A 44,427-nucleotide genomic window follows, 5' to 3' on the forward strand; every position below is an offset into this window, starting at 1 on the left:
TCACATTGCTGCGATTGGAGTAAAGATCATGTCCTTGAGTCAGATAGATCGTGTCGTTATAGTCAATCGACCGGCCGCTGGACAAAGTTTCCGTTACATCAGAAATCGAATAACAAAACAGATCCGCGACCTGCATGTCCTCCGGACTGACCACCCGAAGCTTCTGCCCGCGACGCAACGTAAACCCTGCCCCCTTCCGGGCAGGAATGCGGCAAAACGGAGAAAGCGTGCTTACTTCCACAACTTGCTCCGTAAAATTCCCAGGCCCTTCGTGAACGGACACTTCCATTCCGGCGGATTGTTCCGGCCCGAAAACTGAATACTTTCCCAGGATTCATTATAAGTTTGGGCCATGGGATTTACAGAGCCCTGAAAGCGCAGATCCCGGTCCCGGTTGACCTTCACCATGGAATCATAAGTGCCTTTTTTCATCAGCTCGGTGAATTGACTGTACAGATTAAACACCAGAGCATTGTAAGGAAGCCTTCGGGACGTGCGGCTGGCTGCCGGATGCAGTCCCACGACAAAGTAAGCGCTCCCATCCAGACTGAAACAAAAATTCTGATCTTCCGGATCGTCGCTGAACTGAGGATCCCAGCTGCCAGCGATTTTTTCATCCTCCCAAAGAGCAGACAGCTCACGCCACATCTTCCGTTCAAACTCTTCCTCGGTATTGGCCCGGTCCTGGGAATAAATGGCAAAGTAACTTAGGTAAGGCACCTGGCTGCGTCGTTGTTCGTGCTTAAAACGAATCAGATTCAGCGCCAGACGGTGCCGGGATTCCCCGGTCCCGAAGTCTTCATAGACATCAAAACTGTAGTCCTGGTGATGCAGGGCTTGAATCGCGGCCACGCACGGATAGTGACGCTGATTTATCAGGGATTTAAGGTCGGCTTCGATTTGAAAGGTTTCCATAAGACATTGTCAGTGCCGGTTCATACCCTAACAAGGTCGGGCTTCGTGTCTTTCTGCAGGCTCTGGCAAAGCAAGAATATTGGATGTCAAAAGCCATTAAAGGGTGCTATGGTATTACCCATGCAAAATAAAGTCGTCAAAATCGGAAATATCGAAGTCGCCAACAACAAACCTTTTGTTTTGTTTGCCGGACTGAATGTCCTTGAGTCCCGTGACATGGCCATGCAGGTGTGTGAACACTTCGTGAAAATCACCGACAAACTGAAAATTCCGTATGTCTTTAAATCCTCTTTTGATAAAGCCAACCGTTCCTCTATCCACTCTTACCGCGGACCGGGTATGGAAGAGGGTTTGAAGATTTTTGCTGAACTAAAAAAAACTTTCGGCGTGAAAGTCATCACCGACGTTCACGAAATCCATCAGGCAAAACCCGTTGCTGAAGTTGTCGACGTAATCCAGCTTCCAGCCTTTCTGGCACGCCAGACAGACCTGGTTGAAGCAATGGCTCGCACCGGTGCGGTGATCAACGTGAAAAAACCCCAGTTCCTGAGCCCCGGCCAAATGGGTAACATCGTCGACAAGTTTGCAGAGTGCGGAAATGACAAAATCATTCTGTGCGACCGTGGTACTAACTTTGGTTATGACAATCTGGTGGTGGATACTCTGGGCTTTAACATCATGAAGAAAGTTTCCAAAGGCAGCCCGGTGATTTTGGATGCGACCCACGCCTTGCAGTGCCGCGATCCATTTGGTGCTGCTTCTGGTGGCCGCCGCGGTCAGGTGGCCGAATTGTCCCGCGCGGGTCTTGCCGTGGGCCTTGCAGGTCTTTTCATCGAAAGCCATCCAAACCCGGATAAAGCTCTCTGCGACGGACCGTCAGCACTGCCACTTTCCAAAGTGGAACCGTTCCTGCAACAAATGAAAGCTCTGGACGATCTGGTAAAATCCTTCCCAGAACTGAACACCGAAAACTAAAAGATACCTCTTGCGGCACCCTCCACAGGAGGGCCCACCGCAATTTTTCCTAAGCAGTGCGTAAAAGCCCCAGTGATGGGGCTTTTACTTTTTTAGATCCTGAATGTCGTAAACGTAAAGACCTGATTCACGCAGTTCGTACTTCACATCATTTCCCAGCACATCGATGCCATAGCGCTGCCCCCAGGATTGAGGGGCTGTGACCGGGTTCTGACGTTTTTGGAAGGCCGGACGAGGATCTAGCTCCATCACATCCACAATCAAAGCGCGCAGATTCTGCTGACCTTCTGGATCGCGTTTTAGAATTTCACTTTCAGCTTCGTCAGAGAAAATAACCGGATAACGAGGAATCGGCGCTGACGCCCACCCTGCACTGGCCTGTGGGATTGAATCCGCATAAGCGATATAAGGCTTGATATCGAGCACCGGAGTGCCATCCACCAGATCCACACCACCGATGTGAATCTCGGGCCCGCCTTCGGCCTCAAAATCAATTTTTTCAACCAAGACCGCCGAGAGCCCGATAGGATTCGGACGGTGTGGAGAACGCGAAGCCAGAACACCGACTTTGCGGTTGCCACCCAAGCGCGGCGGACGGATGCTGGGTTTCCAGCCCTTGCCACCATGATCGTGAAAAACAAAAACAATCCAGATGTGAGTGAACTCTTCCAGCGAACGCAGAGCGGTTTTCAAATCCGGATCGGGGTTGATTTTAATCACCCCTTTTGCCTGCGCCGCAAGCCCTGGCTGGCGCGGGACTCCGAACCTGTCTTTGAACGGAGTTCGCACCACACCTATTGCCGAAAATTCAAAAACCTCTCCAAGCTGTTTCATTATCTTGGCAGGTTGGTGACGCCGATTTTAATCGTCTGACCATCGATGTCTGATGTTTCCGTGTGTTTGCCGTTAGGCTCTGCCGTCAACGCCAGGATGTTCAGATTCTTCGTCAGGGTTTCACCGGTGATCATGTCCTTATGGGCATTCAATGCATCCAGCAAAGCACCGTCACAGGCGATTTCCAAAGTGATCTTGTCATCCATCTGGAAGTCCGCTGTTTTACGAGCGACCTGGATCTTACGCATGATCTCACGAGCCAGACCTTCACGTTCCTGCTCTGGGGTCACTGTCGGATCCACTTCGATGGAAACGATCTGGTGCACGGACAAGTTCGCGTTGTCACCTTTAGGTGCACGACGGATTTCCACATCAGACAGACTGATTTCTTCACCTTCGATGACAACAACACCGCCGCCTTCAAGCTTCAGGATGTTTTCCAAGGACATGGACATGATGCCAGCGCCCACAGCTTTCATCTTAGGTCCCAGACGTTTACCCAATACCGGGAAGTTCGCCTTGGCAGACACCTGAACGAATTGATCTTCATTCGGGTTGTAGACAACTTTGCGGAAGTTCAGTTCGTCCACGAAGAACGGTTCGAACTTTTTCAAAGTTTCCAGAAGTTCTGCACTTCTGTGGATGATCTTGATTTCATTCAGCGGGATTTTTGCTTTCACGCCGATTTTTTCACGGTGATTGCGACCCAGGGTCACCAACGTGTCCATGGCTTTCACGGCTTCTTCCAACTCAGGACGAAGCATGGAAAGGTCTGCCGCCGGGAAGGATTCAAGGTGAACAGAGTCTTTCTTGTCTTTCAGAACCTGTGAAAGATTCTTGTAAGTCACTTCAGACATGAACGGAGCAAACGGCGCCATCAGACGTGACAGGGTCACAAGGACTTCATGCAAAGTCTCGTAGGCATAGCGTTTGGTTTCCGGCATGCCGTCTTGCCAGAACAAGCTGCGGTTGAAACGGATGTAGGTGTTTGTCAGGTCTTCAATGAACTGAAGCAAGTGAGGCACAACGTTGTACAGACGATAAGCGTCCATTTCTTTGTGCGTGTTTGCAATCAGACCGTTCAGACGGGACAAAACCCACTGGTCTAGAATGTTTGGAGACTTCTTCGCATCGCCCTTTGGAACAAAGCCATCGATATTGGCATAGTTCGCAAAGAACGAATAAGAATTCCACCATCTTAGCAAAATCTTACGAACGATATCGTAAACGCCTTTTTCAGAGAACTTCAGTTCCTGGGCTTTCACCACCGGAGAATCAATCAGGTACAAACGCAAAGCATCCGCACCATGCTGATTCAACACTTCCATCGGATCCGGATAGTTTTTCAAAGACTTGGACATCTTGCGTCCGTCTTCAGCCAGAACCAAACCGTTCACAACCACGTTTTTAAATGGAGCCTGATTGAACAACGCCGTACCAATGATGGAAAGCGTGTAAAACCAGCCGCGTGTCTGATCCAGACCTTCTGCGATGAAGTCCGCCGGGAAGGCTTTTTTGAAATCCTCCACAGATGTTTCAGGATAACCCCATTGTGCATACGGCATAGAGCCGGATTCAAACCAGCAATCCAATACACCATCCACACGCTTCAACGGCGACTTGCCGGTTGGAGACGGGATCGTGATCTTATCCACAAATTCAATGTGCAAATCGTCGACCTTCTGGCCGGATAGTTTTTCAAGTTCGGCACGGGAACCGATACACATCACTTCGCCTTCGGCATTTCTCCAGATTGGCAGAGGTGTACCCCAGAAACGATTGCGCGAAATCGCCCAGTCACGAGCGCCTTCCAGCCAGTTGCCGAAACGGCCATCACGCAGATGATCCGGAACCCAGGAGGTCTGTTTGTTGTTGGCAATCAGCTCTTCCTTGATTTTTTCAACGGCCACAAACCATGAAGACACCGCACGATAGATCAGTGGCGTGTCGGAACGATAACAGAATGGGTAACTATGCTGAATGGTGTCTTGCTTGAACAGGTTTCCGCGTTTTTTAAGATCCGCGATGATATCCTTGTCAGCTTCCTTTACACGCTTCCCAGCATAGTCAGGAACCTCAGACGTGAACATACCGTCGTCATCCACGGGATTGACCATCGGGATGCCGGCTTTTGCGCAAGCATAGTAATCCTCTTCACCGAATGCTGGCGCCATGTGCACCACACCCGTACCACTTTCAGTGGTCACGTGATCAGAAGAAATAATACGGAACGCACCTTTGTCAGCGCGATCACCAAAGTAAGGGAACAAAGGTTCGTAAGTCAGACCCACAAGCTCTGTGCCCTTCATCATCTGAAGAACTTCAACTTCATCGTCGGCTTTTTTGAAGACCGAAGAAAGCAGCGCCTGCGCCATGATCAACTTGCGACCCGTGGATTTTTCAAGAATCTTGACGTATTCGATGTCATTACCCACAGCCAACGCCAGGTTGGAAGGCAATGTCCAAGGAGTCGTCGTCCAAGCCATGATCGATGTATCCGGCTGATTTACCAGCTTGAACATCACCGTGATTGCCGGATCCTGAACCATTTTGTAGTTCTGATTGGCTTCAAAGTTTGAAAGAGACGTCGAGATCCCTACAGAGTAAGGAACGACTTTGTAACCTTCATAGATCAGACCTTTTTCAAACAGCTGCTGGAACACCCACCACACGGACTGCATGAAAGACACGTCCATCGTAAAGTATGGATTTTCCATATCCACCCAACGACCCACACGGCGAACCGTGGTTTTCCATTCGGTGGAATAACGTTTTACAATCGAACGACAAGCGTCGTTGTAATTGGCAACACCCATTTTGAAAACGTCTTTGCGACTTTCAATTTTATGAGTCTTGTTGATTTCATACTCGACCGGAAGACCATGACAGTCCCAACCGAAACGACGAGGCACAGTGTAGCCTTTCATCGTCCAGTAACGAGGAACCACGTCCTTCAACACACCCGCCAGCAAGTGACCATAGTGCGGAAGACCGGTTGCAAACGGAGGCCCGTCGTAGAAGCTGTAAGTTTTTTTGCCTTCAGGATTCAAAGATTGAGCAAAAATTTTCTCCTGATCCCAGAAGTCCAAAATAGACTCTTCCTGCTTGGCAAGATTCACATCTGGTTTTACGGCTGAATACGGTGTCGAACGTGTGTTTGCATTTGTCATAGGTCCTTAATAACTATCAGGTTTTCAAGGAACTTGCACGTCCAGAAGCCCCCTTTGGCAGGCCCCAACGACGTTTTGGCGTCGCGTCAACATGTGCCTCCTCTTTGCCTCCAGGAAATGACACTTCCCGGAGCTTGTTTAGAGGATAAACAGGTCCGCCCCCATAGGGAACCATTGGGTGGATTTGGCCATGGAACGGATTCTGCTAGTTATCGGCCGATGACTAAGCTGGTTTTCCTGACTCTTATTCTGATTTCCACGGCGGCTTTCGGTAAATCCGAGAAGGCCACCTTCAGTGACTTGCGCCCTCGCCTGCTTTTAAAGGCCACGGCCGACCTGTCCGAAGTGGTCACTCAGCCCGAAATCCTGCAGCCACCAGCTGAGAAAACCGTGAATATGGCTCTGACCGAATACGACCAAAAGCCGATCCGCAAAGATCGCCTGTATCGTGTAAGCTATGTTCATTCATTTAATTCCTATGGCCTGAAAGACCACAAAAAAGTCGACACGGTTTACACCCTGTCACTGGTGGAACTGGGTAAGAACCTGCAACCCACGGGAGTCATCCACTTTGTCGGCACCAAAGCCGATCCAGAATCCGTGATTGGCAATTTTGAAAAGATCCCCGATCAACTTTACCGAAGTCCCACCCTGCAAACCGGGCGCGCGGCCGTGCGTGACCATGTGATCAATTCAGCGTCGGTGATTCTCAATGGCAAGACCATTGCCGCTTACAACAAGTTTGAAGTCGTTGCCATCAGCAAAGAGTATATTCCCTTCACTCTGGCCTTCAAATACACGCTGAAACTGCGTGAGGTCCGAACCAAACACGTCTACACGCTGTCAGCCCCGGAGCGACAGAAGCTTCCATTGTGGGCGCACCTGGTGGCGCCGGGGAACGAACGAGTGATCAAGTTCCCGGGTGGCGAGCTTCACTACTAGTGAAGCCTTCAGATTTTCTTTTGAATAATTAAGGCAACGTCGTGGCGCGAAGTCCATTTAAAGTGACTTCGTCAAACACGTGAGTGGCGTCGTTGTAGTTCCACAGGTGACCGTTTTCCAAGTCGAAGTAAACCCCAAAAAGCTCCAGACCGCGGGACTTGATTGCATCCTCAATGAACGGGAACGAACGCAGATTCTGCAAAGAAGTCACGATGGATTCTTTTTCACAATCACGGCAGTGGGTATCCAAGTCCCCATGCGGATCTTTATCCAGAACTTTCAGCTTGGCTGTTTCCGCGATGGTCATCCACTGCGCCACAAAGCCGCCCTTAAGAACGTTTTCAGGCTGAAACAGGGAACGGATACCACCACATTGACGGTGTCCCAGAACCACGATGTTTTCGACTTTCAGGTTGGCCACGGCAAATTCGATCGCGGCACTGACCCCGTGAAAACCCATATTAGATTCATAGGGCGGCACCAGATTGGCCACGTTGCGAACCACAAACATTTCTCCCGGAGAAGACGAAAACAAAATAGCCGGATCAACACGAGAGTCACTGCAGGCGATCATCAGTGTTTTAGGGCTTTGACCGATGCTGGAAAGGTGCTCATACAGGTGCGAATCCTGGTTGTTAAAGAATCGCTGCTGAAAGCGATGAAAACCAACAACCATCTTCAGAATTTCTTTTTTTAGCGTGCGTTCCTGTAAAGCCATGGGATTTCTGTACCACCGGATTGGACAGGCGAAAAGAATTTTATACATTCTACATTAAAGAAAATCCCACGCACCTAACCAGTTGCGTCGCGTGCGTCCAAGTACCCGAAATCAGGCCATCTCTTTCTTATTGTTTAAGGTCCGACGAACCGCCTGACAAAGGGATCGGATCGCATAGGCCTTAAAGTCATCAGCAGGATCACAGGCATCCTCAAAGACGACCTCGATGCTTTCCAGATAGTTGCAGATCTCTTTCAGCGATGGATCTTCTTCCGCCCGGGACAACAAGGTGTCAGAAATAGACAGAGCATGCCACCAGCGCTCCCAGTTTTCGACCTTGCCGGATTCTGTCGTCAGCACTTCTTCTTTTTTCATATTCATCAAGTTCCCATAATACAAAAGCAACCGCTCTGCTTCAGCCTGATGAAGCAGAACCACATCCATAATTTTTTGCCGATTTGATAAAGAAGCAGAAGAATGGCGAGCCCAGCTCAAACCCTTCTTCGCAAAACTACTCTGAGACAGAAAAACTAAATGCAACCATGAACTGACACTAACACAAAATCCAAAAACTTAAAACCCTTGGCTGCACTCGAGCCCAACTGACATTCGAACAATCAAAGTCCCACGCAGTGAACGGCCCTCTGCGCGCAGCGCTCTTAGGGCTTCTTGCCCGCAAGTGCAAGTTCCGCAGGCCTTTGCAGCAAACTAAAGCACCCAGAAACGCCGACGAACCCAAAAGCGACCTTAACTAGTAAATGAACACAAAGAGCGAGGACTGTCCGAAGCAATTGCGGGCAAGAAGCCCTAAGAGTGGTGCGCGGAGAGGGACTTGAACCCTCACGCTTGCGCATACGCCCCTCAAACGTACGTGTCTACCAATTCCACCATCCGCGCGCACCTATAAGAAATTCTGATAGAGGGAACAACTAATTAACCATTTTGACCCCTCAGAGTCAATAGGATGCCCCTTGAGCCCCGGTCAGTAACTAGACCTTTTTTTTGCCCACAAATTTAGCAAAAAAGATTAACCCCAACCCCACCCCTGCCTGTCATATCAATAAGAGCACGGATGCTCTTACAAACGGAAACAAGGGGACGCTAGGATGGCACCTCAGGAATCCGAGGCCACGGAAGGCCGCAAAAAGTAAAAGGAAGGAGAGAGTACATGACAGACTTACAAGATGTAGCGATGTTCTGCCTCTTCTACTCGGGAGTAGTAATGTACGCTCTCTGGATAACGGTGGCACGAAGCCCCGCCCGAGTTGAAGCAAGAAAAAGACGATACTGAAACTAAAAATTTATTTTGGGCGACTCAGTGAAGGTTTGGTGGTTCCCTTCACACGAGTCCGGGGGGCCGATGAGGCCCCCCATTTTTTATTTGAGCGCACCAAGTCATATTATTCCTACATTTTCAGCTTTAAAATTTGCCCCGATGGTCATAACTCCCTAAGGTGATTTTATGACTAAGCCTCAACCCATTCCTTTTGGAACATCGGACTTATTCTCGCTGGGTGTAGAAGTTGAGCTTCAAATCATTCACCCGCTAACCAGAAACCTTTTTCCCATATCTCCGGACATCCTGGAAGAATGGTCCTTACAAAGCCCGCATCTGAAACCTGAAATTTTTCAGAGTATGCTGGAAATCGACACCCCGATCTGCAAAAACGTGCAGGAAGTGGAATATGAACTGCTGCTGACCAGCCGCGAGCTTTTGCGCATCTGTAAAAAGCACGGTGCCCGTCTGGCCTCCAATGGAACCCATCCATTCGCCAAATGGCACAATCGCATTTTCTATCCGTCGGACCGCTATGAATATCTGCTGGAGCGCAATCAGCACATCGCGCGCCGTTTGATGATTTACGGTCTGCATGTGCATCTGGGAATGAAAGATGGTGATCACTGCATCGCCATGATGAATGAGTTCCTTTACTATCTGCCGCATATGCTGGCGATGTCGGCAAGCTCCCCGTTCTGGACAGGGCATGACACGGGTCTGGCGTCTTCACGTATCACTGTGTTTGAAGCTCACCCGGCCGGAGGCACCCCGTGCCGAGTGGAAAACTGGGCGCAATTTGAAGACATCGTACAAAAACTAACCCGCAGTAAATCCATCGGAAGTTTCAAGGACATCTGGTGGGACATCCGTCCAAGTCCAAATTATGGCACGCTGGAAATCCGCATCTGTGACGGAGTTCCGGGAATTCGCAAAACCACGCGCCTGGTGGCGTTCATTCACCTGCTGGCTCGTCATCTGCAAAAACGTCTTGATCAGGGCATTCGCCGTCAGACGCCGGATGACTGGATGGTGCGTGAAAACAAATGGCGCGCTTCCCGTCACGGGCTGGATTGCGAAGTGTTGATTGATAACGACGGCATGACGAAAAATCTGCGCGAAGACATCCACGATCTGCTGACCGCAATGAAAGATGATGCCGCTGAGCTGGGCTATACGGAATATCTGAAACAACTGGTGGAAGAGGATCTGGCAAATCCATCCTATGAAATCCAGCGGGCTCTGTTTGAAAAAAACGGAGCACTCGAGGATGTTGTCGACTCACTTTGCGACGTCTTTGAAAAGGATCTCGACGTCGTCTGATGGCAGGCCCCTTGCTTTGTTAAGACTGCATGCAAGGGTGCTTTTCCAAAACCTTTATAAAGCTGCTTAAATCCGTGATTGTCACATCCGTGGTCACCCTGTTGCCGTTCTTCGCTGCCGCCGAGAACTTTGACAACTGCATGACCCACGCCCTGACAACCTCGTTCCCCCGCATTGCCGTCGGGGAAAAGTCGCGTCTCTTTGTGAGATGCTCCTCTGAAAAAAGCCAGCCCGAAGCCGGCCAACCGCGCCCCCGCTATACCACTTCTGAAATCAAAGCTCTCAGCCAGGCCTTTGAAAATATCACCGACTGCCTGGAAATTGATCCTCAGTGGCTGTTCCCCAAGCTGATGATGGAAAGCGGTTTTCACGTGCAAATTCAGAATCCCAATGGCGACGCCGGCATCGGCCAGTTGACTGGAAAAGCCATCGCGGACGTGGATCAGGTGCTGCCCGCATATAGGGATCAGATCTTCAAAAGCAGTAAAAAATCCTGCCAATGGATCAAATCCCGCACCCAGTACCGTGGTGCAAGCTTCTGGCGCCCTTTGCTGAAAGAAAGCAAATGCTCTTTGATGTCGAAAAATTCGAACCCCGTAAAGAATCTGCTTTATGCGGGAATCTTCCATAAAATGAATGAAAGATACGTCGACAACGAATTTACCAAACGCAACATCCCGGCTTTGCTGCGTGAAGCAGGTTACCCTCGACAGGATTATATCCAGCTAAAGCGCATTCTGATCACCCTGGGCTACAACACCGGCGGTGCCGTGGCGGTAAAAAACCTGCAGGATTATCTTTTCAGCCGTGTCGATTTCATTCGTCGTAAAAGTCAGGAATTCAACATCCAGCTGCTGGGCAGCCTGACCGAAGAAGACCGCGCCCAGGCGCTGTCCTATGTGCAAGCCAAAGATTTTGATTTTAAAAAAGGCCTTGGCGACTTCCAAAAACACAAAAACAATCTGAAACAGCAACTGCGCGAACAAAACCGCCAACTGACCGAAGACCAAGTCGACGTGGCGGTTTCCCGTGTCCTCAGAAACGTTTCTGCGTCGATGTACAGTTTCCCAGAATGGCTGCAAGTGTGGCAAAGCCACGGCGGCCCAGGGTATGTTTCAAGTCTTGCTCAAACGGCCGTGCACCTGGAAAAGCGCTTTGGCCGCACGTGTTCCAACCCCGACAACTATCGCGTGATTGAATCATCCATGGTGGGCCTATAATATGTTTATCCAACGCTTGCTGCTGATAACGGCGCTGATCACATCCATGGGGGCCACATCCCTGGGTGCCTCTCTTTGCAGTTCCATCTTTGCAACCAGCTCCGCAAAAACCGGACTGCACTCCAGCCAATCCCAGTGGGAACAGCTTTTCCAAGGTGCTCAAACACCCCAGCAATACAAAACCGCGATCCAGCAAATGATTCGCACCATGGAGCAGTCTCCGCTGGGACCGCCGGCGCAGTGGCGCACTCTAAATCAAAATTATCAAACAGAGTTCCTTTTCCTGATGCCTCAAATCAACTTTGTGGAACCGTTGATTAAAATGCGTTCCTCCCTGACAACGGCCCAGAAAAAAGACCTGCTTGAAAGCATTGATGGATTTAAGTCCGCCATTCAAGAATCCAATCGGGTGTCGTTGCACTATTGGCACCTTCAATTTGAAACCATGAAAATGGCCTTGAGCCCGAAACTTGCCGATGCCTACATCAAGAACATTCCCGCGGATACGGCGTTAATCCAGAACACCAATCACTATCTGACCATCAGCCTGCAAAGAGTCCTGGAAACCCTTCCAACCAAGGACGCCGCGCGCCTGACGACTATGCTGACCAAAGGAATTCAGAAAGAATATAAAAACAAAGATCCGGAAATGAAAGACCGCCGTCGCAACTTCGAAGCCCTTCATAGGATCATCAATAGCGCCACCGTTTCCAAATACTATTCCGCCTTACAAGGCAAGTCGTCGCTGAGCAAAGCCGAGGCGTCCCGTATTGTTGAGCAGTTCTGGAATGAGTTCTATCAAACTCCCACACAGAAACGCTGGCGCTCGGAATATTCCTTTAGCCTGGTTCTAAAGACGGCGGCGGCGCTGCCGCAAAGCCCTCTGGCGAAACACCTTTCCCCGGACTCCGTCCTTGAGATTTATGGCAGTTTCCCGAATGGAAAAGCGGATCTGCAAAAATCGGATTTTGACCTGCATCTTAGCAGGGATCTGGCGCGCAAATTCATTCAATCTTTCACTGACCGCAATCGCAACTATGCCGAACCCTTTGCTGATCAATTCAGGGACCAGCCCACGGGCGAGGCTCGGTCCGCTATTTTGGAATTTTCAAATGACCTGGTTGCGACCGAAAAACGTGTCTCTGAGATCATGGGGATCACCCGCTATGAACCTTCAGAGCTTATGACCATTGTGCCGCTGCTGGATTCCAGCTTTCACACGCCCGCAAAGATCAACTATTACAACCCGATCTCGCTTCGCCTGGAAAAGGGCCGGATGTATCTGGAGTTCCATGACGTTATCAAACAGCGTCAGGCGCTGAAAATCGAGCTGACTGACGGTCCTTCGCACTGACTAACAATTTTAGGTGCCGTCTCAGTTTGAAACGTCACGGCACCGGTAAAAACCACCACGATAAAGCTCAGCACCACAAAGCAGGCACTGCTTTTGAATATCCCTTCAGTATGGGTTACAGCATGTGGATTCTATTATTGGTTCTAAGTTTTGCCAGATTTGCCTGGGCCACCGGCGATCTGGTTCGTCTGTATGAATGGAGTCCAGGAAACACCCTGGCGCCAATCATTCTGCCCGTGAAGTCCGGGGAGACCCCGGAACAAGCCGCCACCCGCTATATGCGCGGATTGCAAAGACAGCCCGAACTGATGGAACTGTTTGAAGGCAGAACACCTGATTTGGCCTTGTCCGGCTTTAAACCCTTAAATGAAAACTCCCGTGAATCGCGCGCGCTTTTGATTGCGAATCTTCCGAAGGATTACGGCATGAATTCCCAGCGTGTGATCAACTTCAAAAAAATCTTCGCGCAAAGCCGTCAAAGCTCGTTCATCCTGCCCATGAATGCCAACCTGGGACTGAGCCTTGAAGAAACCCGCGACCTGTTCAAACAAATATCTGAAAAATTCCCATTCATGGTGGCCATGGGTGGAGATGACGTTGAACCAAACCTTTACAAGAAACAAAACACCCATTCCCGCAACACTATCCCGACCCGCGATCAGTTCGAAATTCAGCTGATCAAGTCTTATGTTGCGCAGGAAAAAGGCTTCCTGCTGGGGGTTTGCCGTGGTTCTCAGATTTCGGCAGTGGCTTTGGGTTATCAGCTGATGCAGGATGTGCCTTTCCATGTCGGCGATAAAGTCAGCCACGCCAACGACTGGCATGAAATTCAGGTTCATAAAACCAAACACAACCTTCTGGGTTCATTGGTTCCAAACGCTGACGGAAAACTGCTGGTGAATTCACTGCACCACCAGGCCGTGATCTATAAAGAAAACGGTCCATTACAACTGGCTGCCCAAGGACACGATGGCGTCACGGAAGCCACCGAGTTTAAAAACGGCCGCGGTCTGCTATTGCAATTCCACCCGGAACTGATGAACAACCAACTGGGCTCCAAGATCCTGTGGCGCATTGTTCAGCAAAAGAATGTCGTGATGCCTTCCCGCTGCTCTAAAATCTTTGCTCTGTAACACGGCCAGACGGCCTCACTAAGTGATTGCCCTTTAAAGACAGTGATCTAACATAAAGGGCATGCTGGAAAAGTTCTTTCTTCATCAAAAGCAGTACAGTTTAAAAATCCGCGGCGAAGGCTTGGCTTCCCGTATTGAAGCTCTGAACGAGCTTGAAAAAGCCATCGAAGCGCACCGCTCAGAAATCATCGATGCCCTGAAAAAAGACTTCCAAAAGCCAGAAGCCGAAACCCTGCTTTCAGAAATCTATCCTGTCCTGAAAGAAATCAAATTCACCAAAAAGCATCTTTCCCAATGGGCCAAAGCCAAAAAGGTTCACACCCCACTGACTTTGTTTGGAAGTAAAAGCTATATCCAACCCGAGGCTCGCGGCGTGTGCCTGCTGATCGGCCCCTGGAACTATCCGTTTCAGCTGTGTATGCTGCCACTGGTCTCGGCGATTGCGGCGGGCAACTGTGCGATTGTGAAGCCTTCTGAACTGACCCGACACACCAGCAGCGTGATTAAAAAAATTCTGACCGGAACCTTTGTTTCAGATCACGTCTTTGTGGCCGAGGGCGGCGTTGAGACAACGCAGGAACTTTTAAAGTTGCCTTTTGATCATATCTTCTTCACTGGCAGCACCCGGGTGGGAAAAATTGTCATGGAAGCTGCCGCCAAGAATCTTACCAGCGTGACCCTGGAACTGGGTGGAAAGTCCCCGACCATCGTGGATGCCACGGCAAATGTTGATGAGGCCGCGCAAAAGATCGCCTGGGCCAAATTCATCAATGCCGGCCAGACTTGCGTGGCTCCGGATTATCTGTTCGTGCACGAAAGCATCTATCATGCCTTTAAAAAACGTCTGATTGCGGCTATTGAAGGCTTCTATGGAAAGTCCCCTGAACTGCGCAAAAGCTCGCCGGACTTTGCACGCATGGTTAGTTTCAATCATGCCCGCCGCCTGAAGGACCTGATCGACGATGCCGTCAGCAAAAATGCCAAGGTCGTTTTCGGTGGCGAGTCTACACCAGAGGAACATTTCTGCGGACCGACCTTGCTGGAAAATGTGGATCCTCATTCCCTGATCATGCAGGAAGAAATCTTTGGCCCGGTACTGCCCGTGATGACTTTCAAAGAAATTTCAGAGGTGATTCACTTTATCAACGAACGGGAAAAGCCCCTGGCTTTGTACTGCTACACCAACAGCCAAATGAACATGGAACGAATTCAATACGAAACCAGCTCTGGTGGACTGGTCTTTAACGATTCAGTGATTCACTTTGTAAACCCGTATCTGCCCTTTGGCGGAGTGAACCACAGCGGCCTGGGCAGCTATCATGGGGAACATGGCTTCCGCGCGTTTTCACATGAAAAAGCGGTCTTAAAGCAGTCCTTCTTCGGCAAGCTTTTGCGAATCATGTATCCCCCATACACGCCGTTTAAAATGACGGCGCTGAAGAATCTGATTCGCTTCCGCCTTTAAGTCAGTTGCAGGATCTTTTCGCGATCGCCCACAATCCACAACAAATCCCCGCGCTTCAGCGTTTCGCTGGAGTCCGGGTTTAAAATACGCCCGCCCTCACGTTCGATACCGACCACCAGTCCGTGGGTGATCTCGCGCAGACCGCATTCACGGATGCTTTTGTTCAGGAATGGCGAACCGTCCGTCAGCAGATACTGCTCAAGACTGTACTCGGCTTCGGCTTCGGTTGAGGCCACTTCCGGGACCTCGGATTGAATGAACCCTTTAAACAGAATCAACTGCTCATCCGTCCCGATCACAAAAACATGATCGTGAGGCATCAGACATTCCACCCGGCCCGGAGCCGTAATACGACGGCGACCTCGTTCGATCAAGGCAATCGTCACCCCGTACTTTTCACGGATCGAAAGCTGATGCAAAGGCACACCGACGTAAGGAGCCTCCGGCGGAATCATAAATTCTGTGATGTGGGCGTCCCAGGGGGCCAAAGAACGGCTGTTCTTTCGGGCATGAACCTTCTGAACATCGTCATGCAGGTTGGTCAGGAAGCGTTTTTCAAACCAGCCGTAAATGTCCTGCAACTTCTGAGAAAGCACATACCCAACCACCACGACCATCCACAAAGTGATCGCCACCGCCCACAGCAGCGGCACAAACTGCCCCACCATCGCGCCCAACAGTCCCACCGCCAGCATGATCCGGGAAACCAGAAAGACATAGTTATGACTGCCCTTCCCCTGCTCAACCAAAAGGGCTTCGAACTGTTTGGTCCGCCCAAAAGCCAACGCCCACAAGAACGGAGCACTCATCACCAGGGTGGCACTTAAAGTAAGGAACTTGGCAGGACCTTCTTCCATCTGGCGTTCCAAAAGAAACGGCAGGAATACACGGGCCATGGTCAGGAACACCGCCACCACAACCACCGCATTCAAGAGAACCTTTAAGATATAGGCGCGAACCTGTTCACGCCATTCGCGGTTCCCGGACATAGAAAATGAAATCACACTGTAGCTGTCGATGGACTGGATAAACCGGGCTGGCAGGAATCGTTCAAGCCACGCATAAGTCTTTTCCGCGGACCGCGCCATGTACGGAGTCGTAAAGGCTGTCAGCACTGAAACCGCCACCGCGATCGGATAAATCTTTTCACTGATAACCTTAAGACTTAAACCCAAGGTCGCGATAATAAAGGAAAACTCGCCGATCTGAGCAAGACTCATTCCGGACTGCAAGGAAGACTTGAAGGTCTGCCCCGACAACACCGAACCTAAAGTCACACTTAAAGTTTTTCCCACGATAACAACTGCTGACAGCAGCAGCACTTCTTTCCAATAAATAGATATCACATGGGGATCAATCAGCATCCCGACCGAAATAAAGAACACGGCCGAGAACAGATTTTTGATCGGCGCAATCAGATGATGAATGCGTTCGCCTTCGATGGTTTCAGCCAAAATGGAGCCTGTAATGAACGCTCCCAAAGCGGATGAAAACCCGACGTTGCTGGCAAAAACCACCATCATCAGACACAGCCCCACGGCCACGACCAGGACGGTTTCTTCAGACAGCAGCTTTTGCGTGCGCTTTAAGAAACTTGGCAAAAGGAAGATCCCCGCCACGAACCAGATCGACAGGAAGAAGGAAAGCTTAAGGACCGCCCCCAGCATTTCGGATCCGGAAAAGTCCCGGGTCAAAGCCACCGTGGTCAGCAAGACCATCAAAAGAACGGCCACAAGGTCTTCGATAACCAGAACCCCAAAGACCATCCCCACGAACTTCATGTTCTTCATACCCAGTTCTTCCACCGTGCGGATGATGATGGAAGTGGATGAAATCGAAAGAATCCCGCCCAGGAACAAACTGTCCATGGTGCTCCACCCCAACAGGCGGCCGGTGGTGAATCCAAACAGGATCATCAAAGAAACTTCAAATAGTGCGGTGAAACTGGCGGATCCGCCGACGCGCAAAAGCTTTTTAAAGCTGAACTCCAACCCGAGGGCGAACAAAAGGAAGATAACCCCGATTTCCGCCCACAGGTTGATGCTGGCCACCCCAATCACCGTCGGGAAAATCGAAGTTTTCGGCCCCACCAGAAAGCCGGCGACCAAATATCCAAGAACTATGGGTTGATTGAGTTTTTTAAATAGAAGTGTAACAAGCCCTGCAGTACCAAGAATCAGGGCCAGGTCGTGAATCATCGCCGGTAAATGCTGCATAGATAAATTATGCCCACAATTCAGCCTAAGGCACCAGCTGCGTTTTTACTAAAAGGTAACAGGCGCCTTTTTCCGCAGCAGTGCGCCAGAAAAGCAAAACGGCCTTCCCGAAGGAAAGCCGTCTTTAAAAGATCTGAATTTGAAGCGAAAATTACTTCGCGTCGATCGCAGCTTGAACAGCCGCTTCAGCGTTCACGATACCAGCGCCCAACTCGTTAGCAGAGTTTGGAGCCAGTGGAGTCGCAGTGCGCTTCAAGATTTCTTTTACTTGAGCACCAGTCAAAGCTTTGTTCGCAGCTTTCATCAAAGCAACCACACCAGATACGTGAGGAGTCGCCATGGAAGTACCATCGAATGCAGCGTAGTCAGTTGCCATAGTGTGCAAAGTTGCAGTTGCCACTTTACCGGAGTTGATTACACGAACCAGCTCTTGACCAACAGTTTGTTCGATCATGAACACGCCTACTGGAAGAACAGAACCGTCATCAGTCAAAGCACCCTGGATCAGGCCCGGAGCGTTGTTGTAAACAACCACACCAGCTGCACCCGCTTTGATCGCATTCTTAACTTTGTCACCGAAAGTGATTTCACCGCGAGAGATCAAAGCGTATTTGCCTTTAACGTCTACTTTAGCGAAGTCTTCTGGTTTACCCAAGTTAGCGTGAACAAGCACGTTCGTTTCTGGAGTCAGGATCTCTCTTGCACCCTGGAAGGTGGAAGAAGCAACTTTTACAGTTTTCTGACCGTTGGAAACGGATACTGCAGATTCACGACCAGTACCTTGTGGTACAGCGGAAACAACCGCAACACCTGGAGCAACTACAGCCAATTCCGGACCGTATTGAGAGAAGTCTGCTTTGTGCAGGTTTACGTCAACTGCGCCTACTGCGATAACAGTGGACAAAGCAGCCGGGTAAGAAACGCGGTTGGAACCGTTGTTACCGGAAGCCGCTACAACAGTGATACCAGCTTTATCAGCGGCAGCTACTGCAGTTCTTTCAGCCGGAGTAGACCAAGCGCCACCCAAAGACATGGAGATCACGTCAACTTTTTCCTGAATACCCCAGTTGATACCTTGAGCGATTGCTACGTTGGAGCAACCCTGCTCAGAGCACACACGGCCCGCAAGAACTTTTGCTTTAGGAGCAACACCAGTGAAACCTGTGTTGTCCAAAACGCCAGCGATTGTACCAGCTACGTGAGTTCCGTGACCTACTTTATCAGAGAAGTCAGAACCGTTGCTGTCGCCAGTGAAGTCTTTACCTTTTTCGAAGTTAGCAGCCAAAGATGGGTGAGCTTCGTCGATACCAGTGTCCAACACCAGTACGCGAGCGCCAGCACCGCGGCCGGATTTATTCCAAGCCTGAGTCGCTTTTACTGCATGGATACCCCATGGAGTTTTTTGACCCAATTTAGCCTGAGATTGACGGGATTGACCCAAGAAACCTTTTACTGGAGCTGGAGCATCGTGGAAGATTTCCTTCTCAACGTAAGCTACGGCTGGATTCGCTTTCAATTTTTCAATTTGAGCGTCGTTGTCAGTATTAACAACTAGTGAGTTCAAATTCGCAAGACTGTCTTCAAGTTGACCTACGGCTTGAGATTGAACTCCCAAGTCCAAGCCCTTAGACGCATAAGACCCCTTCATCTTATAAGCCATGTGAGCTTTATTGAAAGACTGTTGGTCTTTCATGATCACTAGAACGCGCTCTGCTTGAGCTGATGTCGCGAAAAGCACTGATACGATGAGTGCAAACACGTTGAATTTCATTAAAATTCCCCCCATATCCATGGACTCCAACAATTGAAGTCCTCATGGAGAGGCACTTCATTTCAGCTTGAAAGATTTATCAAGTACTCTTTTGGAACCACCTAAATATTTTTTTGGCACCAGAAAAGTGAAAAAATCTGTCATGAGGGTGGGGGTTCCAAAGTGGCACCCCAGTTCGATTTTAGGACCAGCGCGGCCTTTATTATTAGATTCTCTTATAGATACCATCATTTATTTGGAATTAGCTGCACAATATTAAATCAAAGTAAATGACCGTTCGCGTCGTCACTTTTTTGTTCATGAGCAGTATTTGAGCAACCGGAAAGCCGCAGTATCAGGCCTTTTTAAGGCGACGGCGCATCTGACGGATGGCAAAAAGCATTTCCAAACTGTCATGGACAATGCGCACACGCGAAGATTCTTTGTGCTGCCAGCGAATCGGGACTTCGCGCACACGCAGACGGAATTTTTCCATGAATAAAATCAATTCCACATCCCAGGCGAAACGTTCAACGGAAAGAAGCGGAAGCACCTTGCTGCGAAACACCTCTTCATTGCGCACAAGTTTAAAACCACACTGAGTGTCTTTATAAGGAAGGCCGATAAAGAAGCGCATGATGCGATTAAAGATCTTCCCCATCGTCTGACGAATCCAGTGCTGCCGAACTTCAATCTGACTGTCCGGCAGGGCCCGTGATCCCATGATCAGATCAAAGCTCTCTGACCAGGTCAGAAGTTTGTTCAGTTCTTCCCACGGCGTTGCCATATCCGCATCCGCCACCAGAATCCAGTCACCGCGGGATTCAATCAGACCTTTTTTGACCGCCGCCCCTTTGCCTTGATTTTCCTGCAGACTGTGCAGACGAAGCACCGGCCAATGCACACGGTCTTTTTCCACCACTTCACGCGTGCGATCGCGGGAACCATCATCAATCACCAGCACTTCACAGATTTCGGCTTTCAACACTCCGGATGAAGAAAGCTCACGCAGCCGCTGCAAGGTGCCCGGCAGACGCTCTTCTTCATTGTAAGCTGGAATGACCACCGAAACTTTCTGCATCAGTGGCCGTGATTTCCATTCGATGATTTCGGCACAGTCGCCCCCACCGGCAGGAAGAAGCTTAAAGGGCTGGAGAAGAATCTTTTCATCACGGCTTTACGAATGGCTTTACGCTGAGGCGGCTTGATGCCGCGGGCTTTGATCGCCACCCACAACGCCATCCCGAAGCTGACCAGCACGTTCAGGGCCCCAATAAAGAAGATCCCGATCACCGCGCGCCAGAATTCCCAGGACTTCATAAAGTCCACACCCAGAACCGGCAAGGCACCGCCCAGAGTTCCGGACGACAAAGTCACATGGCGCACATCCAGATGCAGGCCGATGAATTTCATAATCTCTGGAGTCATCCCCAGCAAAATACCCAGGGAGATATTCCCGACAAGACCCGAGATATTGTTTTCAAAAAACACGGCAATACTGCGTGCCCCGCGTTTGCCAAAGATGGCTTTCAACGTCGGACTGCGCGCCAGAGTCTTACGCAAAGAATTCAGCGCAAACCAGTTGTCTGCCCAACCGGACGTCAAACTGGACAACCACAGCAAAATCCCGGTGAACGCCGCAAAGATCAGCGCCGGCCCAAAGACATCGACGGACTTAAAGGCATAAACCGCCTTTTCATGAGACATCAGATGTCCGCCAAAAAGCATAAAGAACAGGGCATCAATCAAAATCACACACGGAATAACAAACATGACGTTGCCTGAAATGGCCGCCACCTGAGAACGAATGATATGCGTGATGTCCGTCACCAGATCATTCATGCCTTTTTCACTGTCCACATCCTGCATTTTTGCCGCCAACGCCGGCGCGGTCATCGCCGGCTGCTTGGTGCCAAGAGTAAATCCAGCCAGATGAATCGCCACAAAGCTCAGCGCATAGTTGAAAGAGGCAAACACCCCTTCCATAAAGCTTGAAAGCCCCAAAGCCAGAATGCCGATCTTGACGTAAACGGTGATCGCGGTCATCGCGCCGCCACCGCCGGCAGCCTGAAGCATGCGACGGTATTCTTCTTTGGTGCGGGTGATATAGTGCTCGCCGGTTTCAGCAGCCCGTTCAACCACTTTTCGCGCCAGCAAAGAAATGTTCTGGGACAGAAGCGATGAAATACTGCGCAGTTCCTGATTTTCCTCGATCAGCTTTGAAAGGAAGCTGGTGACTTTTTTAGAGTCCACGCGCTCGTTAAGCAAAATCTCAAGCAGGCTGTCAACCCGCTGCAAATAGGTGCGAAGACGAGCCAGCTGGAAAACAAGAGCAACACTGACCCCGTATTCATCCAGATGCTTGTGCACCTGCACCAGTTCACGACGGCACTCCCAGATGATCATGCGAAAGCGCGAGGCTTTTTCCAAAGCCAGATTGCGATCCCCGGCATGATAGGCATTCATAAACTCTTCAAGACCGCGCACCATCGCAAAGAACGCGGAATCACGGAAGTTCGGCTTATCCAGACGATATCGAATCGCCGGTGACAGCCCAATGGCGCGCACCTGAATGACCAGATACACCAGCGCGTCTTCCAAATCCATGCCGAAGCGATTCCAGTCTTTTTCATCAGAGCCGACTTCATAATTGAAAAGCTCCACCAGACGATCAAAGGTCGACGGATCAATAGAGGCCACCCACAAAGGGTCATCTTTTTCCGGGAACAGAGCCCAGAACAAATACCCCAGTTCATGATCCAGCGGCGGAGTCGGCAGCATCTTCATCATCAGACGATCAGAAAGCTCGCTCCAAAGCCCCACCTCCCGCGGAAGACCGGTTTCGGTGTAAAGCTCAAGCCCGCTGACTTCGTGGACCACGGTTCTAAGAATCACCGCGACAGATTTTTTCCATTGAGGATTGCGCTCCAGAACCATCAGCAGGTAACGCAGACGAGCCACCGGCAGACGACCGGTTTCTTTTTCAATATGCGCGTCTACAGCGCCTTCATAGCGAACCCACTGCAGCAGCCGAACCAGCCACTGGAGCTGATCTTCCAGCTGTTTCTGTTCTGAGGCCGAGCCTAAAAGCACATCCAGGTCACTGTGAACCTTGCTGCTTCTTTTGTACTGAATGAACCGATTGCGGAAGGCTTTGATCTTTGTAAACATATAGAAAGTTTACAGAATCCCATTTCAAAGGCACGCGGGATTCTGCCCAAAGATGCGTTGCGCAACGCAACCATTTGTGGCATTTCTCCCCATCCCTCACCGTGCTAAAAGTTCGCTATGCGAAACGGTCTGATTTTCACCCTTATTTTGATGTTCTCTCAAATCTCTATGGGAGCTGATAAAATCACCAGCCTTTCAGGGCTTGATGTGCTTAACAGTGAAACAAAGACGTTTGCCACCGCCGGACACAAGGCCACGGTCATCGTGTTTCTTTCAGCAAAGTGCCCTTGTTCTGCCAGCCATGAAACTTTGCTAAAGGACCTCGGCCAGCAGTACAAAGAATTCCAGCTCATCGGCATTCACTCCAACTCGGACGAAACTCTTGAAGAAACACAAAATCATTTCCGCGAAGCCAAGCTGCTGTTCCCGGTGATTCAGGATTCTCGCAGCCAGTGGGCCAACAAACTGGGCGCCTTGAAAACCCCTCACGCCTTTGTTTTAAGCCCTGCCGGAGAAATGCTTTATCACGGTGGTGTGACGGACAGTCATGTAGGCCCTACTGCTAAAAAGCAGTTCCTGAAAGAGGTCCTTGAAGACCTGCAGGCCGAAAAGCCTTCTCGCCACAAAGAAGGGCGCGCCCTGGGATGTTACATCCAAAGAGCGGATGAAGCATGAAGCATCTGATTTTGCTTTTAGTCCTGACCCTTTGTGCCTGCGCCCGCCCCGATTATCTGCCGGAAACACCCGCGGCGAACAACGAGCAGAATGATCCTCAGTCAACCTGCCCGATCTTTTTCAGCAAAGAAAATATCTGTGCTGAGCTGATCTGGAAACAAAACCCCACCAGCACGGATTTTTCTGAATTTGAACTTCGTTTCAACTCTGCGGTGGCGATTGAAAATCTGTCCGTGATTCTGTGGATGCCATCCATGGGGCATGGTTCATCCCCGGTGAAAATCGAATCCCTTGGGGACGGCAAGTTCCGTGTCTTTAAGGTCTTTTTCATCATGCCCGGTGACTGGGAAATTCGCATCGTTCTGAAAGCCACCCAAACAACCCTGGATCAGGTCTTTGTACCTTTGGTGGTGCCTTAGATGAAACTGCTGGCATTGGCTTTGTTTTTCGCAAGCTCTCCGACTATGGCAGCCAGTTGCTGTGGCGGCAGCTTTTCATTTCCCGCTTTGATTCTGGGGGATGACAAGGCTCAGATCACCGGAACCATTAGCCAGTCTGAAATCACCGATGATGTCTTATCCAGCGGCAAATGGATCCGCCGCAAAGATGACAATCGCGCGCAGATGCTAAAACTTGAAGGGGCTGTTCTTTTTAGCGACAGCCTTCAAGGGGGTTTTTCCCTGCCCGTGCATTCCAAAAACAGCCGCACCTCTGACACCAACTCAGGCCTTGGGGATGTGTCGCTGTACCTGGGGCATGAAACTTTCCCCGAGCTGACTTATTCAGCCTGGAAACCCCGCGGGGTCACGTTCCTGCAATTGACCCTGCCGACAAGTCCATCCATTTATGACAGCGCTTTGAATGCTTCGGATATTCGGGGTCGGGGCTTTTATTCTTTGGGGGCGGGACTTGCGCTGATCAAAGCCTGGAAAGTATGGGATTTTAATTTCAGTTCTGAACTTCACAGATCATTTGAAAGAACCGCTTCCGGTGACGCCTACAACGGTGAAGCCACCATCCGTCCGGGCTGGGGCACGACGCAAAGCCTGGGTGTTGGCTGGAATCGCGGGGACTTCCGCTTGGGAAGCTCTTTGGCGTTTCTTTATGAAGAGGCTATTACCATCAGCGGTTCAACAACTTCGCAAGGGCATGCGCAAAAAAACTTCACGCTCAGTCTTGCGGGAAGTTACATGATCAATCTGGAATCGGCCGTGACCGTCAGTTACGCCGATCAAAGCCTGATCGGAAATCCTGTTAATTCAAGCTTATCAAATACCATTAATCTGAGCTACCAACAGCGGTGGCCCCGTTAGGAGACTTTATGTTTAAGAATTTCATGCTTGCTGCCGCACTGATGCTGGCATCTGTAACTGCTGCCGCCGAACAATCCGCAGACTGCCCGCTTTCTTTCCCTGGCAGTGAGCTGTGCGCGACTGTTGAATTTGCCCAGGCGCCAAATCAAAATGCAGATTCTCCGTTTGTTCTGAAAGTTTATGATCAGACCAGCACGGCTTCTGTGCCTGCGTTGGTGGATCCGGCTCAGCTGAAAGTGGATTTGTGGATGAACATGGGTCATCACGGCCACGGAACATCACCGGTAAAAATTGAAAAACAGGAAATGGGAACTTTCCTGATTTCTGAAGCTTACTTTGTGATGCCGGGTAAATGGCTGATCCGCGTTTGGATCAATGGTGAGAAAAGCGAAATGACAGTTGTGGTGAAGCCTTAGGCTTCAACCACAAAGTAAGGAATTTCCACGATGGCCCGGATGCCTTTTCGGGCCAATGTTGCCGAAAGAACCGCGCGAATGCCGCTGATGTTCTGGCCTTTGCAACCGATCACCTGCCCCAGGCACTTCTGATCGCATTCGACTTTATATACAGTCGTCTTGTCGCCCACCATATATGTTACAGAAACCGTGTCAGGATAATCGACCAGACCTCGGATCAAAGTCTCTAACAGGCTTCGTCCATTCTCTCGATCTTGGTCCTGGTTAGGGCTGATCTCAGGTCTTTTACGAATGACTTTGATCTCTTTAAGGCCAGACATTGTTTCACTCCAATTATATCAACAAGAAACATTTCGGTTTTGTAATAATCAAACTAAAGGGTGATTTGCCAAATGTAATTCAAATTCTTCAAGAACCCCACCAAGAGTTAGGCACTTTTTTTAGTTTTCTCAAAGCGACCCGCAGTTACCGAAAAATCCAAGGTTACTTAGTAGCAAATAGAATGGATCACGAAATTATTCTCGAGTTTTTTTCGCACTGTCCGAGCCAATCATTTTGTGTAATTTGAATTGCGAGATTTCTTGGACATCCGGAAAGAAGTTTTCTCTAATGGTGTCATGATTCAACTTCTGAAAAGCTCAAGCTATCAACGCATGCCTTGGAAAAACGGCCTTGGCGTCACCGACCAGATTGATCTGGCTGCGTCCGAAATCAAAAGCAGTCAGCCCTATGCGTGGCGACTCAGCTCGGCTCTGGTCGCAGCTTCCAATCCATTTTCAATCTTTGAGGGATACAACCGCCTGCTTAGCGTGGTCGAAGGCGATGGCCTGATCTTGAATCAAAACCCGCTTCTGCCGTTGCAGGTCTGCGAATTTTCCGGTGATGACCATACAGATTGCCAGCTGATCGGTTCGCCAGTCAGGGATCTTGGGTTGATCTTCAATCCCAAAACCCACCGTGCACGCATGCAGTTTCACACTCTGCCAAACGTGAGCGAATCGGTCTTTTCACTGCGTGAAGAAATTCAGTTTTTTTATGTGGTCCAAGGAAAGATGCGTATGGCGGGGCAAACCGCCGAAGCTCAAGACTGCTTCAAACTGACCCAGGAAACCCAGGTCAAAATCCAAAACACCGGAAGCGAGACCCTGGGGTATTACCAGATCTCGCTGTCCCACATTTAATTGATTTTATAGATTCGGCTTTCAAATGGACGAAGCTCTCCGCCTGTAATCTGATGGTGGTCAGCCACAGACTGATTCGCCATCAAAAGATTCGCGGAAGACAGGCTGATTCCCGGAAGATCAAACTTCGCAGACTTGCCCGTCATGTTGGCCATCACCAGCATTTTCTCTTTTCCGTCATTGCGGGTGTAAGCATAGATCTGATCATGCTTGCCCAGCACTTCTTCATAGATTCCATAAATGAACACCGGATGAGCTTTGCGCAGACTGATCAAATTGCGATAAAAATTCAGAACTGAATTTGGATCCTTGTCCTGAGCCGCCACGTTGATGCTCTTGTAATTCGGATTCACCTTCAACCACGGACGCCCTGTTGTGAAGCCACCTTGATCAGAAGAATCCCACTGCATTGGCGTTCTTGCATTGTCACGGGAAGCACTGGCAAGATCTGCGGTGATTTCCGCATCCGTTGCGCCCTGCTTGCGGCGAATGGTGAAAATATTTTTTGCAGAAACATCGTTAAAGTCCTCAGGCCCTGCAAAGACCGTATTGGTCATGCCGATTTCCTGCCCCTGATAAATGAACGGCGTCCCCTGCATCAGGAAATACATGGTCGCAATGGATGTCGTGCTTTCGCGCCAGAAATTCTGAATATCGCCCCATTTGGAAGTGATACGAGGCACATCGTGATTTTCCACGAACAAGGCATTCCAGCCCCGGCCTTCAAGGCCTTTTTGCCAGCGGCCCAGAACTGATTTCAGTTTTGCCAGATCCACGCGACGTTCCGGGTTTGCATCCCACAGGCCCACGTGCTCAAACTGAATGATCATGTTGAATTTCTTTTGAGCCGTGCCCACCCACTCTTCGGCATTTTCGGCGGACACCCCGTTGGCTTCCGCCACGGTCATGATGTCGTACTTGTTGAACGTGTTGGTGCAAAGGTCCTTCAGATATTCCTGAATGCCATTCACGTTCATGTGCTTGTCATAAGAAGGCACGTACTCAAGATTGTTCGGGTTGGGCATATCTGCAAGTCCCGGCTCTTTGCGGGCATGGCTGATGGCATCGACACGGAATCCATCAATGCCCTTGTCCAGCCACCAGTTGATCATGTCATAGACGGCTTTACGCATGTCCAGATTTTCCCAGTTCAGATCCGGCTGTTTGCTGGAAAAAATATGCATGAAGTACTGCTGGGTCAGATCATCAAACTTCCACGCAGATCCGCTGAAAATACTTTCCCAGTTGTTCGGTTCTTTACCATTTTTTCCATCACGCCAGATATACCAGTCGCGTTTGGAATTGTTTTTAGAGCTGCGGGATTCAATAAACCAAGGGTGCTCGTCACTTGTGTGATTCACAACCAGATCGATGATCAATTTCATGCCACGAGCGTGAGCCTGCTGCAAAAGCTGGTCAAAGTCATTCATGGTGCCGAATTCGTGATGAATATCCTGGTAATCGCTGATGTCGTAGCCGTTGTCGTCCTGCGGGGACTTATACATCGGGCAGATCCAGATGACATTGATGCCCAGATCTTTCAGGTAATCCAATTTGGAAATCAATCCCTGCAGATCCCCCATGCCGTCGCCATTGGAGTCCTTAAAACTGCGAGGATAAACCTGATATACGACTGCCTCTTTCCACCAATTCTTCTGAACTTCGGACACGACTCTGACCCCTTGTGAGTCTCGAATTTAAACTGACGGCTCATCGGACTGCAAATCATTTCTCTTCAGCTGCAATGGGATAATCCGGGCATTGCGCACCCGTACACGCCCCATCAGATAAGAAGATACCGGAATGCCCAGGAACAGCACCAAAGCCGCCAGCCCCAACAGCCCTCCCATATAGACATCGCCAAAATGCAAAGCCGCAGCTGCGCACAAAAGCACCACTCCCAGAGTTGACGACTTCGAAACCGCCGCCATTCGCGTCAGGGTGTCCGGAAACTTCACTCCGCCTATCGAGGCCAGCAAAATCAAAAGGCATCCCAACAATAACAACACCTGCACAACGACGCTCATGACAGATCCTTTTTACGTTCCAGCAAGAACACAAAGAATGTATTTGAAAGGAACGATAAAGGCGCCAGAACCAAAATCAAAGAAACTGCCTCTTCACTGTTGCTGAAAACCGCATACAACACGGCCGAGGCAATGGATACGTTGTTCAACAGATCAAACGTCATCACCCGATCCATCCAGTCAGGTCCCTTGATACAGCGATACATGGCCAGGATGGACGACAGCACCAAGGCTGCAATCATCACGTATATCATGACTTCACCTCCCCCAGAATCAAACGCAGCTTGTGTTCAAAGCGGGACTTTAAAATCTGCATGTCCTTATCAGCATCATCGGTGTGCAACAGGTGCACGTACAACAACCCCAAATCCAGGCGCACCCGAACCACCATGGATCCGGGGATCAGAAAGATAATCAACGACAGCCACCAGACGCCCCATTCACTTTTGATATCCAAAGGCAGCCGCACAATTGCCGGCTTCATAGAGCGATTGGGACGAAACACCCAGGAAACAACCTGCAGCACGGCCACACAAAAATCCCAGGCAAACTTCAACAGCACTTCCAGGGTCCAAATTAAACGCATCATCTTAAGCCCCCTTCCATCAGTTCCTGAGCCATTCTTTCTGTCAGACTCATCAAAAACTGAAAGCCCAGACCCACCGCTAAGATAAGCAAAGTCATCGCCAACAGGGGTACCACCAGCCAGCGCACCCGGCCCTGCCGGTCATTTTCTGGCAGTGAAGAAACTGCCGGTTTCCAGAACACACCATTCCAGATTTTTAACATCGACATCAAAGTCAAAAGGCTGACCGCCAAGGCCATAGCCACGGCCAGCCAGCGTTCCTCCACCAAGGCTGCTTGCAGGGTTAAAACCTTTGCCCAAAAACCCGAAAGTGGTGGCACACCAATGAGCGACAAGGCCGAGAAAGCAAATACCGCTCCTAACACGGGACGGGCCTTCCATAGTCCGCCGGATTCAGAAACGAAACTAGTGCCTGTGACTTTTTCCATCGCTGCGACAGAGAAAAACAAATTCGTCTTCACCAGCATGTGGTGAATCATATAAAACACACATGCCGCAATTCCCGCGGACGTTCCCAATGACAATCCCAAGACCATATAACCAACTTGCGAAGTACTGTGAAAAGCCAAAATACCTTTCATGTTGTCACGGGAAAGAGCCCCCAGCACACCCAGGATCATCGAAATCAAAGCCAGAACATACAAAAGCGGCAGCAGTCTTTCACTGCCTGGCAATGCCGCCACCGGCACCAAAATTCGCAACAGTGAATAGACGCCCACCTTGGTCAGAAAACCTGCGAAAACTCCCGCCACTGCAGTAAGCGTCACAGGGTAAGCCGCCGGCATCCAGAAAAAAAACGGAAACAGCGCGGACTTCACCGAAAAAGCCATCACCAGACAACACAGCCCGACAACGACCCCCAGGTTCTGGCCATAGGTGCGCTGGTACTGAATCAGATCCACGATATCAAGGCTGCCAGCGGTATTATAAATAAAAGCAATGCCGATCAAAAAAGCCACAGATGAAAGAATACTTAAGACAGCGTATTTGTAAGCCCCGGTCACCGAGGTGCGGTAACGACTCATCGCCACCAGGAAAAAAGATGACGCCAGCATCACCTCATACCACACATACAAATTAAAAAGGTCCCCGGTGGAAAAGGCCCCAAAGACCCCCATCATCATGAAATGAAACAGACTGTAATACCCGCGCAGTTCCCACTGCCGATTTAAAAGTGCCTGCATGGACATATTCCCACATAACGCCACCAGTGAACTTCCAACCAGCATCACCCCTGCCAACAAGCCCACAGAAAATGAAATACCAAAAGGAGCCTGCCAGTTACCGATCTGCATTGTTTGAATGCCACCTTCTTCGACCCGCAAGAACAAATGCACTGACGCCGCCAGGGCCGCAACCGATCCCGCCAAAGACACACACCGTAGCAAAATGGAATTCTTGCGACACAGATATGTCAGTATCGCCGTCACAAAACTGATCAGAACCGGAGCCACAATCATTCAGAATCCTCCGGCAAAAAATCCGCATCGCGGGATTTCGAATACTTAAGCCCCTGACTGGCCAGAACCAACAGAACCGCCGTCATGCCAAGACCAATCACGATCGCCGTCAGAATCAGAGCCTGACTTAAGTGATCATCCCCTTGCGATCCGCCACTTTTTAAAATCAGCAAATTCACCGCATGGCCCAATACGCTCAAGCCCAGAATCAAAGTCAGCCAGTCCCTGGAAAGGATCAACCACACCCCTGCCGAAAAAAGCATGGCAATACTGAGTGAGAGGAAATCAATCATACGTCCCTCCTCAAAAAGGCGAAAAACAAACTTGTTCCCATACCCAGCACTAGCAGATAAACGCCCACATCAAACAACAAGGGAGTTCCCAGAAATGCCAAAGATCCGGGCAGCCACACCGCCGTCAAAAAAGGCTTTCCTAAAAACAGCGGCGCCAAGCCCGCAGCAAGGGCCACCAACAGTCCGGCACAGATCCAGCTGACGGGTTTCATCACCAGCACCTTGCGGGCCCACTCCTCGCCAAATACCAGACCATAAAATGTGAACGAGATCGCCAGCACCAGGCCCGCGATAAATCCTCCGCCCGGAGTGTTGTGACCCCGCAAAAGAATAATCAAAGAAATCAGAGTGAATAACGGCGCCATCACCCGCACGGAGGTGTGTAAAATACTGGACGGTCGCAAAGTCAAATTCAGTCTGCGTCGTCGCAACAGCATAAAGTGAACACCCATGCCGACAATTCCCAACACCGTGATTTCACCCAAAGTATCCATCGCCCGGAAGTCGACCAGAATCACATTGACGACATTTTGCCCCTTCCCCAATGGCAGGGCATTATCCCGATAAAAATCCGCCACTCGGGAAGAAAGCTTGCCGTCAGCCATGACACCGCACAAAAGCAAAGCGCCGACAAAAGCCCCTGCCGTCACCACCCCACGCACACTTCGGTACAAAATGCTAAAGCCCGACGGATTCGGCCGTAGAAAAACCAATGACAACGTCAAGACCACAACAGAAAGTGTTTCCACCGCCATCTGAGTCATGGCCAGATCCGTGGCGCCCACGCTGAGGTAAAACAGACTGATCGCAATGCCGACGACTCCCAAACCCACCACTTTCAAAAGTGGCTTCACACTGATCAGTATCGGAATCAAGCCCAGGACGACCAGCACAAACGGAATGATCTGAAAAAGAACCAACTCGTCCGTTTTCAGCGATGGCGCATATTCCTGCAAAGGCAAAACCCATGGCAGTATCAGGCAGGGCACCATCAGCATCCACAGAATATAAAAACTCAAGCGCCCGCTTTGCAGGCGATCCATGATTTTTTTAGCGAGAGTCCCCATATAACCCACGCGTGGTGAAGGTTTGTACAAGCCCTTCAGCCACACGGCGGCCTTGGTGACGACACCGGCATAACGGGCGGCAAGAACTGTTCCCAGTCCAAAAGAAATCAGACTCAGAATCAACGCAAGATTCACCCCGGTCCACATTTCAAGATTCACGTCCACATCACGAAGCACGATGGCTGACACCACGGGGTTTAAAAAATACTTATTGATATCTGCCAGGAAAAACCCGGCCATCCAGCCACCCGTGGCCAACAACAACGGTGGCCCCCACATGCTGACATGGACTTCATGCAGAATCTGACGGTCTTCCTGCCGCGCAAAGATCACCACAATCAGACGATAACCCACGACGATGGACATGATACTGGCCCCAAGTAATGCCAGTACCAGAAACGACCCGGGAAACTTTAAAGCCAGTGCGGATTTGAACAGATATTCTTTACTTAAAAAACCCATGCTGAATGGAAGACCCATCATCGATCCCAGCGCCATCAACAATGCCAACGACGTCAGCGGCATACGACGATAAAGACCCGATACATGATCCAGACTGCGCCCGCCCATTTGTTTGTCGATGTTTCCCACACACATGAACAGACTGGCCTTGTAAAAAGAATGCGCCAGAATGTAAGAAAAGAACGCCTTCCAGGAATAAGCCTCATGCAATCCCACGAGCATGCACATCCCCCCCAGTGAGCTGACAGTGGTCCATGCGAACAATTGTTTCAGGTCGGTCTTGGTCAAGGAAACAATCATACCCCAGATCAGGGTTGCAGCTCCAACAAACCCCAGCGTCATCAGCCAATCCAGATTTTTATCAAATAGAGGGCTGAATCTTGCCAGTAAGAACACGCCGAGCTTTACCATCGTGGCTGAATGCAGATAGCAGCTGGCAGGTGTGGGCGCCACCATGGCTCCGGGCAGCCAAAAGTGAAAGGGAAATTGTGCCGACTTGATCATGGCAGCAATCATGATCATCAGCATGCTCAGCTGACTGTGCTGATATTCGGTGTGGCCATATAAAATTTCAAGCAACGAGTTGCTTCCCGAAGCTTGTGACAGCATCAACAAAGCCAGAAGCAGACAAAGCCCGCCTGCGACATTTAAAACCAGCGCCTGCTTGGCTCCTTTACGAACATCAGGATCGGTGAATTTAAATCCGATCAGCAAAAATGAACACAGTCCCGTGGCTTCCCAAAAGCCATAGAATACAAAAATATTATCAGCCCAAAGAACCCCGAGCATGCAGCCGGTGAATGCAAAAAACAGCGGAAAGAATCTGCGCCGTTCCAAGGTCTTAAAATAAGTACCGGCATACACACAGACACACACACCGATCCCCGTCACAATGCAGGCAAAAAAGTCTGACAACCCGTCACGGGGAAAAGGCCAGGACTGTTCGATGAAGGGTTTTAAGCTTTCCCCAAAGGCTCCCAGATACGGCAAGACAAACAGCACTCGCCATATGGCCGCCGGTAGCCGCAAACACAATGAAGCAGTCAGTGCTAAAAGGAAAAACAAAATCACCCAGTACATCAGCATCAGCACCTCTTTTGTTTACCTTCTAAAGTGTTCCTAAGATTGGGGATTCAAACAACTTTGAATGAAATCTTCGGGATAAAATCAAAGGCACTTTCACAGGTCCCCATAGGACCCGATGGCCCTCGTTTTGCTTTGCAGTATTCTTGAACTTTTCCGTCTCTGGAAGTGAGGTCTTATGCACGCTCTAATGCGATATATGGCATTTGGGCTGGCCCTGTTGCAATTGCAAGGCGCCAGCGCCAGCAATTTTCGTAACCCTGCCAGCAATTTAACACCAGAGCCGTTCTATCAATCCGCCCCAGCGGCCAAAGATCCAGTGGCAGAACTCATTGAGAATCCTTATCACAAGTATTTTACCAAAGCCGATATCGAACGAATCAGCCAGCAAATGCGTGAAGAAGAACGTCGCAAACAACGCTTGATCAAAGGGCAGCTGATCATGGTCGACACTCGTGACCAGGACGCTTGCCTGAAAATTCAGGATCAGCTGATCAGCAATAGACAATTTAAAGCCGTGAATGACGTCAAAGGCCTTTGTGTGCAGGACAACACTAAACCAATCGCCAGTGTGATGGTGTTGCGCGAATCCGACGAAATCGAATGGCAGCGTGAAGTGGATATCAGCGGCCTGACTTCAGATCAATCCAACCTTTACACCAGCACACGCAACGTGGCCTTGGGTGCCGTGGGTGTTGCGGGCTTGCTGTACATGATGCCTGAAAGCGTGACTAAATGGGACAAAGAGAAAATGAAAAACCTGGGCAAGAACTGGCAGGAAAATGTCAAAGAAGGCCCGGTGATGGACAAGGATGACTGGGCAATCAATTATATCGGCCACCCCTATTCCGGCGCTATCTACTATCAGGTGGCACGTCATGCGGGCGTGGGTCCGATGGGATCTTTTGGTTATTCCGTGCTGATGTCGACGTTCTTCTGGGAATATGGTGTGGAAGCCTTTGCTGAAAAGCCGTCTCTTCAGGATCTTTTCATCACACCGATCATTGGATCCATCATGGGTGAACTGTTCTATCGTGCAGAAATGAAGATTCAGAGTAATGGCGGGAAAGTCCTGGGCTCCAAGAAGCTGGGCTCGGTGCTGATTGTTCTGATGAACCCGATGGGGGCCTTCAGTGACCAAATGAACAAGCTCTTTGGCAGCAAGGTTATCAAAAGTGCCAGTGCACGTTGGGTCATGCGACGCCACACCAATTCCGGCGGTCACCCCTCCGTTGAGCGCGCGCCCATCTGGGGCTTGGAACTGGAATTTAAATTCTAATTTGAAAACTGCCGCTGAAGGATTTCCAAAGTGGCAGGCACTGAATTTACGGAATGAAATGATCTGAATCCCAATTTTTCCGCAGCATCCACATTAGCCTGACTGTCGTCGATAAAGACAATCTTTGACGGCGACAATCCCACTTCGTCCGCCGCCGCCAGATAAATCTCGGAATCTGGTTTTCGATGTCCCAACTCGAAACTGGTCAGAATCCGGTCAAATCTTTTCAAAACCGGAAACTGCTTCATGATGTACTCATAATGTGGAAGATTGGTGTTGGAAAGAGCGTACAGCGGACAATACCGACCATATTTGGTCTTGTCGGGCTTTATCCAAAATACCGAGCGCTTCAACTGTCTTTCGCCAGTTAATTTCTAATATGATTCCACCAATATCCAAAAAAATCGCCTGTGCCGTCATACAATGACGATACCACATTTTTATCGAAAATGAATATTCACAGGGTTTCAGATGACGTTTTGACAGCTTTCCCGAAAACATCTCAGATTAAAAGGTGTGGAACCAAACTTCGAATCCCCTCAGTCAGACCTGCCGCAAAGCCCCCATGAAAACCTGCTTGAAGCGGATGCGGCTGCATTTCCCTCATTCTGGCAGAATCTGCAAAATCAAAATGTACTTTTGGTGGGCTGGGGTCATGGCCGTCTGGCTGAAAGCCTGATTCAGGCAGGCAACACTCTGACCTGCATTGAAACCTCTTTGGATTTAATTTCCAAAGCCCGGGACTTTACAGAGTCCCATCACATGGAAATGATTCATGGGGACTTCCTGAACTTTCCGGATTTCAGTGCTCAGCAATTTTCCGCAGTGGTGACCAGTCTGGTTGCAGAACCAATCAAGGATCTTACCCATTTATTCCAGCAAGCAGTGACGGTACTGGGGGATGAAGGAGTATTCTATCTGTCTGAAGTCCATCCCGAGTCAGCTCCCCCCGCCAATCACATTCACGACGAAGAAGCCATTACCGTGGCGGCCACGCAGGCTGGCCTTGATCTGCAGCGCACTGAAATCAAATACAGCACGAAAGACTTGAAAGCTCTGATTCAAATGTGGGAGTTTCGCACCTCGTGAGACGCCGAAATACTGACATCCAGAACAGTCTTCATCTGCGTTAAGGCGCCGACGTTTTCTTTTTTGGTATTCGAAGCCACACAGTCCTGCGGAATCCAAACTTTAAAGTCCCGCATGTGGGCATCGTTCGCCGTAAATAAAACACAGATATTGCCCGCGACGCCGGTGATGATCAGTTTCTGCACCCCGAGCTCTTTTAAAAGCACATCCAAATTGGTATTAAAGAACCCGGAATGCCGGGGCTTCAGGATAAAAAAGTCATCATCTGCGGGATGCAGAATTTCTGCAATATCCTTTCCCAGACAGTCCGACTGTGTACATAGATTGAACACCTCTTTCCAGTCCGATCGCCACTGCCCGAAGTTGTCGTTTAAATAGATAACCGGAATTCGATGCTTGCGCAGACGAACTTTCAGCTTCTGAATCTTTTTTGCCACGGGCAAAGCCAGTCGCGCCAGGTCCGCCCCTTGAGGAAAATCAAAGGTGTTAATCATATCGATAATCAAAAGAGCGACCCGGCGACGCGAAAGGACCTCATTGGGCTTCATCTCAGTGTTTTGGCTTGTCCAGGTCTGACTCGTGTGCGGCATCCGTCCCGCCTTGTTCGAGCAACTTGGTTTTAAGCATCAAAAACTGCTGACCCATGGCCAATCGCTCCGCGGGCTCGGAATTCTTTTTAAAGTCCGGCAGCAGCTCGGATTCTTCCTCTTCGATGTGGTGCTCGACCAACTCAGCCAGGACTTTCACACGCGCCGACCACAGGTCCTCATCATCCGTGCGCATGATCTCTTCCACCAACTGATCTGCGAGCTGATGTTCGACGTCCCCTTCAAATCCTTCTTCACGCAGTTCTTCGTTGTTTTTCATATAGGTATAAAGAACCTGTTCTTCAGGTTTTGCATGGGTCACCAGCAATGGTGCAAATTCGGCGAAAGCCTCTTCCCGTTCGGAAGAATCCTTATCGGTGTTCTTCAAAATTGTGATCAGTTTTTTCAAGGGACGATGATCTTCCAGAATAAGGTTCACGATATCAGCATTAGCCATGCTTTTGGTTTCAGATTTTTGTTGTTGCACGTTGTTTCCAGGCATCTTGTCCCCCTTTTTAGTGCATTTTAATTACGACTTTGCGGTACTCGTCTTTTTTGTCGTTGAAATTCTTGTAGGCCTCCGGTCCCTCGGTAATGTCAATCCGATGACTGATGATTTGGGCAGGATCCATACGGCCTGCCAGAATCAGCTCCAGCAAAGGCTTCATATACTTTTGGGTGTGCGTCTGACCCATGTTAAACTTCAAGCCTTTTCCGAAGGCTGCGCCAAAAGGAATTTTGTCCAGCATTCCTCCGTACACACCGGGAATGGAAACCGTGCCCGCCTTACGGCAGGCCTGTATAGCCTGGCGAAGAGCATCGGGCCTGTCGGTGGCAAGCATCACTGATGTCTTGGCCCGGTCGATCATCGCCGTTACGGTCTGACCATGGGCCTCAAGCCCCACCGCATCGATGCAGGAATCCGGCCCCACTCCACCGGTCAGATAACGAAGTTCATCCAGTATCCCATCACCAGTTTCATCAAAGTTAATGCACTCTGCCCCAGCTTGCGCTGCCAGCTGCAACCGGCTGTCAAAGTGGTCGATGGCAATGACCCGTTCAGCACCCAGCAAAAAAGCACTGCGAATAGCCAGTTGCCCCACCGGGCCGGCGCCCCAAACTGCAACGGTGTCACCACGCTTGATGTTGGCATTTTCTGCCGCCATCCATCCAGTCGGAAGAATGTCACTTAGAAACAGAACCTTTTCATCATCGATGCCCGGCGGAATGACGATGACGTTTGTTTCAGCATAAGGCACGCGCAGGTATTCTGCCTGGCCCCCGGCATAGCCACCATACATATGAGAATATCCATACAATCCCGCGCCACTGGTGCCATAGGCCGCATCCGCCAAATGCGCATTGGGATTTGAATTGTCGCAGGCGGAATATTCTTCATGTTCACAGTGATGGCATTTCCCGCAGCCAATATCAAAAGCCACGACCACTTTATCGCCGACCTTCAATCTTTTGATGGCCGGGCCGATTTCCACAATTTCGCCCATGTTTTCATGGCCCAGAATATCGCCCTTCTTCATAGTCGGAATATAGCCATTATATAAATGCAGATCTGAACCACAGATAGCGGCCGTGGTAATTTTGATAATAATGTCATCGGGACGCAGAATCTGCGGGTTTCGCACGTCCCTCACTTTAACACTATGTTTGCCTTCCCAGGTCAATGCTCTCATGACAGATCCTTTCCCTAATGTATCCAGTTGTCGCTTTCATCCTCGTCCCGTCCACTGGGTTGCCCCTGAGTGGTGGGCACATGCCCGGTTTCAATAAATGCCTTCAGGCGGTAAAGATTCTTCTTTGAGGTCATCATGGCGTCTTTGCCAAAAAGCCTTTCGATTTTGCCTCCGACTTCGCCCGCCAAATTGTCATAGGCAACAAGCATCCGGACCATGGTTCCCCTGCTGGCAGAGGCATTTTCTAAAAATATTCCCACCTGATAGTCAAATCCGGCAGATGTTTCGGTTTTCCAAATCAAGGTGAAGGCACCTTCATCGTCTTCAAGCTGCATAGGCACTCGCACGGGCTGATCAATTCCTGCCTCATTAAAATACCAATCAGCTTGATTGGGGCCATTAATCTGAACCCGCCCCAGATGTTCAAAAAACGATGGCAAATTTTCCAGGTTTCTTAAAAGTGCATAAACTTCTGCAGGATTCTTTTTGTTGATGGTCAAAGAAAAAGGCCGGTGTCCCAGACCATCTTCGGGAAAGTATTTTTCAAAAAGGCGAAGCTCCGCTTTCTTGGACCTTACTGGGACACTTTTTTCAAATTCCTTTTCCATAACGGCCTCCGTTAAGTTCTAAATGACAAGCCCGAAACAAGTCCGGGCCTGACACTCGGTAAGTTCATAACCTATTCTTCATCCGTTTCACTCTCATCACGGGAACGAGAGGAACTGGTAGAACTGCGGCCCGTCTGTTTTCCAGAACGGCTGGAGCTTTTACCAGATGACGTGGAAGAACGGCTTTGTTTGCCAGAGCGAGTTGAGCTTTTTGTGCCTTTCATAGCGGCCTCCTTTTTCGTCTGAGTGTAGACGCCAACCCTAGAATGTCTCTAAATTGCGCCTTCATTTCTGAGATTTAAAAAAACGTCTGTACGACATGTTCAGCGCCACTGTCCTTAGTGTGTCTCACCTTGAAACAAAACTGGACCCTGCGGAACACTAATGTTCAGTTTCCCTAAGGATAGTTCTTAAAAATCAGAGCTTGGGACCGATAAGAACTAAGATGTTTAAAGGCACGTATTTCCTGAAGAAACTATCATATTTAAGACCGACCTCCCTGCAGGTCGGCTTCTTATTTTTTGCCATGATTCTTTCAGCATGTACGGCCGAACTTGAGATTTCTGACATCCAATCGTCAACGCCGCTTTTCACGCAAAAACCCACGGCATTTTCGTCAGCCACTTCACCGACGTTCCACTTCAAAGCCGCCAACAGTGTGATCAAGTCCTACAAATGCTCTTTGGATCAGAGTGAATGGTACGACTGCACCAGTCCGCACACCCTAAGTGGTTTGGTACACGGTGCACACGAATTCAAAGTGCACTCCTTTGACACAAAAAACGCCCTTGCCGGAGAATCATCCTTCCAATGGATTGTCGACACGGATCTGCCAACTTTGAACGTTACACAAACGCCGGCGCCTCTGAACAATTCAAACACCGGGGTCTTTAACTTCGCAGCCACGGATGCAACCTCCCCGATTGCGGGTTATCAGTGCAAGCACACCAGCGTCAGCCAGCCAAGCGGAAGCTATGAAACCTGCAGTCCGTTGGTACCATTGGTGGGTCTCATTGAAGATGTTCACACTTATGCGATCAAAGCCGTGGATGAAGCCGGCAACCTGTCAGCGGAATACACTTACACGTGGACCGTGGATCTGACCGCACCCGAAGTGCAGATCACTGCGAAACCTGCGACGGCAACAACCAGCCCTTCGGCCACTTTCAATTTTACCAACACAGAAACCGGTGGAGCTGTATTTGATGGCTACGAGTGCAAGATCGACGCTGACGACTATGCTGTCTGCGTAACAGGTCAGACATATGCCTCTTTGTCCCAAGGGGCTCATAGCTTCTCTATCCGCGCCAAAGACACGGCCGGAAATATCAGCACTCCGCTGACTTACAACTGGATCGTGGACTCGGGCACGGTGACCTTGTCATCCTTCACCATTGCCAACAACGCGACGACCATTGGCCTTGCCTATACTACAACACAAATGACCGCGACATCCGCCTTTGCTGCGATCACCAGCATGAGGTTTTCAGAGCTGGCTGACTTCTCGGATACCACGTGGGTACCCTATTCCGCCGCTGGCACCACCACTTTAAAAAATCCCGGCGGCTTTAAAACAATTCATGCCCAGGTCAGAAATGCCGCAGGAACGGTCAGCAACACTTTGACTAACACCGTGACCTTGGATCTGGGAAATCCCCCGTTGGTGTACCTGACGTCCCCGGCGGGTGGTCAAACTTATGCACCAGGTGCGACGATGAACATCGAGTGGTCCTGCAGCCCGGGTGCCGGCCCTGTTCCGCTGGCGACAAACCCGATCAGTTTGATCCAGTACACGGTGGATGACGGCATCAGCTTTCACACCATTTCCACCCATCGTCCAAACAACTTAAGTGCGACTACAGGCAACATCTCATGGGTGGTGCCTTCGCTGACTCCGACCAATCAGACGATCAGCACTACAACGCCATTAAAGATTCTGATCTCGTGTGTATCAGATGCCGGCGTTGTCACCAGTGCAATTTCTAATGCGGTAAATTCACAATGGACTGTCCTGATCGGTGAACCCGGAAACTTAAGCACAGGTGTGCACATGAACGCGGCGGATCTGACTGCCAACGCCACGACGGGGATGTATGGCTTCTTTGCTGATTCCCTGAATCGCATCTATTATACAAAATTCAACAGCATTTCCACTGTCAACTCGGAAACAGGTTTGGTTTCAACCTGGATGGGCGAACCGTTCAATCCGTCCTGTGACCTGGCTAACGGAAAATTCGAAAGCCCGATGATTATAGATATCAACGAAGCTGATGAAATGCTGGTGTTAAGCCTGCCGTGCTCGCAACTGGCGCGTATCCGCATTTCCGATAAAACAGTTCTGTGGAACAAATCACTTCCCGCAATCAATATCATCAGTAACGTTCTGAACAAAGAACAGGCCTCCAGCATAAGATACGTAAAAACAGGTCACCTGTTCTATTTCTCCAATGAAGCCTTCTGGATGGTGGACGTCAATTCTGCCGGAAAAAATCCGGTGCTGGTCATGGGAACACCGGGCACTTGCGGGACAATGGGGGCTGTGGACACGATGGCGGATGCTTCTCCGATTCCGTGTCCAACCTCGGATCTTTACCTGACTCTGGTCAGACCTGATCTGAACAAGATCTGGATTCATATCAACGGAGCCGCTTTCGAACTGCAAAAACAAGCTGCTTACGGAAAATACAAGATCGCTCAGGTAGGCATGACCACAGGCACTTGGGGCACTTTCTATAATCGCTGCACCCAGGTCGCAGGGCTGCCAGGCAAACTTTACTGTCTTCGCGCTCAATATGAAGGCAATAAGCTTGCGTACTTCGATCTCGACACCGAAACCTGGTCCGCCACCTTCAATCTGGACAAACACTACAAAAACATGTCGACCATCTTCTATATGGGATCGGCCAAAGACTTTATTTATGCCTTCTCAACCACCACGAACGAACTTTTCAAAGTCGTGGATGACAATGGGACATTCACCAACTTCGCGGTTGCGGGTGTTCCATTCTTCACCTTCGGAAATGGCACGGATCCGTCCAAAGCGGCGTTTACACAGATTTCAAGCATCGCCTATGAACCCGCTTCGCAGTATCTTTACGTCCGTGGTCCGCGCCACCTAAGACGATTGCACGTCGACACCTCGGTGCCAGGCTCTGAAGCAATTGATCACATTGCCACTGGCTATCACGGCACTGCAGGCAACAGCTCGGCCTATGGTTCATTAACTATTTTAGGAACCGGCATTGCCGCGTTCTCGCAAATTGCGGGCACCCCTGCCAATCTGTGGAGCTCTTACAACATGAGCACCTGGGATGCCAGCACATTGGAATACAACCTGACGGTGGGACCTTCTTACTATCAGGCGACGTCTGCCGCCAGCGCGTACCCGGCCGTGAATGTCGGCGAGTTCAACACCACGAACACCGGCTATAATCTGCATTCTTATCGCAAGATTGCGGCGTTCCTTCCGAATAACAAGCTGTATTTCTATGGTTCCTCGGGCTTACTGGATGATGCCGACCTTTGGATTTTTGAATCCGACAAAGACACCGGAAAAATCAAACCCGTGGTTGGCGGGGCTGGTGCACCCGCCTATGTGGCTACGGATCATGGTCAAAATGCCTGGGGATCTTACTTAAGTGATATCTCGGGTCTGCAAAGCAACGCCGATGGTGATTTGTTGATTTTTGACGGATGGAGACTGCGCAAAGTGACTGTTGCCACTGAATCCGGCAGTCCTAAAATCTATGACATCACGAACTTTGCGACATTGCCGAATAAGCCCACGATTGCATCTTGGACCCACGCCGTTCACGACAATGCCACGGGCTGGAGCTATTTCGTTGCGCAAACCGAAGGCTCCACGCAGGGGCAGGTATGGGCCGCTCATCTTGACGTCGGCTTTGTGCAGATCCCTACGGCTGGCTGGGTGTTACCTGCGCGTTTGTCGGTCTTCCGCCCGATCACCCTGCAGATCACTCCGCTGGGATTGCTGCTGCTGGATACCACTAAAAAGCGAATTCTTAAAACGGCGCTGTTCCCGGCACCACTGTAATCCCCGTGTCTCAATTTAATAAGACCGCCAGAAAACATAAAATAATTTAGTAATCATCCGATAAGAACATGCGGAGGATTTATGGAGCAGAAGCGCAAGACACCCACCCTGTTCTGGCCGGAAATCAATGACCGCATCGATGCCGAAGCTCTTGTAAAGCGTGCCGTGGGGATTTGTGTCTTTATCGCCGCCATGAGCATCACCTTAAGTCTTCTGTACAAATACCAAATCATCGACATCCCCATGGCCAAGGACGCCTGGGGCAGCGCTTTGATTTACGGGGTGTTGGCGTACTTCATCTCGGAACATTCAAAAACAGCCGGATGGATGGCCCTGATCGTCTATCTGGGAGATCGCATATACACCATCAAGCACACCGGCGTTGGCGGCATCGCCATCGCGGTGATTTTCACCTGCAGCTTTATCGCCTGCATCCGCGCGCTGAATTACTTAAAAAAGAATCCGACCAACAAACCCGAGCAAGAAAACATCCCCAAAGCGAGCTAAAGGACATTCATGCAAACCACCGAAGTCACCCTTGAAAAAGCCATTAAAATTCTATGCAGCTGGTCCTGGCGAATGATGGTGCTGATGTTGCCGGTGATGGTCATCACGGGCGTATTGATGTTCTTAATTATGCCCACCCCAGAACCCGGTGCCACGCCGGAAGAAATCCAAAAGAACATGCCGTTTGTGCCGTTCTTTATCATGTGGTTCCTGATGATGTTCGGGGGAATCCTGGCCCACGCAGTTTCAATTCAGTGGCTGATGAAAACACGCTGGTCGGATTTTCATTTGGTAGCCGTTAAAACAAACACAAGCAACAAAGGAAAAAATCAACTCACTTCATACAATAATAGTAGCAGTGATCTCTAGACCTAACCCTTCAAAAGATAAACAGAGTCCGAAAGCTCTGACATTGTTAGTAGAGACATTCTATACATAGATGTCTTTAAAAAACTATCAACTAATATCGACAACTCACTACTCCTTTCAATTTCTGCCATCCATTTATCTGGAAAGTATCTCGCCAAATTACTAAGAATAAACAAACCGACATAAATACTTCCAAATTCATTCAATGCAAACTTCGGACTAAAGAAGACTTCCCCAATTTGCTCTTGAATCGCATCTGGCAAATAAATTCCGATTTTCTCATCTTTCTTCTGCTTAACTAAGATCTGATATCCTCCATTTCTATACTCATAAATATCAACACAACTAACGCGTTTTATATCAAAATGAAAATCAGCCATTAAGCTCTCAAAGGATTTAGTTTGACCAGGGTGAACAATAATTCTCGTGTTAAAATCGCCACGCTCATTGCTTTCCTCTATGACTCTACCCCGAACAAGAGTGCACTTTAAATCGTAATGCTTAAAATCATTGTCTAGCCATGGCAAGTGAGATATGCATTCAAAAAAAGAAATTCCAGCCTTAGGAAATTCTGGCAAAGTTCCATCTGGAAAGAAGCTGATCTCTTGAGAGGTTGTACTAGTTCCATTTGCACTTGAATACTTGGTCTCAACTGCTATATGTGCATAAGTTGCGGACCTTCTCCATAGCTCAAAAGTGCCACTTCGTCCCGAAGAATTTTCCATAGGACTTGCCCTTAATACATTTAGTGCGTCTTGTAGATTAAGAGTGCTTGATAGATTTTGTGAAAAAATAAGACCATGATGTTTATGCGTATCCCTTGCAACATCGAGACTGCTGTTTCCAGTCTGTTTAAATAGCACCTCCGCCAAAGCAAGACACATGCATGAATAATACAGAAGAACCGGTCTCGTCGCCAAAGAAACAAAGTCAGAAGCACGACGATATTCTTGCGCCTGCTGAATACAATACCTTATTTGTTCTGCTTGCTTTTTAGCGTTCGGCTTGTGCCGCATACCTAATTGATGTTTTTCAATGATTCGCCGATTAACAAAGGGCACACTTTTATACACATCTAACCACGACCAAGCTAGGTTCAAATCTCGCTCTGAAATCAAATTTATTTTAGATCTATAACTAGTGGAGTGAACCCCGATTTTTTGGACACAGTTAAAAGTTCACGGACTCCTTGTACTCGACTGGGCTCTTCATGCCAAG

At 49.7% G+C, this 44,427-nt stretch carries 42 protein-coding genes and 1 tRNA gene (1 of these 43 only partly in view); 17 read left to right on the forward strand and 26 right to left on the reverse strand.

All coding sequences use genetic code 11. The annotated features are described in order from the left end of the window. Both AC04MQ_RS16465 and gntA read right to left on the reverse strand, forming a co-directional pair. On the reverse strand, positions 1-241 hold the start of the coding sequence (locus tag AC04MQ_RS16465) for a DUF1989 domain-containing protein (RefSeq protein ID WP_419144686.1). The gene continues 359 nt to the left of window position 1, outside the view; the window shows 241 of its 600 coding nt (coding positions 1-241); it begins with the start codon at positions 239-241; the stop codon falls past the left edge of the window. After that, positions 232-915 (reverse strand): guanitoxin biosynthesis heme-dependent pre-guanitoxin N-hydroxylase GntA, encoded by a 684-nt coding sequence (gene gntA, locus AC04MQ_RS16470; RefSeq protein ID WP_015091334.1) that lies wholly within the window; start codon positions 913-915, stop codon positions 232-234. The genes AC04MQ_RS16465 and gntA overlap by 10 nt, the downstream gene beginning before the upstream one ends. Before the next feature lie 120 nt (positions 916-1,035). On the opposite strand from gntA, the gene kdsA reads away from it, so the two are divergent. After that, on the forward strand, positions 1,036-1,890 hold the full coding sequence (gene kdsA / locus AC04MQ_RS16475; RefSeq protein WP_015091335.1) for a 3-deoxy-8-phosphooctulonate synthase: 855 nt from the start codon (positions 1,036-1,038) through the stop codon (positions 1,888-1,890). Between the two features lie 84 nt (positions 1,891-1,974). On the opposite strand, the gene tsaA is transcribed toward kdsA, so the two are convergent. Further along, entirely contained in the window at positions 1,975-2,724 is a 750-nt protein-coding gene (tsaA, locus tag AC04MQ_RS16480; protein WP_475392608.1) for a tRNA (N6-threonylcarbamoyladenosine(37)-N6)-methyltransferase TrmO, read from the reverse strand. Continuing rightward, positions 2,724-5,894 (reverse strand): isoleucine--tRNA ligase, encoded by a 3,171-nt coding sequence (gene ileS / locus AC04MQ_RS16485; RefSeq protein WP_475392609.1) that lies wholly within the window; start codon positions 5,892-5,894, stop codon positions 2,724-2,726. Before ileS ends, tsaA begins: the two co-directional genes overlap by 1 nt. Positions 5,895-6,113: 219 nt before the next feature. On the opposite strand from ileS, the gene AC04MQ_RS16490 reads away from it, so the two are divergent. After that, positions 6,114-6,836, forward strand: coding sequence for a hypothetical protein (locus tag AC04MQ_RS16490; RefSeq protein WP_015091338.1), 723 nt, complete (start codon positions 6,114-6,116; stop codon positions 6,834-6,836). Between the two features lie 28 nt (positions 6,837-6,864). Here the strand turns inward: AC04MQ_RS16490 and AC04MQ_RS16495 are convergent, their stop codons facing one another. From AC04MQ_RS16495 to AC04MQ_RS16505, 3 genes are all read right to left on the reverse strand, one after another. Continuing rightward, a complete protein-coding gene (locus AC04MQ_RS16495; RefSeq protein WP_041577708.1) occupies positions 6,865-7,554 on the reverse strand; it encodes a carbonic anhydrase in 690 nt (229 codons plus the stop codon). Between the two features lie 111 nt (positions 7,555-7,665). Beyond that, positions 7,666-7,998 carry a hypothetical protein gene (locus AC04MQ_RS16500; protein WP_015091340.1) on the reverse strand — a complete coding sequence of 111 codons (333 nt, stop codon included), beginning with the start codon at positions 7,996-7,998 and terminating at the stop codon, positions 7,666-7,668. A gap of 370 nt (positions 7,999-8,368) precedes the next feature. Next, positions 8,369-8,451: transfer RNA gene (locus AC04MQ_RS16505), tRNA-Leu, on the reverse strand. Between the two features lie 565 nt (positions 8,452-9,016). Here AC04MQ_RS16505 and AC04MQ_RS16510 point away from each other — a divergent pair. From AC04MQ_RS16510 to AC04MQ_RS16530, 5 genes are all read left to right on the forward strand, one after another. Further along, positions 9,017-10,153: a carboxylate-amine ligase gene (locus tag AC04MQ_RS16510; protein WP_041577710.1), complete on the forward strand. Its 1,137-nt coding sequence runs from the start codon at positions 9,017-9,019 to the stop codon at positions 10,151-10,153. Between the two features lie 29 nt (positions 10,154-10,182). Continuing rightward, positions 10,183-11,373, forward strand: coding sequence for a hypothetical protein (locus AC04MQ_RS16515; RefSeq protein ID WP_475392610.1), 1,191 nt, complete (start codon positions 10,183-10,185; stop codon positions 11,371-11,373). Between the two features lies 1 nt (position 11,374). Then, entirely contained in the window at positions 11,375-12,727 is a 1,353-nt protein-coding gene (locus tag AC04MQ_RS16520; protein WP_015091343.1) for a hypothetical protein, read from the forward strand. A 26-nt stretch (positions 12,728-12,753) separates the two neighbouring features. Beyond that, positions 12,754-13,860, forward strand: a complete 1,107-nt coding sequence (locus AC04MQ_RS16525; RefSeq protein WP_015091344.1) for a gamma-glutamyl-gamma-aminobutyrate hydrolase family protein — start codon at positions 12,754-12,756, stop codon at positions 13,858-13,860. Between the two features lie 61 nt (positions 13,861-13,921). Further along, on the forward strand, positions 13,922-15,325 hold the full coding sequence (locus tag AC04MQ_RS16530; protein ID WP_475392611.1) for an aldehyde dehydrogenase family protein: 1,404 nt from the start codon (positions 13,922-13,924) through the stop codon (positions 15,323-15,325). Here AC04MQ_RS16530 and AC04MQ_RS16535 read toward each other — a convergent pair. From AC04MQ_RS16535 to AC04MQ_RS16550, 4 genes are all read right to left on the reverse strand, one after another. Then, on the reverse strand, positions 15,322-17,541 hold the full coding sequence (locus AC04MQ_RS16535; protein WP_015091346.1) for a monovalent cation:proton antiporter family protein: 2,220 nt from the start codon (positions 17,539-17,541) through the stop codon (positions 15,322-15,324). The genes AC04MQ_RS16530 and AC04MQ_RS16535 overlap by 4 nt on opposite strands. A 151-nt stretch (positions 17,542-17,692) precedes the next feature. Further along, positions 17,693-19,312 (reverse strand): S8 family serine peptidase, encoded by a 1,620-nt coding sequence (locus tag AC04MQ_RS16540; protein ID WP_475392612.1) that lies wholly within the window; start codon positions 19,310-19,312, stop codon positions 17,693-17,695. A 334-nt stretch (positions 19,313-19,646) separates the two neighbouring features. Further along, complete coding sequence (locus AC04MQ_RS16545; protein WP_015091348.1) at positions 19,647-20,372, reverse strand: dolichyl-phosphate beta-glucosyltransferase; 726 nt, start codon at positions 20,370-20,372, stop codon at positions 19,647-19,649. Further along, positions 20,372-22,462, reverse strand: coding sequence for a site-specific recombinase (locus tag AC04MQ_RS16550; RefSeq protein ID WP_475392613.1), 2,091 nt, complete (start codon positions 22,460-22,462; stop codon positions 20,372-20,374). Before AC04MQ_RS16550 ends, AC04MQ_RS16545 begins: the two co-directional genes overlap by 1 nt. 117 nt (positions 22,463-22,579) lie before the next feature. On the opposite strand from AC04MQ_RS16550, the gene AC04MQ_RS16555 reads away from it, so the two are divergent. Genes AC04MQ_RS16555 through AC04MQ_RS16570 form a run of 4 tightly spaced genes read left to right on the forward strand, consistent with a single transcriptional unit; the run spans position 22,580 to position 24,866 of the window. Beyond that, positions 22,580-23,137, forward strand: a complete 558-nt coding sequence (locus tag AC04MQ_RS16555; RefSeq protein ID WP_475392614.1) for a thioredoxin-like domain-containing protein — start codon at positions 22,580-22,582, stop codon at positions 23,135-23,137. Further along, positions 23,134-23,556 (forward strand): FixH family protein, encoded by a 423-nt coding sequence (locus AC04MQ_RS16560; protein WP_475392615.1) that lies wholly within the window; start codon positions 23,134-23,136, stop codon positions 23,554-23,556. Before AC04MQ_RS16555 ends, AC04MQ_RS16560 begins: the two co-directional genes overlap by 4 nt. After that, entirely contained in the window at positions 23,557-24,450 is an 894-nt protein-coding gene (locus AC04MQ_RS16565; protein WP_475392616.1) for a serine protease spb1, read from the forward strand. It begins immediately after the preceding gene. Positions 24,451-24,458: 8 nt separating this feature from the next. Further along, complete coding sequence (locus tag AC04MQ_RS16570; RefSeq protein ID WP_475392617.1) at positions 24,459-24,866, forward strand: serine protease spb1; 408 nt, start codon at positions 24,459-24,461, stop codon at positions 24,864-24,866. Here AC04MQ_RS16570 and AC04MQ_RS16575 read toward each other — a convergent pair. After that, a complete protein-coding gene (locus tag AC04MQ_RS16575; protein ID WP_475392618.1) occupies positions 24,863-25,186 on the reverse strand; it encodes a KH domain-containing protein in 324 nt (107 codons plus the stop codon). The two genes, AC04MQ_RS16570 and AC04MQ_RS16575, sit on opposite strands and share 4 nt — an antisense overlap. Before the next feature lie 297 nt (positions 25,187-25,483). On the opposite strand from AC04MQ_RS16575, the gene AC04MQ_RS16580 reads away from it, so the two are divergent. Then, positions 25,484-26,047, forward strand: coding sequence for a HutD family protein (locus AC04MQ_RS16580; protein WP_015091355.1), 564 nt, complete (start codon positions 25,484-25,486; stop codon positions 26,045-26,047). On the opposite strand, the gene AC04MQ_RS16585 is transcribed toward AC04MQ_RS16580, so the two are convergent. The 7 genes from AC04MQ_RS16585 to mbhE are packed head-to-tail and all read right to left on the reverse strand — an operon-like array spanning position 26,044 to position 32,833. Further along, complete coding sequence (locus AC04MQ_RS16585) at positions 26,044-27,717, reverse strand: glycoside hydrolase family 13 protein (RefSeq protein ID WP_475392619.1); 1,674 nt, start codon at positions 27,715-27,717, stop codon at positions 26,044-26,046. The genes AC04MQ_RS16580 and AC04MQ_RS16585 overlap by 4 nt on opposite strands. Positions 27,718-27,744: 27 nt before the next feature. Beyond that, complete coding sequence (locus tag AC04MQ_RS16590) at positions 27,745-28,074, reverse strand: cation:proton antiporter (protein WP_051026302.1); 330 nt, start codon at positions 28,072-28,074, stop codon at positions 27,745-27,747. Beyond that, positions 28,071-28,328: an MrpF/PhaF family protein gene (locus AC04MQ_RS16595; protein WP_041577715.1), complete on the reverse strand. Its 258-nt coding sequence runs from the start codon at positions 28,326-28,328 to the stop codon at positions 28,071-28,073. The genes AC04MQ_RS16590 and AC04MQ_RS16595 overlap by 4 nt, the downstream gene beginning before the upstream one ends. Beyond that, complete coding sequence (locus tag AC04MQ_RS16600; RefSeq protein WP_015091359.1) at positions 28,325-28,663, reverse strand: Na+/H+ antiporter subunit E; 339 nt, start codon at positions 28,661-28,663, stop codon at positions 28,325-28,327. The genes AC04MQ_RS16595 and AC04MQ_RS16600 overlap by 4 nt, the downstream gene beginning before the upstream one ends. Beyond that, entirely contained in the window at positions 28,660-30,120 is a 1,461-nt protein-coding gene (locus AC04MQ_RS16605) for a complex I subunit 5 family protein (protein ID WP_475392620.1), read from the reverse strand. Before AC04MQ_RS16605 ends, AC04MQ_RS16600 begins: the two co-directional genes overlap by 4 nt. After that, a complete protein-coding gene (locus tag AC04MQ_RS16610) occupies positions 30,117-30,413 on the reverse strand; it encodes a sodium:proton antiporter (RefSeq protein ID WP_041577717.1) in 297 nt (98 codons plus the stop codon). Before AC04MQ_RS16610 ends, AC04MQ_RS16605 begins: the two co-directional genes overlap by 4 nt. Beyond that, positions 30,410-32,833 carry a hydrogen gas-evolving membrane-bound hydrogenase subunit E gene (gene mbhE, locus AC04MQ_RS16615; RefSeq protein WP_475392621.1) on the reverse strand — a complete coding sequence of 808 codons (2,424 nt, stop codon included), beginning with the start codon at positions 32,831-32,833 and terminating at the stop codon, positions 30,410-30,412. Before mbhE ends, AC04MQ_RS16610 begins: the two co-directional genes overlap by 4 nt. A 391-nt stretch (positions 32,834-33,224) precedes the next feature. Here mbhE and AC04MQ_RS16620 point away from each other — a divergent pair, with 391 nt between their 5' ends. Beyond that, positions 33,225-34,304 carry a DUF3943 domain-containing protein gene (locus AC04MQ_RS16620; protein WP_015091364.1) on the forward strand — a complete coding sequence of 360 codons (1,080 nt, stop codon included), beginning with the start codon at positions 33,225-33,227 and terminating at the stop codon, positions 34,302-34,304. Here AC04MQ_RS16620 and AC04MQ_RS16625 read toward each other — a convergent pair. After that, complete coding sequence (locus tag AC04MQ_RS16625) at positions 34,301-34,657, reverse strand: HAD-IA family hydrolase (RefSeq protein WP_080602387.1); 357 nt, start codon at positions 34,655-34,657, stop codon at positions 34,301-34,303. The two genes, AC04MQ_RS16620 and AC04MQ_RS16625, sit on opposite strands and share 4 nt — an antisense overlap. Positions 34,658-34,820: 163 nt before the next feature. Between AC04MQ_RS16625 and AC04MQ_RS16630 the strand changes: the two genes are divergently transcribed. Then, positions 34,821-35,393, forward strand: coding sequence for a class I SAM-dependent methyltransferase (locus AC04MQ_RS16630; RefSeq protein WP_475392622.1), 573 nt, complete (start codon positions 34,821-34,823; stop codon positions 35,391-35,393). Here the strand turns inward: AC04MQ_RS16630 and AC04MQ_RS16635 are convergent. From AC04MQ_RS16635 to AC04MQ_RS16655, 5 genes are all read right to left on the reverse strand, one after another. Next, complete coding sequence (locus tag AC04MQ_RS16635) at positions 35,366-35,941, reverse strand: cysteine hydrolase family protein (protein ID WP_475392623.1); 576 nt, start codon at positions 35,939-35,941, stop codon at positions 35,366-35,368. The two genes, AC04MQ_RS16630 and AC04MQ_RS16635, sit on opposite strands and share 28 nt — an antisense overlap. Before the next feature lies 1 nt (position 35,942). Continuing rightward, positions 35,943-36,482, reverse strand: a complete 540-nt coding sequence (locus tag AC04MQ_RS16640) for a hemerythrin domain-containing protein (protein ID WP_475392624.1) — start codon at positions 36,480-36,482, stop codon at positions 35,943-35,945. 13 nt (positions 36,483-36,495) lie between these two features. Then, positions 36,496-37,671 (reverse strand): zinc-dependent alcohol dehydrogenase, encoded by a 1,176-nt coding sequence (locus AC04MQ_RS16645; protein WP_475392625.1) that lies wholly within the window; start codon positions 37,669-37,671, stop codon positions 36,496-36,498. A gap of 14 nt (positions 37,672-37,685) precedes the next feature. Beyond that, complete coding sequence (locus AC04MQ_RS16650; protein WP_015091370.1) at positions 37,686-38,279, reverse strand: SRPBCC family protein; 594 nt, start codon at positions 38,277-38,279, stop codon at positions 37,686-37,688. 71 nt (positions 38,280-38,350) lie between these two features. Then, on the reverse strand, positions 38,351-38,503 hold the full coding sequence (locus AC04MQ_RS16655) for a hypothetical protein (protein WP_015091371.1): 153 nt from the start codon (positions 38,501-38,503) through the stop codon (positions 38,351-38,353). 221 nt (positions 38,504-38,724) lie between these two features. On the opposite strand from AC04MQ_RS16655, the gene AC04MQ_RS16660 reads away from it, so the two are divergent. From AC04MQ_RS16660 to AC04MQ_RS16670, 3 genes are all read left to right on the forward strand, one after another. Continuing rightward, positions 38,725-42,333 (forward strand): hemagglutinin, encoded by a 3,609-nt coding sequence (locus tag AC04MQ_RS16660; protein WP_475392626.1) that lies wholly within the window; start codon positions 38,725-38,727, stop codon positions 42,331-42,333. An 81-nt stretch (positions 42,334-42,414) separates the two neighbouring features. Continuing rightward, positions 42,415-42,840 (forward strand): hypothetical protein, encoded by a 426-nt coding sequence (locus AC04MQ_RS16665; protein ID WP_475392627.1) that lies wholly within the window; start codon positions 42,415-42,417, stop codon positions 42,838-42,840. 9 nt (positions 42,841-42,849) lie between these two features. Further along, on the forward strand, positions 42,850-43,209 hold the full coding sequence (locus AC04MQ_RS16670; RefSeq protein ID WP_475392628.1) for a hypothetical protein: 360 nt from the start codon (positions 42,850-42,852) through the stop codon (positions 43,207-43,209). A gap of 2 nt (positions 43,210-43,211) precedes the next feature. Here the strand turns inward: AC04MQ_RS16670 and AC04MQ_RS16675 are convergent, their stop codons facing one another. Beyond that, positions 43,212-44,309 (reverse strand): YaaC family protein, encoded by a 1,098-nt coding sequence (locus AC04MQ_RS16675; protein ID WP_475392629.1) that lies wholly within the window; start codon positions 44,307-44,309, stop codon positions 43,212-43,214. Positions 44,310-44,427 lie beyond the last annotated feature (118 nt).

The sequence above is a fragment of the Bdellovibrio sp. MYbb2 genome (assembly GCF_056175685.1).

Coding starts and splice junctions, on each gene's coding strand:
- tsaA (WP_475392608.1), bottom strand. CDS start 2,724: ATGAAACAGCTTGGAGAGGTTTTTGAATTTTCGGCAATAGGTGTGGTG.
- AC04MQ_RS16565 (WP_475392616.1), top strand. CDS start 23,557: ATGAAACTGCTGGCATTGGCTTTGTTTTTCGCAAGCTCTCCGACTATG.
- AC04MQ_RS16610 (WP_041577717.1), bottom strand. CDS start 30,413: ATGATTGATTTCCTCTCACTCAGTATTGCCATGCTTTTTTCGGCAGGG.
- AC04MQ_RS16600 (WP_015091359.1), bottom strand. CDS start 28,663: ATGATGCGTTTAATTTGGACCCTGGAAGTGCTGTTGAAGTTTGCCTGG.
- AC04MQ_RS16640 (WP_475392624.1), bottom strand. CDS start 36,482: ATGCCTGGAAACAACGTGCAACAACAAAAATCTGAAACCAAAAGCATG.
- AC04MQ_RS16520 (WP_015091343.1), top strand. CDS start 11,375: ATGTTTATCCAACGCTTGCTGCTGATAACGGCGCTGATCACATCCATG.
- AC04MQ_RS16555 (WP_475392614.1), top strand. CDS start 22,580: ATGCGAAACGGTCTGATTTTCACCCTTATTTTGATGTTCTCTCAAATC.
- AC04MQ_RS16650 (WP_015091370.1), bottom strand. CDS start 38,279: ATGGAAAAGGAATTTGAAAAAAGTGTCCCAGTAAGGTCCAAGAAAGCG.
- AC04MQ_RS16620 (WP_015091364.1), top strand. CDS start 33,225: ATGGCATTTGGGCTGGCCCTGTTGCAATTGCAAGGCGCCAGCGCCAGC.
- AC04MQ_RS16510 (WP_041577710.1), top strand. CDS start 9,017: ATGACTAAGCCTCAACCCATTCCTTTTGGAACATCGGACTTATTCTCG.
- AC04MQ_RS16590 (WP_051026302.1), bottom strand. CDS start 28,074: ATGAGCGTCGTTGTGCAGGTGTTGTTATTGTTGGGATGCCTTTTGATT.
- AC04MQ_RS16500 (WP_015091340.1), bottom strand. CDS start 7,998: ATGGATGTGGTTCTGCTTCATCAGGCTGAAGCAGAGCGGTTGCTTTTG.
- AC04MQ_RS16495 (WP_041577708.1), bottom strand. CDS start 7,554: ATGGCTTTACAGGAACGCACGCTAAAAAAAGAAATTCTGAAGATGGTT.
- AC04MQ_RS16580 (WP_015091355.1), top strand. CDS start 25,484: ATGATTCAACTTCTGAAAAGCTCAAGCTATCAACGCATGCCTTGGAAA.
- AC04MQ_RS16665 (WP_475392627.1), top strand. CDS start 42,415: ATGGAGCAGAAGCGCAAGACACCCACCCTGTTCTGGCCGGAAATCAAT.
- AC04MQ_RS16550 (WP_475392613.1), bottom strand. CDS start 22,462: ATGTTTACAAAGATCAAAGCCTTCCGCAATCGGTTCATTCAGTACAAA.
- AC04MQ_RS16530 (WP_475392611.1), top strand. CDS start 13,922: ATGCTGGAAAAGTTCTTTCTTCATCAAAAGCAGTACAGTTTAAAAATC.
- AC04MQ_RS16540 (WP_475392612.1), bottom strand. CDS start 19,312: ATGAAATTCAACGTGTTTGCACTCATCGTATCAGTGCTTTTCGCGACA.
- gntA (WP_015091334.1), bottom strand. CDS start 915: ATGGAAACCTTTCAAATCGAAGCCGACCTTAAATCCCTGATAAATCAG.
- AC04MQ_RS16570 (WP_475392617.1), top strand. CDS start 24,459: ATGTTTAAGAATTTCATGCTTGCTGCCGCACTGATGCTGGCATCTGTA.
- AC04MQ_RS16545 (WP_015091348.1), bottom strand. CDS start 20,372: ATGCAGAAAGTTTCGGTGGTCATTCCAGCTTACAATGAAGAAGAGCGT.
- kdsA (WP_015091335.1), top strand. CDS start 1,036: ATGCAAAATAAAGTCGTCAAAATCGGAAATATCGAAGTCGCCAACAAC.
- AC04MQ_RS16635 (WP_475392623.1), bottom strand. CDS start 35,941: ATGAAGCCCAATGAGGTCCTTTCGCGTCGCCGGGTCGCTCTTTTGATT.
- AC04MQ_RS16605 (WP_475392620.1), bottom strand. CDS start 30,120: ATGATTGTGGCTCCGGTTCTGATCAGTTTTGTGACGGCGATACTGACA.
- AC04MQ_RS16595 (WP_041577715.1), bottom strand. CDS start 28,328: ATGATATACGTGATGATTGCAGCCTTGGTGCTGTCGTCCATCCTGGCC.
- ileS (WP_475392609.1), bottom strand. CDS start 5,894: ATGACAAATGCAAACACACGTTCGACACCGTATTCAGCCGTAAAACCA.
- AC04MQ_RS16670 (WP_475392628.1), top strand. CDS start 42,850: ATGCAAACCACCGAAGTCACCCTTGAAAAAGCCATTAAAATTCTATGC.
- AC04MQ_RS16660 (WP_475392626.1), top strand. CDS start 38,725: ATGTTTAAAGGCACGTATTTCCTGAAGAAACTATCATATTTAAGACCG.
- AC04MQ_RS16535 (WP_015091346.1), bottom strand. CDS start 17,541: ATGCAGCATTTACCGGCGATGATTCACGACCTGGCCCTGATTCTTGGT.
- AC04MQ_RS16560 (WP_475392615.1), top strand. CDS start 23,134: ATGAAGCATCTGATTTTGCTTTTAGTCCTGACCCTTTGTGCCTGCGCC.
- AC04MQ_RS16645 (WP_475392625.1), bottom strand. CDS start 37,671: ATGAGAGCATTGACCTGGGAAGGCAAACATAGTGTTAAAGTGAGGGAC.
- AC04MQ_RS16490 (WP_015091338.1), top strand. CDS start 6,114: ATGACTAAGCTGGTTTTCCTGACTCTTATTCTGATTTCCACGGCGGCT.
- AC04MQ_RS16575 (WP_475392618.1), bottom strand. CDS start 25,186: ATGTCTGGCCTTAAAGAGATCAAAGTCATTCGTAAAAGACCTGAGATC.
- AC04MQ_RS16515 (WP_475392610.1), top strand. CDS start 10,183: ATGCAAGGGTGCTTTTCCAAAACCTTTATAAAGCTGCTTAAATCCGTG.
- AC04MQ_RS16655 (WP_015091371.1), bottom strand. CDS start 38,503: ATGAAAGGCACAAAAAGCTCAACTCGCTCTGGCAAACAAAGCCGTTCT.